This window comes from Roseibium sediminis, from assembly GCF_008711325.1.
GTDB classification, from domain to species: domain Bacteria; phylum Pseudomonadota; class Alphaproteobacteria; order Rhizobiales; family Stappiaceae; genus Roseibium; species Roseibium sediminis.
The window spans coordinates 1-57,288 of sequence record NZ_VXDB01000023.1; the positions used below are offsets into that span (position 1 = coordinate 1).

The 57,288-nt window shown below is 57.4% G+C and carries 57 protein-coding genes; 34 read left to right on the forward strand and 23 right to left on the reverse strand.

Features of this window, described 5'->3' with window-relative positions:
• Positions 1-108: 108 nt before the first annotated feature.
• Complete coding sequence (locus tag F0155_RS18785; protein ID WP_150526099.1) at positions 109-1,125, reverse strand: 2Fe-2S iron-sulfur cluster-binding protein; 1,017 nt, start codon at positions 1,123-1,125, stop codon at positions 109-111.
• Positions 1,126-1,157: 32 nt separating this feature from the next.
• Complete coding sequence (locus F0155_RS18790) at positions 1,158-2,930, reverse strand: ethylbenzene dehydrogenase-related protein (protein WP_150526100.1); 1,773 nt, start codon at positions 2,928-2,930, stop codon at positions 1,158-1,160.
• Between the two features lie 726 nt (positions 2,931-3,656).
• On the opposite strand from F0155_RS18790, the gene F0155_RS18795 reads away from it, so the two are divergent.
• From F0155_RS18795 to F0155_RS18845, 11 genes are all read left to right on the forward strand, one after another.
• Positions 3,657-4,211: a thioredoxin family protein gene (locus F0155_RS18795; protein WP_150526101.1), complete on the forward strand. Its 555-nt coding sequence runs from the start codon at positions 3,657-3,659 to the stop codon at positions 4,209-4,211.
• A 374-nt stretch (positions 4,212-4,585) separates the two neighbouring features.
• Entirely contained in the window at positions 4,586-5,194 is a 609-nt protein-coding gene (locus F0155_RS18800; protein ID WP_208999366.1) for an RNA polymerase sigma factor, read from the forward strand.
• Positions 5,195-5,278: 84 nt separating this feature from the next.
• Entirely contained in the window at positions 5,279-5,509 is a 231-nt protein-coding gene (locus F0155_RS18805; RefSeq protein ID WP_150526102.1) for a RebB family R body protein, read from the forward strand.
• Positions 5,510-5,572: 63 nt separating this feature from the next.
• A complete protein-coding gene (locus tag F0155_RS18810) occupies positions 5,573-6,130 on the forward strand; it encodes a hypothetical protein (RefSeq protein ID WP_150526103.1) in 558 nt (185 codons plus the stop codon).
• Between the two features lie 24 nt (positions 6,131-6,154).
• Positions 6,155-6,349, forward strand: coding sequence for a hypothetical protein (locus tag F0155_RS18815; protein ID WP_150526104.1), 195 nt, complete (start codon positions 6,155-6,157; stop codon positions 6,347-6,349).
• 79 nt (positions 6,350-6,428) lie between these two features.
• A complete protein-coding gene (locus F0155_RS18820) occupies positions 6,429-7,025 on the forward strand; it encodes a hypothetical protein (RefSeq protein ID WP_150526105.1) in 597 nt (198 codons plus the stop codon).
• Positions 6,961-7,677 carry a hypothetical protein gene (locus F0155_RS18825; protein ID WP_150526106.1) on the forward strand — a complete coding sequence of 239 codons (717 nt, stop codon included), beginning with the start codon at positions 6,961-6,963 and terminating at the stop codon, positions 7,675-7,677. The genes F0155_RS18820 and F0155_RS18825 overlap by 65 nt, the downstream gene beginning before the upstream one ends.
• Positions 7,678-7,814: 137 nt before the next feature.
• Entirely contained in the window at positions 7,815-8,147 is a 333-nt protein-coding gene (locus tag F0155_RS18830) for a RebB family R body protein (RefSeq protein WP_150526107.1), read from the forward strand.
• 192 nt (positions 8,148-8,339) lie between these two features.
• On the forward strand, positions 8,340-8,672 hold the full coding sequence (locus tag F0155_RS18835) for a RebB family R body protein (RefSeq protein ID WP_150526108.1): 333 nt from the start codon (positions 8,340-8,342) through the stop codon (positions 8,670-8,672).
• 196 nt (positions 8,673-8,868) lie between these two features.
• Entirely contained in the window at positions 8,869-9,657 is a 789-nt protein-coding gene (trhO, locus tag F0155_RS18840) for an oxygen-dependent tRNA uridine(34) hydroxylase TrhO (protein WP_150526109.1), read from the forward strand.
• 149 nt (positions 9,658-9,806) lie between these two features.
• On the forward strand, positions 9,807-10,331 hold the full coding sequence (locus F0155_RS18845; protein WP_150526110.1) for a hypothetical protein: 525 nt from the start codon (positions 9,807-9,809) through the stop codon (positions 10,329-10,331).
• Between the two features lie 14 nt (positions 10,332-10,345).
• Here F0155_RS18845 and F0155_RS18850 read toward each other — a convergent pair whose 3' ends face one another.
• On the reverse strand, positions 10,346-11,230 hold the full coding sequence (locus F0155_RS18850) for an SMP-30/gluconolactonase/LRE family protein (RefSeq protein ID WP_150526111.1): 885 nt from the start codon (positions 11,228-11,230) through the stop codon (positions 10,346-10,348).
• A gap of 361 nt (positions 11,231-11,591) precedes the next feature.
• On the opposite strand from F0155_RS18850, the gene F0155_RS18855 reads away from it, so the two are divergent.
• A complete protein-coding gene (locus F0155_RS18855; RefSeq protein WP_150526112.1) occupies positions 11,592-12,929 on the forward strand; it encodes a hypothetical protein in 1,338 nt (445 codons plus the stop codon).
• Positions 12,930-13,002: 73 nt separating this feature from the next.
• Here F0155_RS18855 and F0155_RS18860 read toward each other — a convergent pair whose 3' ends face one another.
• A complete protein-coding gene (locus F0155_RS18860) occupies positions 13,003-13,470 on the reverse strand; it encodes an Lrp/AsnC family transcriptional regulator (protein ID WP_150526113.1) in 468 nt (155 codons plus the stop codon).
• A 162-nt stretch (positions 13,471-13,632) separates the two neighbouring features.
• Here F0155_RS18860 and ald point away from each other — a divergent pair, with 162 nt between their 5' ends.
• Positions 13,633-14,769 (forward strand): alanine dehydrogenase, encoded by a 1,137-nt coding sequence (ald, locus tag F0155_RS18865; RefSeq protein ID WP_150526114.1) that lies wholly within the window; start codon positions 13,633-13,635, stop codon positions 14,767-14,769.
• A gap of 63 nt (positions 14,770-14,832) precedes the next feature.
• Here the strand turns inward: ald and F0155_RS18870 are convergent, their stop codons facing one another.
• The 4 genes from F0155_RS18870 to pgi all read right to left on the reverse strand — a co-directional run bounded on the left by F0155_RS18870 (position 14,833) and on the right by pgi (position 17,702).
• Positions 14,833-15,108 carry a glycine zipper domain-containing protein gene (locus tag F0155_RS18870; protein WP_150526115.1) on the reverse strand — a complete coding sequence of 92 codons (276 nt, stop codon included), beginning with the start codon at positions 15,106-15,108 and terminating at the stop codon, positions 14,833-14,835.
• Between the two features lie 73 nt (positions 15,109-15,181).
• Positions 15,182-15,451: a glycine zipper domain-containing protein gene (locus F0155_RS18875; RefSeq protein WP_150526116.1), complete on the reverse strand. Its 270-nt coding sequence runs from the start codon at positions 15,449-15,451 to the stop codon at positions 15,182-15,184.
• Positions 15,452-15,498: 47 nt separating this feature from the next.
• On the reverse strand, positions 15,499-15,771 hold the full coding sequence (locus tag F0155_RS18880) for a bacteriocin (protein WP_150526117.1): 273 nt from the start codon (positions 15,769-15,771) through the stop codon (positions 15,499-15,501).
• A gap of 308 nt (positions 15,772-16,079) precedes the next feature.
• Positions 16,080-17,702 (reverse strand): glucose-6-phosphate isomerase, encoded by a 1,623-nt coding sequence (gene pgi / locus F0155_RS18885; protein ID WP_425299987.1) that lies wholly within the window; start codon positions 17,700-17,702, stop codon positions 16,080-16,082.
• A 427-nt stretch (positions 17,703-18,129) separates the two neighbouring features.
• Here pgi and F0155_RS18890 point away from each other — a divergent pair, with 427 nt between their 5' ends.
• Entirely contained in the window at positions 18,130-18,660 is a 531-nt protein-coding gene (locus F0155_RS18890) for a PilZ domain-containing protein (protein WP_150526119.1), read from the forward strand.
• Positions 18,661-18,720: 60 nt separating this feature from the next.
• Here F0155_RS18890 and F0155_RS18895 read toward each other — a convergent pair whose 3' ends face one another.
• From F0155_RS18895 to F0155_RS18935, 9 genes are all read right to left on the reverse strand, one after another.
• Positions 18,721-19,656, reverse strand: a complete 936-nt coding sequence (locus F0155_RS18895; RefSeq protein WP_150526120.1) for a calcium/sodium antiporter — start codon at positions 19,654-19,656, stop codon at positions 18,721-18,723.
• A gap of 245 nt (positions 19,657-19,901) precedes the next feature.
• On the reverse strand, positions 19,902-20,540 hold the full coding sequence (eda, locus tag F0155_RS18900; RefSeq protein WP_150526121.1) for a bifunctional 4-hydroxy-2-oxoglutarate aldolase/2-dehydro-3-deoxy-phosphogluconate aldolase: 639 nt from the start codon (positions 20,538-20,540) through the stop codon (positions 19,902-19,904).
• Positions 20,541-20,566: 26 nt separating this feature from the next.
• On the reverse strand, positions 20,567-22,384 hold the full coding sequence (gene edd / locus F0155_RS18905; protein ID WP_150526122.1) for a phosphogluconate dehydratase: 1,818 nt from the start codon (positions 22,382-22,384) through the stop codon (positions 20,567-20,569).
• Positions 22,385-22,560: 176 nt separating this feature from the next.
• Positions 22,561-24,033, reverse strand: a complete 1,473-nt coding sequence (gene zwf, locus F0155_RS18910) for a glucose-6-phosphate dehydrogenase (protein WP_150526123.1) — start codon at positions 24,031-24,033, stop codon at positions 22,561-22,563.
• Between the two features lie 61 nt (positions 24,034-24,094).
• Positions 24,095-25,042 (reverse strand): carbohydrate kinase family protein, encoded by a 948-nt coding sequence (locus F0155_RS18915; RefSeq protein WP_150526124.1) that lies wholly within the window; start codon positions 25,040-25,042, stop codon positions 24,095-24,097.
• Between the two features lie 76 nt (positions 25,043-25,118).
• Positions 25,119-25,892 (reverse strand): ATP-binding cassette domain-containing protein, encoded by a 774-nt coding sequence (locus F0155_RS18920; RefSeq protein WP_150526125.1) that lies wholly within the window; start codon positions 25,890-25,892, stop codon positions 25,119-25,121.
• Positions 25,892-26,962 (reverse strand): ABC transporter permease, encoded by a 1,071-nt coding sequence (locus F0155_RS18925; RefSeq protein ID WP_150526126.1) that lies wholly within the window; start codon positions 26,960-26,962, stop codon positions 25,892-25,894. The genes F0155_RS18920 and F0155_RS18925 overlap by 1 nt, the downstream gene beginning before the upstream one ends.
• Before the next feature lie 78 nt (positions 26,963-27,040).
• Positions 27,041-28,057: a sugar ABC transporter substrate-binding protein gene (locus F0155_RS18930; RefSeq protein WP_150526127.1), complete on the reverse strand. Its 1,017-nt coding sequence runs from the start codon at positions 28,055-28,057 to the stop codon at positions 27,041-27,043.
• Positions 28,058-28,127: 70 nt separating this feature from the next.
• Positions 28,128-29,411, reverse strand: a complete 1,284-nt coding sequence (locus F0155_RS18935; RefSeq protein ID WP_150526128.1) for an ROK family transcriptional regulator — start codon at positions 29,409-29,411, stop codon at positions 28,128-28,130.
• A gap of 402 nt (positions 29,412-29,813) precedes the next feature.
• Between F0155_RS18935 and ade the strand changes: the two genes are divergently transcribed.
• From ade to F0155_RS18960, 5 genes are all read left to right on the forward strand, one after another.
• Positions 29,814-31,517 (forward strand): adenine deaminase, encoded by a 1,704-nt coding sequence (ade, locus tag F0155_RS18940; protein WP_150526129.1) that lies wholly within the window; start codon positions 29,814-29,816, stop codon positions 31,515-31,517.
• A gap of 6 nt (positions 31,518-31,523) precedes the next feature.
• Positions 31,524-32,678, forward strand: coding sequence for an AAA family ATPase (locus F0155_RS18945; RefSeq protein WP_150526130.1), 1,155 nt, complete (start codon positions 31,524-31,526; stop codon positions 32,676-32,678).
• Between the two features lie 219 nt (positions 32,679-32,897).
• A complete protein-coding gene (locus F0155_RS18950) occupies positions 32,898-34,559 on the forward strand; it encodes a long-chain-fatty-acid--CoA ligase (RefSeq protein ID WP_150526131.1) in 1,662 nt (553 codons plus the stop codon).
• A 199-nt stretch (positions 34,560-34,758) separates the two neighbouring features.
• On the forward strand, positions 34,759-35,640 hold the full coding sequence (locus F0155_RS18955) for a helix-turn-helix transcriptional regulator (protein WP_150526132.1): 882 nt from the start codon (positions 34,759-34,761) through the stop codon (positions 35,638-35,640).
• Between the two features lie 47 nt (positions 35,641-35,687).
• A complete protein-coding gene (locus F0155_RS18960) occupies positions 35,688-36,290 on the forward strand; it encodes an imm11 family protein (RefSeq protein ID WP_150526133.1) in 603 nt (200 codons plus the stop codon).
• On the opposite strand, the gene F0155_RS18965 is transcribed toward F0155_RS18960, so the two are convergent.
• Positions 36,291-37,286, reverse strand: a complete 996-nt coding sequence (locus tag F0155_RS18965; protein WP_208999368.1) for a DMT family transporter — start codon at positions 37,284-37,286, stop codon at positions 36,291-36,293.
• 233 nt (positions 37,287-37,519) lie between these two features.
• On the opposite strand from F0155_RS18965, the gene F0155_RS18970 reads away from it, so the two are divergent.
• The 5 genes from F0155_RS18970 (at position 37,520) to F0155_RS18990 (ending at position 41,301) form a co-directional block, all read left to right on the forward strand.
• Entirely contained in the window at positions 37,520-38,104 is a 585-nt protein-coding gene (locus F0155_RS18970) for a VOC family protein (RefSeq protein ID WP_150526134.1), read from the forward strand.
• Between the two features lie 169 nt (positions 38,105-38,273).
• Positions 38,274-38,564, forward strand: coding sequence for a ribbon-helix-helix domain-containing protein (locus F0155_RS18975; RefSeq protein ID WP_150526135.1), 291 nt, complete (start codon positions 38,274-38,276; stop codon positions 38,562-38,564).
• Positions 38,565-38,661: 97 nt separating this feature from the next.
• Entirely contained in the window at positions 38,662-39,057 is a 396-nt protein-coding gene (locus F0155_RS18980; protein ID WP_150526136.1) for a VOC family protein, read from the forward strand.
• Between the two features lie 136 nt (positions 39,058-39,193).
• Positions 39,194-39,718 (forward strand): gluconate 2-dehydrogenase subunit 3 family protein, encoded by a 525-nt coding sequence (locus tag F0155_RS18985; RefSeq protein WP_150526137.1) that lies wholly within the window; start codon positions 39,194-39,196, stop codon positions 39,716-39,718.
• A gap of 11 nt (positions 39,719-39,729) precedes the next feature.
• Positions 39,730-41,301, forward strand: coding sequence for a GMC family oxidoreductase (locus tag F0155_RS18990; RefSeq protein ID WP_150526138.1), 1,572 nt, complete (start codon positions 39,730-39,732; stop codon positions 41,299-41,301).
• A gap of 36 nt (positions 41,302-41,337) precedes the next feature.
• Here F0155_RS18990 and F0155_RS18995 read toward each other — a convergent pair whose 3' ends face one another.
• Complete coding sequence (locus F0155_RS18995) at positions 41,338-42,279, reverse strand: nucleoside hydrolase (protein WP_150526139.1); 942 nt, start codon at positions 42,277-42,279, stop codon at positions 41,338-41,340.
• Between the two features lie 285 nt (positions 42,280-42,564).
• On the opposite strand from F0155_RS18995, the gene F0155_RS19000 reads away from it, so the two are divergent.
• From F0155_RS19000 to F0155_RS19010, 3 genes are read left to right on the forward strand one after another with little or no spacing between them, the layout of a single operon-like run.
• Positions 42,565-43,122, forward strand: a complete 558-nt coding sequence (locus tag F0155_RS19000; protein ID WP_150526140.1) for an ATP-dependent zinc protease family protein — start codon at positions 42,565-42,567, stop codon at positions 43,120-43,122.
• Positions 43,119-44,024 carry a 30S ribosomal protein S6--L-glutamate ligase gene (rimK, locus tag F0155_RS19005; protein ID WP_150526141.1) on the forward strand — a complete coding sequence of 302 codons (906 nt, stop codon included), beginning with the start codon at positions 43,119-43,121 and terminating at the stop codon, positions 44,022-44,024. Before F0155_RS19000 ends, rimK begins: the two co-directional genes overlap by 4 nt.
• Before the next feature lie 5 nt (positions 44,025-44,029).
• Entirely contained in the window at positions 44,030-45,073 is a 1,044-nt protein-coding gene (locus tag F0155_RS19010; RefSeq protein WP_150526142.1) for a succinylglutamate desuccinylase/aspartoacylase family protein, read from the forward strand.
• A gap of 13 nt (positions 45,074-45,086) precedes the next feature.
• On the opposite strand, the gene F0155_RS19015 is transcribed toward F0155_RS19010, so the two are convergent.
• Together F0155_RS19015 and F0155_RS19020 are read right to left on the reverse strand one after the other, a co-directional pair.
• Positions 45,087-45,995, reverse strand: coding sequence for a hypothetical protein (locus F0155_RS19015; RefSeq protein WP_150526143.1), 909 nt, complete (start codon positions 45,993-45,995; stop codon positions 45,087-45,089).
• 99 nt (positions 45,996-46,094) lie between these two features.
• Complete coding sequence (locus F0155_RS19020; protein WP_150526144.1) at positions 46,095-46,343, reverse strand: DUF6868 family protein; 249 nt, start codon at positions 46,341-46,343, stop codon at positions 46,095-46,097.
• Positions 46,344-46,590: 247 nt separating this feature from the next.
• Between F0155_RS19020 and F0155_RS19025 the strand changes: the two genes are divergently transcribed.
• From F0155_RS19025 to F0155_RS19035, 3 genes are all read left to right on the forward strand, one after another.
• Positions 46,591-48,897: a xanthine dehydrogenase family protein molybdopterin-binding subunit gene (locus tag F0155_RS19025; protein ID WP_150526145.1), complete on the forward strand. Its 2,307-nt coding sequence runs from the start codon at positions 46,591-46,593 to the stop codon at positions 48,895-48,897.
• A gap of 156 nt (positions 48,898-49,053) precedes the next feature.
• Positions 49,054-50,307 carry a peptide antibiotic transporter SbmA gene (gene sbmA / locus F0155_RS19030; protein WP_150526146.1) on the forward strand — a complete coding sequence of 418 codons (1,254 nt, stop codon included), beginning with the start codon at positions 49,054-49,056 and terminating at the stop codon, positions 50,305-50,307.
• Positions 50,308-50,409: 102 nt separating this feature from the next.
• Positions 50,410-51,411: a DMT family transporter gene (locus F0155_RS19035; protein ID WP_244303549.1), complete on the forward strand. Its 1,002-nt coding sequence runs from the start codon at positions 50,410-50,412 to the stop codon at positions 51,409-51,411.
• 9 nt (positions 51,412-51,420) lie between these two features.
• Here F0155_RS19035 and F0155_RS19040 read toward each other — a convergent pair whose 3' ends face one another.
• Positions 51,421-51,657 (reverse strand): Lrp/AsnC ligand binding domain-containing protein, encoded by a 237-nt coding sequence (locus F0155_RS19040; RefSeq protein WP_150526147.1) that lies wholly within the window; start codon positions 51,655-51,657, stop codon positions 51,421-51,423.
• Positions 51,658-51,849: 192 nt separating this feature from the next.
• Here F0155_RS19040 and thiD point away from each other — a divergent pair, with 192 nt between their 5' ends.
• Positions 51,850-52,650 carry a bifunctional hydroxymethylpyrimidine kinase/phosphomethylpyrimidine kinase gene (thiD, locus tag F0155_RS19045; protein ID WP_150526148.1) on the forward strand — a complete coding sequence of 267 codons (801 nt, stop codon included), beginning with the start codon at positions 51,850-51,852 and terminating at the stop codon, positions 52,648-52,650.
• Positions 52,651-53,038: 388 nt separating this feature from the next.
• The gene (locus F0155_RS19050; protein ID WP_150526149.1) at positions 53,039-54,310 is read left to right on the forward strand and encodes an OmpP1/FadL family transporter; all 1,272 of its coding nucleotides are present in this window, start codon (positions 53,039-53,041) and stop codon (positions 54,308-54,310) included.
• A gap of 90 nt (positions 54,311-54,400) precedes the next feature.
• On the opposite strand, the gene F0155_RS19055 is transcribed toward F0155_RS19050, so the two are convergent.
• Complete coding sequence (locus tag F0155_RS19055) at positions 54,401-55,180, reverse strand: SDR family oxidoreductase (protein WP_150526155.1); 780 nt, start codon at positions 55,178-55,180, stop codon at positions 54,401-54,403.
• Positions 55,181-55,381: 201 nt separating this feature from the next.
• On the opposite strand from F0155_RS19055, the gene F0155_RS19060 reads away from it, so the two are divergent.
• Positions 55,382-56,185, forward strand: coding sequence for a UDP-2,3-diacylglucosamine diphosphatase (locus F0155_RS19060; protein WP_150526150.1), 804 nt, complete (start codon positions 55,382-55,384; stop codon positions 56,183-56,185).
• Entirely contained in the window at positions 56,182-57,207 is a 1,026-nt protein-coding gene (locus F0155_RS19065) for a glycosyltransferase family 4 protein (protein WP_150526156.1), read from the forward strand. Before F0155_RS19060 ends, F0155_RS19065 begins: the two co-directional genes overlap by 4 nt.
• Positions 57,208-57,288: the final 81 nt, after the last annotated feature.

Consider the following 57,288-nt stretch of genomic DNA (forward strand, 5'->3'; position numbering starts at 1 on the left):
CGGCTGCTCCTAAAAGGCCAAGCCAAAATCATTGGGTTTTTGCGGGTGTCCAGCTTGCAATGCCGGTGTGTGATTAAGAGGCGGTCGAGAAGAGGGCTGCGCCGAAAGTTAGTCGTTTGTCTTTGAAGAGAACGGCGAAACAAGCTTCCTGAAGACCGAGCTTGCCAGAGCCGACAGGCCCTTTTCTTCCTCAGCCACGACAAATGGATCGGCATAGAAGGTCGAATTGGCTCGCCGGGCCACTTCCCGCGTGGCCTCGACGTGAGACGGCGCTCCAGCCGAATAGACGACGTGGTCTTCGGTCAGGTCAGACATCAGTTCATAGGGGCGATTGGTCAGAACTCTGGACCCGTCGCCGTCACTCGCCGTCACGAGGACTTCGACGCCCCGGTTTTGCAGCCAGCGAATAGCTTCTTTCATGTAGAGCCCATCGGTGGATCTTGCACCAACGATCAACTTCATCGGCCGCTTGGGCTGGCCAAGATGTGCCGCCACAGCAATCGCCCAGATGGGGGCAAATCCGGTTCCGGTAGACGTCAGGAGCAGGGGTTCCGGCTGGTTTCTGAGGAAACCGTTTCCGTATGGACCCTTGACCTTGACCTCATGTCCGGCCTTGATCCGCGTCCCGATTTTCGAGGACACGATGCTGTTGGGGTAAACCTTGATATGGAAAACCAGCACGTCTTCTTCGGCATCCAGAGCCAAAGGTGTGGTTGGGCTGTAGTCGCGGGAGGGGAAACCGGCAAAGGATGCCTTGACATACTGACCTGCCAGCCATGTCATCCTCCGCTCCATCCGGACCCGAACTTCCAGATAATCCGGAATGATCTCGCGGATGGTCTCGACCTTGCCCTTGACAGTAGTCACCAGCGGGACAGGATCAAAGGTAATCTCGGCGTCACCTTCCAATGTGGCGAGGCAGCCGAGAACTGTATCTTTCTCGCGCGTGTCGAAGTCGTCAATCTTGCCGCTGACGACACGAACACGGCACGTTTCGCATTGGCCCGAGCAGCAGTCATGTGGGAGGATTATTCGTCCTCCCAATGCTGCTTCAACGAGCGTATCGCCCACGTTTGCCCGAATTTCCTCTCCGTTGATCGTAAGGGTGCATTTGCTGCTAGACATATGCGAATTCCTGCAAGTCGTGGGCGATAGAGTTAGTTCAGCACGAGCCGGATTGGTCGTGAGTGGCGGGTATGCCGGGTCTGGTTGTGATCAAACACCGACACATACATGAACAACCCGTCTTCCATCGCGAGATCCTGTTCGTTCCCGGTATCCATGTCGCGGATTACCTCCAGTGTCCAGTGGCCGTCCGCCCATTTCGCGCCACCCAGAAGGTCAGCTCGGCTGCCTTCATAGGTTCCGGTGATCAGCACGCCAGGAATGACGGTGCCAACGGGGATCTGTGCATCAAGCTCCTCAGAATAAGGAACCGATTCTTCGTCGAACATCCACCACTGAGACCCTTCATCGTCTGAAACTTCAACAGACAGGTTGATGTTGCCCATCTTTGCGTTCATCGCGGCGTAATCCTTTGGCAGGCGCTTGACGCCAACCGGGCCCTTGTAGTTGCTGTCGGGTTGCTTCACGTAGTTATAGACATAGAAGGACTTGCCCTTGTCGGCATCATATCCGGCGCTGTAGCGCGCCTTGCCGGCAATATGGGCTTCCTTCGGCTCAATCGGAGTGCCGAACCACATGTCGTCCACCCGGCCCAGCATGCCGCCGCGCGATGCTTTCCACTGCCAGACATCCATCAGGCTGCCGTCCGTTGTGTAGTGAAGGCCACGCTCATGGAAGGTTCCTGGTTTGTCGCTCAGGGGCTTCGGGCCCATATGGGTGGAGCCGCCGCCGCCATAGGCATCGGACTTGCCGAAGGCAACCGAGAACTTGTCTTCATAAAACTCCGTTTCGTCGGAAAGATCGCCGCGGTTGTTCAGCATTTTCCAGCCGTCTTCGGTCTTTTGTACCGGGTGCCGCTTCAAGGAACGGGTCTTGTCTTCCCAGCGGAAAGCAAAGGCGATCTTGTCGCCAACCTGAACGGCGCGAATTTCAACATTCGACTCGCCGCTGCCGCCCAGATTTGAGCCCTGGTTGGTCGTCACGGTTGTTACTCGGGCCTGGCTCCAGGTTTCATCCGATAGATCACCATCGAGTGTCGGCATGGTGTTGGATGATGCGATGAAGACCTGATCACGGGTTCCCAGATCGAGCGAATATACGCCAGCCATGATGATCGCCCCAAGTGCCTGGGACTTCATCAGAGGATAGCTGGCCATTCCCGGCACCTGACGCAGGGGGTGAGGACGGAAAAGACGTAGCCACTCCTGCAGGCCGCCATACATGTAGTGCAGCACGATATGGACGACCGTATAGCCCAGAACGACCAGAGCGGTGATGTAATGAACATCGACCCACAGGCCACCCTCGCCGAGATAAAGCAATACGCCTGTTACTGTCAGGGCGATGACAGACGCGAACAGGAGCCAGTAAGAGATCACGTTCAGTGCGGAAATCTTCAGTTTTCTGTCGACTGGCTGCGTAAGAACGTTGGCCCGCTGCATGGAAATGCGTTTCATCAACCGGGCGAGGGACATGTAGGCCGTATAGGCAAAGATGAGGCCAAGCACGAAAAGGGCTGAAAGAAAGTGCCACGTCCAGATTTCACCCTGGGGCAGAATTGGTTCAAACAGTTTACTAAACCACGCGCCTTCCGCGTCTGCGGACAGTCGCAGACCCGTAAGCAAGCTCGCAAAAACCGCGATTGTGAGGGTCCAGTGAAGAATAATTGTACCCGGATCGCTTCTAACCGTGCTGGACTTGCCTGTTGCACGGGACCTTTCCTTTTGGGCCTGTTTGTTGTCGGATTTGGCCGTTTCAGGCGCTTCCGTCAACTTCAGGTCGTGATCTGAGGTGTGGTCGGTCAAAATCGTCTCTCCCCCGAGTTGCCTTTAAACAGGTAGATTTCCGTTCCGTTGGTGCGAAGCGTAAATCACCTAGTGTAAAATCACCTTGGTAGAAAAACCTATTTTTAATAAAAAGTGAAGTGGTCTCCATAAATGAAGCGTAGTTTTTTTTATTTTACATAGTTCGAATCTATACTTATTTGAGTTTTGTTTTTATATTCATCATATTGTTAATCCGAAGGTATGTATTGTATTGTTTCGATTTGCTGTTGCGTTGTTCTTTGTGTGGTTGCCTTGGTGGTGGATCTGAATTGAGGTGTATTCCTGATGTGGTCATCTTGAAAGTTGATCCTGCATCAATGCTTCTGGATCGGAAATATCGGATGCTGAAAGCAGGGAGATAATTATTTGCGTGAATTTCTTCATTAAATTTATATATTACGGAATATTACCGTTTGGGCTGGAAGTCCGGATAGATATTTTTCCTTTTTCCCCTCAAAATGTTTCTAGACTTATCTGGTCAAAGCCCTTCTCTTCAATGGGTGTGTATTTTTCTGTTTTTGTCTGTGAAATTTTCTTGTCTTGATTGTGTGTATCTTGGTGGCGTGTAACTTGCTGTCGAATGTATGGTGTTCGATATGCGCCTGATGCTCTGTGGGTAGATGTGTCGTCATTTTTCAGTATGGTGTGGGTGAAGGGGCTTTCTCCTTCGTGGAATGCGGGTTGGATGTGACGGGGGAGAATGCAATGGCTTCGGTGCCACCAGTATGTGATTTTGGCTGGAAGGCTGTCGACTTTTCTCTGCCGGCAACAGATGGGCAAACCTATGCCCTTGCCGACATTGCGGGCCCTAACGGCACGCTGGTGATGTTCATCTGCAACCATTGTCCCTATGTGGTGGCTGTTCGTGAACGCATACTCCGGGACGCATGGGAATTGCAGGCGCTTGGGGTCGGGGTTGTAGCCATCAGCTCAAATGATGCCGAAGCCTATCCGCAGGACAGTTTCGAGAAGATGATTGATCTTGCCGAGCGGGAAGGCTTTCCCTTTCCTTATCTTTACGACCGGGATCAGTCCGTGGCCCGGGCCTATGATGCGGTCTGCACTCCCGACTTTTTCGGGTTTAACCGAAATCAGGAACTGCAGTATCGCGGACGTCTTGATGCATCCCGCAAGGAAACAGCCGCCCCCGATGTGCGCCGTGATCTCTTCGAGGCCATGAAAATGGTTGTCGAAACCGGAAGGGGCCCGCAGGATCAGATCCCTTCGATGGGGTGTTCCATCAAGTGGCGAGACGCCTGAGCGTCCGATAAATCCAGTCTGCGTCCGGTCGCACCCGGCCATTCACGATGACATGGGATCGTCGCTGCGCAGCCTTGCGCGCCGAGCAGCTCATTCTTGCACCCTTCCTTACATGCAGGGTTTCAAAGTGCTCAGGCGCACGCTATAGTTGTTCTTGCTTTGTTTTCTTTTTGTTTCGCGTGTCTCGATTGGGTTTTGTTGAAAATCCAAATTATATCAATGGATTATAGATTTGTTCTCCTTTGGTGAGGAGCCTTGCAACCGCCTTTGAATAGAGCTCTACAATTAAAAAGGGAAAATTTTCACAATGTATCATTTTGAGCGTCCTCATGGCTGACAGGTAGGTGCGGACAAGGCGACTTGGGAGGCTGGCAGTGTCAGGACAGAACGAGACCGGTGAAAGCGTTTCAATTCCATCAGCCGGGTTATGGATGAGCTGGATTGATGATGCGACTGTTTTGAGACGCCGGGCCTTGCGCCTGACCAAGGGCAACCGCGAGGATGCGGAAGATCTGTTGTCCGCGACGCTCATCAAGGCGGTGAGCCACGTGGAGCGCAATGACACGGATATCCGCGAGCCAAGGGCGTTCCTGCTCTTTGCAATGAAAAACGAATATATCAGTCGGCTGCGGAAGCTGAACTCGGAACGCCAGGTTCGCGACTTTCAGGCCGATATCTATCAGGATCATTCTTCATCTCTTGGAGACCCCCAGCCGGACCAGGAAAACTCGCTGGGATACCGGGACCTGCTGCATCGTCTCTTGCAGGCGGTTGGCGCAATGCCAGAGGAAGTCCAGGTCATTTTTCAGATGCGGTTTTGCGAGGATTGTTCCTACCGCGACATTGCCGAGCGCCTTTGCATATCGGAGCCACTCGCCCGAAAGCGGGTGCAGCATCTCAGGGAATATCTTCGGGCCGCGCTTGAAACCGCGAGCGGCCCATCGGGATATCAGACCGCGTCCGGTTCACGGATCGGTGTCTGAGGCGTCCCTCTTTTTGACCTCTTGCCGGTAAAGCAGATCCTTGCTGTGCCGGAGCTGCCAAACTCGAACTGACGGAAAAGCAAGATGGCTGATTCAGTGAATGCTCAAATCACAGATGCTGTGACCCAGACCAATGTAAAGGTGGTGGCTGAAGCTCCCGCGCAGGCGATTGCGAGCCTGTATCAGGTGGCAAGTCACGCGTCCGGGCTGTCCATCCAGAATGCGGTGCACAGTCAGCAGGCGATGAACCAGATCACCACCGCTGTCGTTTCCAAGGCCTGCCAGCTCATCATGGATATCGGCGAAACAAAGTAAGTGTTCGGGGAACGGCAGGCTCGCAACTGAGCCGAAAGGCCATCCCGGTTTGAGAGGTTCGAAATGGCTTTGTTCAAACGCAAGAAAACCGCAGATACTTCTGCTTCAGACGGGTCTTCCGCGCAGGAGAATGGCAAGGGAGAACCAAAGCTGTCGAGGGATGCCTCCGGTCGGCTCAAGCCTCAATCAGAGCCGCATCCTGGAGAGGAGCCTGAAACCGGAAATCCGTCTGGAAATGTTCCAAGGCCGCCCAAACAGGCCCCGGTGACAACCGCGCTCAATCCGAAGATCGTTCAGTCGGTGCAACTGGCCAATACCGAAACATCTTCCTATGACTTGGAGCTCGCGACCACGCCGCCGGAAATGATGGTCGGGCAGGTGACCGGACTGGCCGTGCAGGATGCGCAGAACTACATGAACGCTGTCATGCAGATAGCGCTTGCCGCACAGGCCGTCGCCATCAAGAAGGCTGCCGAAGGGCCCGTCGAGGAAGCCAAGCAGATCCCGTTTCTGACCCAGATCCAGGGCATCGTCGATCACGCTGTCAAGGTCTACGGGACCGTCAGCGAAACAGCGGGGACATCGTCGAAAACCGTGTTCTCCGATCTGAAATCCGGTTGAGCAAGGCCTTGCAGGGAGGTGGGGATGACAGGGAACAGGAAAGATCGGCCGCCACCGACGGCCGATGCGGTCGACAAGGACAGGCGCGAGAAGCCGTTGACGCAAGATGAGCGGCGATCCCTTGCGGACGCTCTTGCCGATCTTGATGAGCATGACAAACAGCGGCTGTCTGATGAACGCAACAGGGTCATCGGGTCTTCGCCCAAGCCAGCGAAATAGAAGCTGACGGGAAACGGTCGCGACACGTTCGACACCCCGCGTTGCATCCACACACACGACATCAGCATGGAGGTCCGTCATGGCGCGGCAATTGGAAGCTATTTGCCGGGAGCTGGATGCCTATATCCGGCAGATCACCCTTGGACGCCTTGAACGGGAAGCCATGGTGCGCCTTGCCGTTGAGGGAGGAGATGAGAGCGGAGCAGAGGATTGTCGCCATTTGAGTTCGCTCGTCTCCGCGCGCGGATTGCTCGAACTCGTCTTGCAGGATCGCAAGACAGGCGATGATGCAGTTGCTGTCTCAGATTCATCCTGCGGGTTTTCTGGCCTTTTTCTTGCGGTCCCGCTCGGGCAATCGGCCTCTGCACAGGTTCAAACTGTGCAGGGTGGCGGGCTTTCGCTCAATCAGGGACCTGAAAACATGGCCGCCCGACACCACCGGGGCTGCAGCCGCCGTAGTGTTCCGGCAAGGGACTGGAATGAAACGCTTTATCCGTCTGAGAGGCGGGAGCATCTGTCTTTCCGTGTCATGGACGTCCACACCGCAAGTCCTCTGCCTGAAATAACGGAGACGGATTTCAGCGAGATTGAGGTTGAAGAGGAGATTGGAAATGCCGCAAACGCCCCAAAGTCCGGACCCCGACGGGCAAAAAAACGTCCAGCCGACCGAGGCTGACGGAAACCCTGTAGCCGACAGCGCGTCTGCCGCCGCCGCCGATCCCGCTTCTTCCGGCACCGGAGAACCGGTTTCGGGGGGCGATGCCGGCGTGACCTCTGGTGCTGCGGCCGACGCTGGAACAAAACCGGCCACTGGTACTGCGTCTGCAACCCCGGTGACTTTGCAGGACCTTCTGGACAGCAGCCAGAAGACGGCAACTCTCCAGCAGTCCCTGAAAACCTCATATCAAGCTCTGCCGGCTGTTCTTCAAATTGCGGGTGAGATCCTGAAAAAGCGGGACGAAGGGGATCAGGCTCTGGCCCAGGGCATGAAGGTGGTCGAAAACGTTCTTCAGGAGACGATCGACAAGGCAGAAGCCCTTTCGGCCAACCTGATCAAGCACACCGACATGCTGAAAGAGACCCTTCAGGACAAAGACGCGCTGGCCGATCTTTTGAAGTCGGGGGCGAGCGTGCAGTCCCTAAAACCGGTGGGGCAGCCGGCGACAGGCCTGCCAATGGGGCTCGCCGGTGGCCTTGCCGACCCGAAGGTTGCCTATCAGCTCAATCTTCTCATGGGCAATGTTCAGTCGATGGTGTCCCGGGAGGTTGAGAACCAGCTCTCGCAGCTGCGGGCGCAGGCCGAAAAGGCAATGCAGCAACGCAAATAGACCATTGGTTCGCCGTATGGTTTCGTTTCGAAATATCCAGATAAATTAGATATTTATCGTCACAAACAAACCTGAGGGACGTCCATTGGATTGCAAGGCCGATAGCACAGTCGGCGAAGCTTCAAGGAGAGTGGAAGATGCCTGATCCCGTAACGGTCAACCCGATGATCACCGATGCCGTCACCCAGTCCAACGTGAAGGTCGTGGGTGAAGCGCCCGCCATCGCCATCAGCACGCTGTACCAGTCGATGGCACATTCAACCAGTGTGCTGTTTGAAAATGCGGTTGCGGCCCAGCAACAGCAAAACACACTTGCACAGGCTGCTGCAAACCAGGGTGTCATGCAGATCTACAGCATGGACACGATGGCCGGCGCGGGAGCAACGGAGAAGGTCGGCCAGACTGGTGTTGCCGACAACCTGTCGGGGCTTTTGACGGTGCTGAGCGCCTTCAATTCCGGCGGTCGCTGATCCGCATAACAGATCGTGATGATCTCTTGCGCCTTGCTCCTTCATCCGGAGCAGGGCGTTTTCTTTGAAGGTCTGAGCGGTCGGGCGTGAAAAGAAAATTCTGATTTCGAGATCACGAAGTTCGGTCAGCTGCGTCTTTGGGAATGTGAGAGGCCGGCAAGGCTGCCGGTTCAGATTTGAGGAGAATGGAATATGCCCGATCCGTCAACTGTCAGCCCGATGATCACCGATGCCGTGACCCAGTCGAACGTCAAGGTGGTTGCCGAGTCTCCGGCCATGGCCATCAGCACGCTGTACCAGTCCATGGCTCATTCCAACGGCATTCTTTTTGAAAATGCCGTCGCAGCACAGCAGCAGCAGAATACGCTTAGCCAGGCGGCCGCAAACCAGGGCGTCATGCAGATTTACAGCATGGACACGATGGCTGGTGCAGGTGCGACCGAAAAGGTTGGACAGACGGGGGTGGCCGACAACCTGACCGGCCTTTTGACCGTCCTGAACGCGTTCAACTCTGGCGGACGCTGACGCGTACCCCAACGTTCCGTCGGAATGCAGACACCTTGCTTCGCTGGTTCGGGGCAAGGTGTTTTCATTTGGGGAGAGGTGGCCGATTTTTATTTCCCTGCGGCCTTGGGGGGGAAAGTGCGGACTTCTCAAATGTGGTGAGTTGGCTATATAGAGGGCGAACCTGACAACAAGACCAGAACCACGATACGCAGACATGTCCGATTATCTAATTACTGCCTTCTACAAATTTGCCACGCTCGACGACTACGAGGCCATGCGGGACCCGCTGAAGGCTTTCTGTCAGGAGCAGAATGTGCGTGGCTGCATGTTGTTGGCGCGCGAAGGGATCAATGGAACGATTTGCGGGCCGGAAGATGGGGTGCGTGCTGTGTTGGCACGGATTCGCAGCGATGAGCGGCTGAGCGATCTGGTTCACAAGGAAGCCTGGACCCATCGCCACGTCTACAAAAAGATCCGCGTGCGTTTGAAACAGGAAATTGTGCGTCTTGCGATCGATAACATCGACCCGAACGAAGTGGTCGGCACCTATGTGCAGCCCGAGGACTGGAACGAGCTGATTTCCGACCCGGAAGTCGTGGTCATTGATACCCGTAATGACTATGAATTTGCCTTTGGAACGTTCGAGAATGCCATCAATCCGGAGACGGATGCATTCCGTGATTTTCCCGAATGGGTCCACCAGCATGACAATCTTCTAAAGAAAAAGCCGAAGGTCGCCATGTTCTGTACCGGCGGCATTCGTTGCGAGAAGGCGACGGCCTGGATGCTCAAGAACGGTTATGACGACGTTTATCATCTGGAAGGCGGGATTTTGAACTATCTGGAAAAAGTTCCGGAAGACGAGAGCCTGTGGAAGGGCGAGTGCTTCGTTTTCGACGACCGCATTAGCGTCGATCACAAACTTCAGCCGCGCTGGGGCGAGTGGATACCGGAAGAGGCAAAGGGTATCATCAATCAGGACACAGATTACGATCAGAAGTAGTCTTGGTTGCCGCTGTGCGTAAATCGCTTTAACTTTTCGTTAACTTTTCTTACTCTGCCCAACGAATTTCGTGTCGTTGGGTGGGGGAAGTCATGCGTTTAGAGAAATTAATACTCTGTTTGGCGTTCGTAATCGGCTACGGAGTTGCAATGCCTGTTGAGGCTGGTGGCAGAACCCTGTCCTGTTACGAACAAGTCGTTGTGCCCGCCGCATATCAAACTGTGCAGCGCCGGGTTCTGGTGAAGCCTGAAAAGAGGCGTTTGGTGGAAACGCCTGCGGCCTACGGCTATCAAAATCGGCGGGTCCTTGTGCGGCCGGAACGGGTGAGCTATCGGCAGACTGCTCCGGTCTATCAGACAAGGCAGAGGAGGGTGCTGGTGCGCGCGGCAAGCACTGGATGGGAATACCGTGTCCGTAAGGGACGCAAGATTCTCTGCCGGGTCCAGCATCCCGCGATCTTTCAAAATGTAACGGAAAACGTTCTCGTCCGCCCCGCCGGAAGAGTGGCGATCAGGTATCCTGCAGTTTACCGCTCTGTGAAGGAAAAGGTTCTTCTGCGCCGAGCCTCCCGGCACTATGTCACCGAACCTGCGGTCTATTCATTGGTCACGGAACGGGTGAAGGTGCGCGACGCGCAAGCGGTTTGGCGCTCTGTTTCAGCCCGTTGCCGGTAGTCAGTGAAGTGCCGTCAGTCAGTCCTGAAACGATATGTCGGAAGTCCCCTTGTTCCGTGGCCTTCAACGAGGAAAAGACCGCCAGATTGCAGGTCGGCTTCCTGATCCAGCGGATCTGTCGGCGGTTTGAGGCTCGTTACAACCAACTGGTCAAGGTCCGGTCCGCAGAAACAGGGCATTGTCGGCTTGGGGACTGGCATCTCAATGCTTGCATTCAGACTTCCGTCGGGAGCAAAGCAGTTCAGAATTCCGGCTGAAACACCTGCGCTCCAGTAATTTCCGTCAACATCTATCGTCGCGCCATCCGGCCTTCCGCTTTCATTGGTTTGCTGGGCAAACAGCATTTTTGTTCCAATACCGCCGGTTTGCGGATCAAATACGTATGCCTCGATCCAGCCGGGGCTGGAATCTGCGTGGTACATCGTGGTTCCATCGGGCGACCAGGCCAAACCGTTGGAAACCTGCAATCCGTCACGTATTTCCTCAACATCACCTTTGCCGTCCACGCGGTAAAGGCTCGCGACAGGCTCGCGCGGGGAGCTGGTATCCATTGTGCCGACCCAATAGGCCCCATCGGGGCCGATCTTGCCGTCGTTGAGGCGAGTTTGCGGCAGATCCGTTTCAACCATGGCCAGTAATTCTTGTGTGCCGGTTTGCGGATCAAACAGGACGATCTTGTTCCAAACCGCGACGACAAGCCGGTCGTCATCTGTCAGGCCAAAGGACCCCACTTCATTTTCGAATGTCCAGGTGTGGATTTCTCGCGTGGCCCACTCCAGGGCGTGGATGGCCCGTCCCTGAATGTCGGTCCAGAAGAGACGTCCGGTGCGCTCGTCCCAAGTGGGACATTCTGCGAGTTGGTATGTCGTGTCGATGAGGCGCGAAACAGAGGTGGACACCCTTTAAGATCCTTTGAAATCAAAATTGTGGCAGGGACTATAACGCCTGGCTTTCGGACCGTCGACAACCTTTAGGAGCAGTCTGATACAGCCGAAGCGACTGTAAGAACATTCCCAAACTGTATTGGTTAGTACTACGTAATTATGTCGGTAGTTGGATGCGATATTTGAAGTGGACCTTAGATGATATTCTTTTTTGAAGTCAAAGTTTACGAAATGAGCAAATTTGGGGGTAGTTATGACTTGTCCGGTTCATGCGAATAAAGCGCCGGTAGCCCGCCCGAACGCGGGGCATCTGCAAGGCGGAGCGTTCAAGAATGTGTTGAATGCCAATGGTGCGCCCAGAAATGCGGCCCAAAACATGCCGCGCACAGTATTTGGTGGCGGCTTTTCCGGGGCGCAACCGGCTCACGCGCAGCAAGGGGCAACAAGTCAGCTTGCTCAGGCACTCTCGCAGGTTGCCGGTCTGCTTGAGGGCCTGATCAACGGTGGCTATATGAGCGCTCGCGGCGGCATGGGATCCATGTACAACCTGCAAGGTCTCTCTCAGGGACTGCGTCAGATTTCCAATTTTCTGACACAGATCACCGGTGGTGGAAACATGGGGGGCCAATTTGTACCGGTCATGACCAACGGCGGCGGCAACATGTTGCGTCCGGCCTTTGCCTCGTATGCCAACATGCCAATGGGCCAGCCGGTCCAACGCCCAATCTTTAATGCAGGGGCGGGCTTCAATGGCGGGCCAGGTGTGAACGGAAAGATCGCTGTACCGGCCGGAAATGGATTTGGCGTTCCGGTGATGCCGATGCGCATGCCTGTTGCGCAAAATGGCTTTGCCCCTGCAATGACTGGTCACAATCATGCCGCGCATCAGCATGCCGCCGCCCGACCGGCGGATGGTGCCAATAGACATGCCGCTCATGGCCACGCGGCCCACAACACGCGGCCCGGTCATCACGCCCAGGCTGCACCGCATGCGCAGGGCGGTCACAATCACAATCACGGAGCTCATCAGCATGGTGGTGCCATAGGTGGGGGGCATGAATTCTATTCACACGTCCGCCATATGTTCCCGGCGGCCATGGCACCAACCCAGCAGCAGTATGGTGGTTACTACATTACCGGTAACAAGCAGATCACGGGCCGTTCGCCGATCACAGGGCTCCAACCGGTCATTGAACAAGCTGTCGCCCAGGTGAAGGCCGCCAACCGGAATCTGACTGGTGAGGCTTTGGAGGCGAAAATTGCCAACAAGCTGACCAACCTGAATGATTGGACAAACCTGACGCCGCAGACGCAGCAGGCGCTGATCCGTCTGACAGGCACGGATTTTGGCAAGATGTCCAAAGCGGAGCGTGAGAAGTCCATCAATCACCTGCTGCATTCACCGCTGCCATTTGGTGATATCAAGCAGCCCCTGACCAAGGATTGGACAATCAATCTCGGCTTCACTCACACGCTGGACAAAACGAAGACCAAGGCTGAAGATCTGGGCAACGGTTTCTTCCGTATCAGCATGATTTCCAACAACAACAACGGGTCGCACACCGGGCACAGCCTCGGATCGTTCGTCGTTCAACTGGATCCGGGCACCAGCGTGGCAGAAGCCAAGAAAATCGGCAACAAAATGGTGACCAACACGAATAACAACAACAAACTGTATCTGGACGAAGCTGCGAGGAACTACCTCTACGCGTGAACCCAGATAGCAGCGAAAACTGAAGGCGGTCACTTCGAAAGGGGAGGCCGCCTTTCTTCATTGAATGCAGCCTCTATTTTGTGTCCATCGGGAAAGCGGTGGTGCGGACAATAGGGCGGATTGCAAACGATGTCTTCATGCGCAGAACGCCCGGCAACCGGGCCAATTGTTCGCGATGAATTCGCTCGAAATCGAGAGGGTCGGCTGCGGTTACGCGGAGCATGTAGTCAGCGTCACCAGCCATCAGAAAACAATCCATAACCTCTGAAGCGCGGACGACGGCCTTTTCGAACGCTTCCAGAATTTCATTTGATTGGCCGACGAGCGAGATCTCCACGAACACGTCCATGCGGCGGCCCAGCTTGGTCTGGTCCAGAAGCGCCACATAGCTGGCAATGATGCCGCTTTCCTCCAGCGCGCGCATGCGCCTCAGGCAGGCGGAGGCTGAAAGACCGACCTTGTCGGCCAGATCCGCGTTGGCTATGCGACCTTCCTTCTGCAGAACCTGCAGGATCCTCCGGTCTATAACATCAAGCTTCATTGTCCGATCCCTTCGAATTTTATGCGGTGATCTTATCAAAAATCCGCATAAAATTGCAATATTTCGCAGAGCACAATAGAATTACGCAAGCACATGCGCGCCGTTTGGTTCTACGATTTATCCAGTTGCTGAAGACAACATCCAGATTGAAGGGGAAACGTCATGCGCATTGGTGTGCCGAAGGAAATCAAGAACCACGAGTACCGCGTTGGCCTTACGCCGGACAGCGTTGTTGAATTTGTGGCTCAGGGCCACGAAGTTTTTGTCGAGACGAATGCCGGTGTTGGCATTGGTGCCGATGACGTGGCTTACGAAGCTGCCGGTGCGAAGGTGCTGGGCACTGCCAAGGAAATTTTCGACATCGCGAACATGATCGTCAAGGTCAAGGAGCCGCAGGCTGTCGAGCGCGCAATGCTGCGCCCGGACCACATCCTCTTCACATATCTTCACCTTGCTCCGGACGCGGAACAGACCGCTGATCTGGTCAAGTCCGGCGCGACCTGCATTGCTTATGAGACCGTTGTTGATTCCAAGGGTGGCCTGCCGCTTCTGGTTCCGATGTCTCAGGTTGCTGGCCGTCTGTCCGTCATCGCAGGTGCAAAGTCGCTCGAAAAGGCCAATGGTGGCTCCGGCGTTCTCGTCGGCGGTGTTCCGGGCGTTGCGCCGGCCAAGGTTGTTGTCATTGGCGGCGGCGTGGTTGGTTCGCATGCCATTGCAATGGCCCTCGGTCTTGGCGCGGATGTCACCGTGCTCGACCGCAACACCAATGTTCTGGCAGGTCTGTCCCAGACTTACGGCGCTGCGCTGAAGACGGTCTATTCCACCAAGGCGGCTCTTGAAGCCCATGTACTTGAAGCTGACATGGTGATCGGTGCCGTTCTTGTTGTCGGTGCTGCTGCTCCGAAGCTTGTTTCTGCTGATCTGGTCAGCCGCATGAAGCCGGGCTCCGTCCTCGTTGACGTTGCCATCGATCAGGGCGGTTGCTTTGAAACCTCCAAGGCGACGACCCACTCCGACCCGACCTACATCGTCGACAACATCGTTCACTACTGCGTGGCCAACATGCCGGGCGCCGTTCCGCGCACGTCCACTTACGCGCTGAACAACGTCACCCTGCCGTTCGCACTGGCTCTGGCAAACAAGGGTGCTGCCAAGGCGCTTCTGGCCGATGCCAACTTCCTGCCGGGCCTGAACGTTCACAACGGTCAGGTGACCTGTGAAGCTGTTGCCACGGCTCTGGGCTACGACTATGTCGCACCGGAAGTTGCTCTCTCCAGCGCGGCAAGCAAGGCTGCCTGAGCGGTCTGAAAAGCAAAAAACAAAAGAAAAAAGGCCGGTTCGTTTGAACCGGCCTTTTTGATTTTATGGGCATCTCACCTTGTAGGTGTTGCCGTTCTGGTCCCGAGCAACGCATTTTTCCGGGGTCGTGACCATCCCGATCAGACCGCCGCCAATTGCGCCAATGGCTGCGCCGGCAACAGCTGCTCCTGCAGTTGATCCGGCCGCAGCTCCAATGGTTGCTCCGGTTGCCGCGCCCAGACCGCCACCAATAAGCATGCGGTCACGCTGGCTATCGGAATTTCCGGCACAGCCGCTTACGAGCAACCCGCAAACGGAAGCCACAATGAGGTGTTTCATTCGATCTCCATGGGTGAGTTGCGAATCACCCATAGTTTACAATGAAACTACCCCAGCGTTGGCCTTGTCAGAATTACGGGCAGGCAACGCGGTACGGGTTGCCGTTGCGGTCATAGGCAACGCAGTTCTTCGGAGTGGTTGCAGAGCCGGCAATCGCGCCGCCCGCACCGCCGATAGCGGCACCAACCAGCGCACCGCCTACGTCGCCGGAGACTGCTGCGCCGATCGCGGCACCTGTTGCAGCGCCCAGACCGCCGCCCACGAGCGCACGGTCGCGCTGGCTGTCAGACTGGCAACCGGCCAGAAACAGGGCGCTTGCGGCAATGAGAACGAGTTTCTTCATGTCCATTTTCCTTTTGATATCCGCCAAATTGGTTTGTTAGCGCCAGATCAGGGGCAAACCACCCGGTAGGGGTTGCCGTTGCGATCATAGGCGACACAGTCTTTCGGTGCTGTTGCGGAGCCGATGATCGCACCCCCGGCTGCACCAATGGCTGCGCCCGCAAGAGCCGGGCCAACGCCATTTCCAGCCGCAGCACCAACGATTGCGCCTGTTGCTGCGCCAAGGCCGCCGCCAACAAGCGCGCGGTCGCGCTGTCCGCTCGACTGGCAACCGGCCAGCAGGATCCCGGCCGCTGCAACGAGGATCAATTGTTTCTTCATCTCGGTCTCCCGGCTTCGCCCGTGCCGTTTTCGGTCATGGGCTCTAAAATATCGGCATCTTGCCTTGTTGAGCGTCTCAGGCATTGCCGCAAATCAAAACATCGCAAGGTTAGTCTGCTTCGCACAACCTCGCAATTGTCGTTTAGCTGTTCCGCATCCACACATCTTCCTGCGCGCGCATCGTTATATGTGCGGTAGCTGAATGCCTCCTGAACAAACTGCTTCAGAAATGCTGATATCCGGGGAGTTGGGGCAAAATTGAGGCGGCAATTCCGGATGGTTCAGGGTCCGGATTTGCCGCCCGAAAATCAGGCCGTTCCGCGGATTCTGGCCAGAAGTCCTTGTGTGGACGTGTCTTTCTCGTTTGCCGGTTGTTCGCCCTGGACCATCGGGAGCAGGGCAGTGGCCAATTCCTTGCCCAATTCCACGCCCCACTGGTCAAAAGAATTGATGTTCCAGATGACGCCTTCAACAAAAACCCGGTGCTCGTAGAGGGCAATCAGGCGGCCAAGGGCGTAGGGGGTCAGTTGGTCGTGGACAAGTGTCAGGGACGGACGATTGCCGGGGAAAACCTTGTGCGGGGCAAGCGCCTTGATCTCCGCTTCCGACTTGCCTGATTTGCGAAGCTGGTCTTCTGCCTCTTCAAGCGTGCGTCCCAGCATGAGGGCTTCGGACTGGGCAAGGCAATTTGCAACCAGCATCTCATGATGCAGCTTCAGCTCCGGCTCGTGGCCGCGTGCCGCAATGATGAACTCGCAAGGGATGACGGTCGTTCCCTGATGCAGCAGCTGGTAGAATGCGTGCTGCCCATTCGTTCCCGGCTCGCCCCAGACCAGCGGTCCGGTTTCCATCGCGACCGGCGTGCCGTCCTTGGTGATGCGCTTGCCGTTGGATTCCATGTCGAGCTGCTGGAGATAGGCAGGCAGTCGCGAAAGTCGCTGGTCATAAGGCAGGACGGCGCGGGCGGCGTGGCCCAGAACATCGCGGTTCCAGACGCCGATCAGTCCCATCAGAACGGGAAGGTTTTCCTGAAGCGGAGCCGTCTGGAAATGCTGGTCCATGGCATGGGCGCCTTCCAGAAATTCATGGAAGGCATCAGGGCCGATGGCGATCATCAGCGGCAGGCCGATCGCGGACCAGATTGAATAGCGCCCGCCAACCCAATCCCAGAATCCGAAGACACGTTCTTCGGAAATCCCGAAGTCGGACACCTTGTCGAGCGCTGTTGAGACCGCCGCAAAGTGCGCTCCGACAGCCGTTTCTCCCAAGGCATCGGCCACCCATTTGCGGGCCGAACGTGCGTTGGTCATTGTCTCGATGGTGGTGAAGGTTTTTGAGGCGATGATGAAGAGCGTCGTCTCTGGGTTGAGCGTTGCCAGCGTGTCGGTCAGATGGGCGCCATCAACGTTGGAAACATAATGCAGCCTCGGACCATCATGATAGGGGGCAAGGGCGAGGGTGCACATGGCCGGGCCAAGGTCGGACCCGCCAATGCCGATATTCACCACATCGGTGAACGGCGCGCCTTTGGCTCCCACCAGATCGCCGGAGCGGATGGCTTCCGAGAAGTCTGACATGGAAGCCAGAACCGCAGACACATCCGGCATCACGTCCTCTCCGTCAACCAGAACCGGGTGCCCGGACTGATTGCGAAGGGCAGTGTGAAGGACTGCGCGGTTCTCGGTCGTGTTGATCTTCTCGCCGGCGAACATGCGGGTGCGTTGTTCTTCAACACCTGCTGCACGGGCAAGCTCGATCAACAGCGATACAGCTTCCTGATCAACATGCGATTTGGAGTAATCCAGCAGCAGATCCCCGGTCGTTGCCGAGAAGCGGAAAAACCGCTCACCGTCTTCCGCGAACAGGGTCCGAAGGGAAGTTCCCTTCAGTTTGTCAGCCTTTTCAGCAAGTGCTCGAAAGGTGGCTTCCAGGGTCATGGATGGTCTCCGTTTAAATCAATTTAAATCTCGGAAATCGTTGCGTTTCGGTTGGGCCGGACATAGCACAGCCAACGGTGAAAGGGCAGGGGGTGTACCTCAAAAATGCGCGAAGTGAAGGGAAAGATCTGATGATACGCGTGATGAAAGAAGAAAACGTATTTTGGAGATAAAACCCATCGCGTTTCGAGAAGCGAACCAGGTGAAACTTCGCGTCGATAGTTAGAGAACTGTAAGCGGTTTCAGAGTTACGGAATTGCACGTATAGCGGGATAAATCGCAAATCTTCAAGCTCACGTTGGGAAATATTTTAATGAATGGGTGTTATTTGTCCGATGGTCTGTTTCGGAAGAGGCAAACCAAAAATATCCGCGGCATCAACAAGCGGATGTGTCGGTGAGGGGTCAAGGAGAGTGAGTGAATGGATGCTCTGGCGCAACTTAAGAGCATGGCAGGGTCCAGCGTGGACGTTCTTGTCGTGGACTTTGACCGTCTGAGCTGCATTTCGGCGAAGCTGTCCAATCTGAACGACTGGGGCTGCCGCCTGACATCAGACAACATATCTGTCCTGCACAAGAATATCGGTATTCGGGTTGGCGAGGCCAACGAGCTCGTCAAGGCCCAGGTCACGGCTGTGCGCAAGAAGGATGCAGCTGTCGTTTTCCCGGAAACCAACAACAAGGTGACCGAGCTGCGTCGGGAAAAGCGGTCCGACGTGGATATCCCGGTAGAGATCAGCGACAAGTCCGGAAAGCTGAAGGTCAAGGGAAAGATCGTCAATGCCGCGCCGAATGGATGCCGGGTTCAGGCGGTCGGTATGGAAGCCTTTACCGATGACGACGTAATCCTGTCGCTTGAAAAATTCGAGAAGCCGATCATCGGTGAGATTGCCTGGCGGAACAAATCCGGCTGCGGGCTGAGACTGATCTGGAACCTGAAGGAATTCGAGTAAGGTTTCCTCCTGCTGATCCGTCAGGACCAGCAGGAAAATCGATCAGGCCGGGGCTCCGCGTCAAGCCGGAAGCTGTACGAACAGATAGCTGCAATACAGCACGTAGGTCGCGATAAATGCCGCGCCAACAATCCTGTTCAGTGATCGTGTAAACACCATCAAGAGAACAAGGGCCAGCGAGACACCGATCATCACCGGAATGTCAAAGGCAGCAATCGCTGGTGAGATTGCGACTGGCTGGATGATGGCAGTTGCGCCCAGAATGCCCAGAATATTGAAGATGTTGGAGCCGATGACATTGCCGATGGCAATTTCGGAGTGACGACGGAACGCAGCGATGGCGGACGCGGCCAGTTCGGGAAGGCTCGTGCCGACGGCGACGATCGTCAGGCCGATCACGGCTTCAGAAACACCCAGCACGCTTGCTATTGACGTTGCGCCATCGATCAGGAAGTCGGCACCAAAGACAAGGGCGACAAGACCGGCGGCCACAAAGGCAAGATTTTTCGGCATGGACCCCTGCTGAGGGCCATCTTCACAGCCTTCCTCACGGTCGCAGGTCATGGCTGCATAAATCAGATAGGCGATTAAAGCAGCGACCATCAGCGAGCCGGTCAGGCGGCTGAGAATTCCAAACATCGGCAGCACAAACATTAAGGCAGCAGCCGCAAGCATCACCACAAGATCCCTTTTGACCGATGAGATCGCGGTCGTGATCGGAAAGATGATGGCGGCTATGCCGAGGATCAGCAGGATGTTGGCAATGTTGGAGCCGACCACATTGCCAACGGCAATGTCGGAGGACCCTTTCAGGGCTGCCTGAACCGACACCAGCAGTTCCGGCATGGATGTGCCGAAGCCGACGACAGTCAGGCCGATGATCATGGGGGGTACACCGAGGCGGACGGAAATTGCGGCAGCACCGCGAACGAGTGCCTCACCACCTGCAAAAAGCAGGGCCAGTCCGAAGACCAGATAGACGACATCGAGCATCATGACAAAATGTATCCGAAAATAAGGTCGCTGCCGTGGTGTCGTGTCGCGAAGGAAGTTGGTTCAATTCGAACCGGTGGCCGCTATCGCGCCGTATGTGCCAGTGGGCCCGCTTCTTGTTGTTTGTACTTCGGTCTTGATGATCGCTTGCGCAGCGCTCTGCCGGAGTGGATCGCAAGTAAGAATGCCCGGCCCCTGTGACAAGGGGCCGGGCATTGGCGAATGCAAAAATAGTTTGAAGCTTTGGGTCAGCCGGAAATCGCGGCTGCCGCGCGCGCGCGTTCTTCAATGCCGGACCAGTCTTCGGCCTCGATTGCCTTGGCATCCGCGATCCAGGATCCGCCGACACAAAGGACGTTGGGAAGCTTGAGATAGGTCGGGGCCTTTTCAAGGCTCACGCCACCGGTCGGGCAGAATTTTACTGCCGCTAGGGGAGAGGAGAGGGACTTGAGGTAGGAGGCGCCGCCTGCCTGTTCCGCCGGGAAGAACTTGAGCCGCTGGTAGCCACGTTCCATGAGGGCCATGACTTCCGATGCCGTGGCGGCGCCCGGAAGCAGCGGAACGTCGCTCTGTTCGGCGATATCGATCAGGGTATTGGTTGCGCCGGGAGACACGATGAACTGGCTTCCAGCGGCAACGGCTGCTTCATATTGCGCCTGATCCAGAACGGTTCCCGCGCCCGGGATCGCGCCTTCCACATTTTCGGCAACCAGCCGGATCGCTTCAAGCGCGCCCTCGGTGCGAAGGGTTATTTCAATGGAGGGCAGGCCGCCGCGAACCAGAGCCTCGGCCATCGGAACGGCCTTTTTCGGGTCCTCGATCACCAGCACCGGGATCACGGGAGCGGCCAGCATGACCTTTTCGATGCGTTCTACATTCTGTGCCATGGAAACGGGTCCAATCCTTGAAAGTGTCAGCCAAACACCGAAGCGCCGGTATCAGCAGTGCCGACGGCATTTCGGAAAGTGGCGAAGAGGTCGCGGCCAACCCCGTTCTGATGATGGGAGAGATCGGCCGAAGCGAGTGGGCGGGCTGCAAACTCGTCCGCGTCCACCAGCACTTCCAGCTTGCCGGTCTTGGCATCGACCCGGATGATGTCGCCATCCTTGATCTTGGCGATTGGACCGCCGTCAGCTGCTTCCGGTGTCACATGGATGGCTGCCGGGATCTTGCCCGAAGCGCCGGACATGCGGCCATCGGTGATCAGGGCAACCTTGTAGCCGCGATCCTGAAGGATGCCGAGGCACGGGGTCAGCTTGTGAAGCTCGGGCATGCCGCAAGCCTTGGGGCCCTGAAAGCGAACAACAGCTGCGATGTCGCCGTTGATCTCCTTGTTGGAGAAGGCCTTGAGCATGTCTTCCTGAGTGTGGAACACGCGGGCCGGGGCCTCGATGATGTGGCGTTCTTCGGCCACAGCCGAAATCTTGATGACCGCCTTGCCCATGTTACCGGTCAGCATCTTCAGACCACCAGTCGGCTGGAATGGCTTGGAGAGAGGTGCGACAACTGTTTCATCGCCAGAGATTTCGGGAACCGGATCGCGCTGGATGTTTCCGTCGCTATCAAGCCGCGCTTCGACCGTATAGCCGGAGAGGTCCGACCCGTAGACGGTCTTGACGTCCTTGTGGAGATAACCATCGGACAGCAATTCACGGATCAGGAAGGCGAGACCGCCAGCTGCCTGGAAGTGGTTCACGTCCGCCTTGCCATTGGGATAGACGCGGGCCAGCAGCGGAGTGACGTCGGACAGTTTGGAAATATCGTCCCATGTCAGCTTGATGCCGGCAGCTGCGGCCATGGCGACAAGGTGCATGGTGTGATTGGTCGAACCGCCTGTGGCGTGCAGGCCGATGACGCCGTTGACGATGGCCTTTTCGTCGATCACTTCCCCAACCGGGGTAAATTCATTGCCAAGTGCAGTGATTGCCAGCGCGCGCTTGGCGGCTTCGCGGGTCAGGGCGTCGCGAAGCGGTGTGCCCGGATTGACGAAGGAGGCGCCCGGCATGTGGAGACCCATGATCTCCATCAGCATCTGGTTGGAATTTGCCGTGCCGTAGAAGGTGCAGGTGCCCGGAGAGTGATACGCGCGGGATTCCGATTCCAGCAGCGCGTCACGACCCACCTTACCCTCGGCATAGAGCTGGCGGATTTTTGCCTTTTCGTCATTCGAAATGCCGGTGGTCATAGGCCCTGCAGGAACGAAGATCGACGGCAGGTGGCCGAAGGAAAGCGCTGCAATAACGAGGCCGGGAACGATCTTGTCGCAGATGCCAAGATAGACAGCTGCGTCGAACATCTGGTGTGACAGGCCGACAGCGGCGGACATGGCAATCACGTCGCGAGAGAACAGGGAAAGCTCCATGCCTTCCTGTCCCTGAGTGACGCCATCGCACATTGCCGGAACGCCGCCAGCAACCTGAGCCACGGCACCCGCTTCGCGGGCTGCCTGACGGATCAGTTCCGGATAGGTCTCATAGGGTTGATGGGCCGACAGCATGTCGTTGTAGGAGGTGATGATGCCGAGGTTTGCCACGACATCGCCAGAAAGGGCCGCCTTGTCGGAAAGGCCGCAGGCTGCAAATCCGTGGGCAAGGTTGCCGCAGGACAGGCGCGAGCGGTGCGGACCCTTTTCAGCGGCCTTGCCGATCCGCTCCAGATAGGCGGACCGTGTGTCGTGGCTGCGCTTGACGATCCGTTCGGTGATTTCGCCAATGCGTGCTTGAACCGTCATCTCTTACATCCCTCATTCTCCGGCAGGGCCGGATACTCAGCTCGTGTGCGCGGCAAAGTCCCCGATTTGCAGCGGTTTAATCGATTTAAAATCTGCAGACGAAGCTTGTTTCAGCCGGGGATGTCTGCCCTTGGGGAGGCGGCGAAACCGGATTGTCGCCGCGCTCCGTCTGTTTGTTAAAGGCCGTCTTCAGCCCAGGTGCGGCCATCGCGTTCGACCAGTGCGATAGAGGCCGATGGTCCCCAGGTGCCAGCGGTATAGCCGCGCGGCGGCTCCTTGCTGGAGGCCCAGGCTGTCAGGATCGGATCAATCCATGACCACGCGGCGTCCACCTCGTCACGGCGCATGAACAGGGTCTGGTTGCCGCGGATCACGTCCATGATCAGGCGCTCATAAGCGTCGGGATTACGGACCTTGAAAGCCTCGGCGAAGCTCATGTCCAGCGGCACTTCGCGAAGGCGCATGCCGCCGGGGCCGGGGTCCTTGATCATCACCTTCATCTGCACGCCTTCATCAGGCTGCAGGCGAATGATCAGCCGGTTGGCGGAAATCGATCCTGCTTCAGCAGAAAAGATCGAGTGCGGGATCGGGCGGAACTGAACCACGATTTCCGATACGCGCTGGGCAAGCCGCTTGCCGGTGCGCAGGTAAAACGGAACTCCTGCCCATCGCCAGTTGGCGATTTCTGCCTTGAGGGCCACAAAGGTTTCGGTGGTGCTGTCCTGATGGCCAAGCTCTTCCAGATATCCCGGAACAGCGCCCCCCGCGGAAGCCCCCGCACGGTACTGGCCGCGAACAGTGAACCTGTCGGCGTCTTCGCCCTTGATTGGTGCCAGGGCCTTCAGGACTTTCAGCTTTTCATCGCGAACACTGTCTGCGTCCATCGATTCCGGCGGCTCCATGGCCACAAGGCAGAGCAGCTGCAGGATGTGGTTCTGCACCATGTCCCGCATTGCGCCCGCAGTGTCATAGTATCCGGCGCGGCCACCAACACCGAGGGACTCGGCAACGGTGATCTGAACGTGATCGATATGGGCTGCATTCCAGAGCGGCTCGAACAGGGCGTTGGCAAAGCGCAGCGCCATCAGGTTCTGAACGGTTTCCTTGCCCAGATAGTGGTCGATACGGAAGATCTGGTGTTCCTTGAACACGGCACCAACGGTGTCGTTGAGCGCCTTGGCGGACTTGCCGTCCTTGCCGATCGGCTTTTCGATCACGACCCGTGTGTGTTCATTGACCATGCCGCCCTTGCCGAGCTGCTCGCATATCGGGCCAAAGAGGTCGGGTCCGACGGCCAGATAAAAGGCGCGCACCACATCCGGACGGCCCTTCAGGACCTTTGCGAGATCTCCAAATCCCGCGCCGCTGCCGACATCGATGGCAATGTAGGAGAGCTTTTCGAGGAAGGTTGCGAGGCGTTCCTTGTCGTGCGAGGGCACGTGTTCGGCAATCGCCGCCTTTGCCCAGTCCCGGTAGGCTTCGTTTGAAAAATCACGGCGGGACGTGCAGAGGATGCGTGCCTCGTCCGGGATCTGTCCGTCTTCAAAGCGATGGTAAAGCGCGGGCATGAGCTTGCGATGGGCAAGGTCTCCGGAAGCCCCGAAAACCACCAGATCAAACGCTTCGACCTCTATCACGCGTGCTACCATGACTGCATCCCTTCAAGAATTCGCCAGTCTTTTAAATCGATTTAAAGCCGTTGTCAGCTGTTTATTTCGCAACCGCAGCAAAACCCGCAACTTCCTGACGATGAGGAAGGTCGGCCCCTTTGCGGGAGCAGGTGATTGCCGCTGCTTCGACGGCTGTTTCTAGCAGATCCTGCAAGGTGTTGGAGTCTATTGCGTGAAGTTTGGCGCGCGAATTGATCGACCGATCCACAAGTCCGGCAAGGAGGGCTGCCTGGAATGTGTCCCCGGCTCCAACAGTGTCGATAACGTCGACCTTGCGTCCTGCGACGCTGATTTCAAGGATCGAGGTAAAGGCAGTGGCACCGTCTCCACCTCGTGTCACCACGACGATACCTGTCCCTGCCTTGATCCATGCCCGTGCGACGTCAGCAGGATCCTTGCCGGGATGGATGAGGGACAGGTCTTCATCGCTCACCTTGATGAGGTCTGCAGAAGCCGCCAGCTCATCTGTGTTCTTTCGCCACAGGTCCATGTCTGCTTCCACTGTTGGCCGGATATTCGGATCAAATGAAATCAAGCTGAACTCGCGCTCGCGGGCAATGAGGGTCTTCAGGCTATCGGATACCGGTTTGACCAGAGCGGTGTAAGAACCAACGTGAATGAAGCTGGCTGGTGCGGCGAGTTTGGGCAGGTGCTCTTCATGCACCATTCGGTCTGCAGCGCCTTCCCCATAGAAGGTATAGGCGGGGACACCATGGGCGTCTTTTTGCACAAGGCTCAGGGTTGTCAGCGCCTTGGACCGGTGAATGTGTGACGTGTCGACCCCTTCCTTCTCAAGCTGATCGACCAGCTTCTGGCCCAAGGTGTCTGTGGAGATACCGCCAAAGAACGCCACCTTTTCCTCCAGCCGCGCAAGCCCGACAGCCACGTTGAATGGAGAGCCGCCAATCAGCGCGTCGAACGGGACATGGGAACCGGAGGCCGTGTCGGAGAAGAGGTCGAAGAGGGCTTCGCCGCAAACAAGGATCATGGAGTGTCTTTCAGTGAGGGCATGCGGTGGGAAGACCAGCCCGGTGCCGGGCTGGCTGTTGGTGTGTATCCGACCATCAGGCGGCCACCTCGGACGGCGGCTCCATGGCACCGGTCATCAGGGCGACAGCATCGGACATCGTGAAGTCGGCGGGCTTGATGACGGCCAGCCGTTTGCCGAGACGGTGGATGTGGATGCGGTCTGCGACTTCAAAAACATGTGGCATGTTGTGGCTGATCAGGATGATCGGAATACCCCTTGAGCGCACGTCCTGAATGAGTTCCAGAACGCGGCGGCTTTCCTTGACCCCCAGTGCGGCGGTTGGCTCATCAAGGATCACGACCTTGGACCCGAAAGCTGCCGCGCGGGCGACAGCCACGCCTTGCCGCTGGCCACCGGACAGGGATTCCACCGCCTGATTGATGTTCTGGATGGTGGCAAGGCCGAGCTCATTCAGCTTGTCTCTGGCAAAGGCCTGCATGGCTGGCTTGTCCAGCATGCGCAGATACGTGCCGAGAAAGCCCGGTTTACGCAGTTCCCGTCCCATGAACATGTTGTCGGCAATCGACAGGGCCGGGGACATGGCAAGCTGCTGGTAGACGGTCTCGATGCCCGCTTCTCTTGCCTCAATGGGCGAACGGAATTGGACTTCCTTGCCCTCCAGCCAGATCTTGCCGCTGTCGGGCACAACAGCTCCCGAAACTGCCTTGATCATGGAGGATTTACCGGCGCCATTGTCGCCGATGACTGCAAGGATCTCGCCGGGCATCAGGTCGAAGTCGGCCTTGTCGATGGCGGTCACCTTGCCGTAGCGTTTGACCAGACCGCGAGCTTTGAGGATCGGTTCCATCACGCACTTACCTTTCTGATCCACTGGTCGACCGCAACGGCCGCAATGATGAGCACGCCGATGAGAAGGAAGGTCCATTGCGGGTCCGCGCCAGCCATTCGGAGGCCGAGTTCAAAGACGCCCACAATGAGGGCTCCAAAGAGGGCTCCGGCAATGGAACCACGCCCGCCGAACAAAGAAATCCCGCCAATCACCACGGCTGTGATCGCCTGAATGTTGCCGATCACGCCGGTGGTTGCAGACGGTGAGATCGAGCCGAAGCGGCCGATCATGACCCAGCCTGCGAGGGCGCAGATGAAACCGGCCAGCATATAGACCGACATGAAGGTCTTGTGGACGTCCACCCCTGAGAGTTCTGCAGCTTCCGGGTCATCGCCAACTGCATAGACGTGGCGGCCCCAGGCGGTGGAACGCAGGGCATAGGCGAGGGCGATGAACAGGACGATCATCAGGAGAACGCCGAGTGTAAAGGTTGCCCCTGCAATCTGGAACTTGGTTCCAAGGAACTGCAGGAATGAAGCCTCAGTCTCAATGTCCTGAGAGCGAATGGTTTCGTTCTTTGAAAACAGATAATTCACCGCAAGCACGATCTGCCACATACCAAGCGTCACGATGAACGGCGGCAGTTTGACCCGGCTGACCAGAAATCCACTGATCGCGCCGATGAGCGTGCCGACCGCGAGGCCGATCGTCACTGACAGGAAAGGCGGAATGCCGAGGTCGAAAGTCAACTTGCCCATGACCACGGTGCACAGCACGGCAATGGCGCCGACGCTGAGATCAATTCCTGCGGTCAGGATGACGAGGGTCTGGGCCGCGGCCAGAACGCCGACGATCTGCACCTGTTGCAGGATCAGCGTCATTGCAAAGGGTGAAAAGAACTTCGAACCCAGCATGATGCCAAACAGGGCGATGGAAAAGAGCAACACGATCAGCGGCACCAGCGATGGTGTCTGGTGAAGCGCGTGTTGCAGACGGCCGACCAAGCCTTTTCGAGTGTCCTCGAACTCGGCCACCTTGGCATCGGCTGTTGCGACGACGGCTTCAAAATTGTCCGCCTGTTGTGACATGTGTTTCCCCCCGGTACCTAACTCTCAAAAAATGAGGGACGGACCGACCGCCCGTCCCCCGATGTCAGCAGTCAGGGCTCAACCCCAGCAGAGGCTCTTGCCTTCTTCAACTGAAATCGACTCAACACCGTCAACCGGGTTGTCGGTGACGAGCGAAACGCCTGTGTCAAAGAAGTCCTTGCCATCGGTTGCCTGCGGCTTGGTGCCATCCTTGGCCCATGCGGCGATGGCTTCGATACCCTTGGAGGCCATCAGCAGCGGATATTGCTGGGAGGTTGCGCCGATCACGCCGGACGCCACATTGTCAACGCCCGGGCAGCCGCCGTCGACGGAGACGATGAGAACATCTTTCTCGCGGCCGATCGCTTTCAGGGCTTCATAGGCACCAGCTGCTGCCGGCTCGTTGATCGTGTAGACAACATTGACGAGCGGATCCTTGGCGAGAAGGTTTTCCATTGCCTTGCGGCCACCTTCCTCGTTACCGGATGTCACGTCGTGGCCAACGATGCGCGGGTCAGTCTCGTCTCCCCAGCGATTCGGGTCGCCAAGCTCGATACCGAAGCCCTTCATGAAGCCCTGATCGCGCAGAACACCGACCGTCGGCTGGCTCACGGCCAGATCAAGCATGGCGATCTTGGCATTAGCAGCCTCTGCGCCAAGCTTTGCTGCGGCCCATTTGCCGATCAGCTCACCGGCGAGGAAGTTGTCGGTTGCAAATGTCATGTCAGCCGCGTCGATCGGCTCAAGCGGCGTGTCGAGGGCGATGACCAGCAGACCGGCGTCACGTGCCTGTTGCAGGGTTGGCACGATGCCCGATGTGTCGGACGCGGTGATGAGGATGCCCTTTGCGCCATTGGCGATGCAGGTTTCCACCGCTGCGACCTGGGTCTCGTTATCCCCATCAACCTTGCCCGCATAGGAGTTCAGCTTGATGCCGAGCTCTTCCGCCTTCGCAGTCGCGCCTTCACGCATTTTCACAAAGAACGGGTTCGTGTCGGTCTTTGTAATCAGGCAGGCAGAGATGTCCTCGGCGGACGCAGGCGCAGCCGCCATGGCTGCCAGTACAGATGCAGTTGCAAGTAGTTTACGGATCATTTTCGGTCCTCCCTGGCCGTGAGATTTGTTGAAACGGTTGGGGGCGGCCAGACCTGACCCCAACCGTTGTTCAAAAGGCGAACGCGCTGCTGCTCCCGTTCTGATCATGTCTGGCAGCGCCAGCGGTGCCATGGGTCACGCCGCCTGTGAGAATGGATGAGCGGGGCGAGAAGTTGAAGAATAGCGGTAGGCTTGCGGCTCCGATCGCACCTGCATCCTGCGCAAAGCTGCCGAATAGAACGTCCGGCGTTTCCCGTGCTTCTGGCGCCGCTTTTGCCAGCGCTTTTGTCAATGCGTCGGTGATGAGGTCTGCAAACGGCCCGCCCAGATCGCTGTCGATGATGACGAGCGGAAAATCGAGAAGGGCATAGGCCGACTGGATCGCGGGTGTCAGCGCGCCCACGCAATCTTCCAACCATTCGGAAAACTCCGTTTGGTTGCTGTCAACCGCGTGCTGAAGATCCGCGCGGCTGAGCGAGGAAAAATCGGTTGGCCGAATGTGACGGGACAGGGCGACGAGGGAGGCCCTGGTCAGAAGGATGTCCCATTCGCGCTTCGGCTTTGGGGCGGTTGCGAGCTTGCTCGGAGGAACCGGCATCATGGCCACATCTCCGGCATTCCCGGTCAGGCCTCGTGAAACATCCCCGTTCTGGATCAGGCCGCCACCAATGGCCGCGCCCAGAAAGAGATAAAGGAAATTGTCGTGCTGGCGACCTCGGCCATAAAACAGCTCTGCAACGGATGCGGCAGTGCCGTCATTTTCGCGAAACACCTCAAAGCCCGTGCTCTCCTGCAGGGCCGATACGATGTCGAAATCATCCCAGAGCTTGAAATTGGCCTCCGGCAGGCCCAGTTCGTGCAGCCATGAGCCAAGGTTGAAGGGCTGTGCGACACCGATTCCGGCGATCCTGGCGCGCTCGTCACCATCCAGAAGCTTGACGAGGCTGTTGAGGTCGTTGCGAATGACGGAGAGCGTTGCTTCCGGAGCAGGCAGGATCATGTCATGGCTCCGCCTCCCGATCACCTTGCCCTCAAAATCCAGAAGCACGGTTTCGAGGTTGGTACGATCGATACGGACGCCAAAGCCAAATGCACCTCTTGGGGCCAGCTTGAGGATGGTTGCCGGTTGTCCGCGGCTGCCGTCATGCCGCTTGCCTGTCTCGATGATCATCCCGTCGTCGATCAGGGTCTGGATGATACCTCCAACCGCAGCGTTGGTCAGTTTGGCGGCACGAGCCAGGTCGGCCTTCGAAGCTTCGCCAAGTTTGCGCAGAAATTGCAGGACGATACGCTCATTGTACCGGCGCAATTGCGCAGAATTCGATCCCCGTCCATTTTGCCGTGTAGATGTCACGGATATTCCTCCCAGAAGTCAGCCTCTGTCCCAAGCTGCCATCCGTTGTCGGTACGGTTTTTAATAATTATTTGTGGTGAAATTAATCACCGTCCGACCACGAGAGTCAAATTCAATTTACGTTGCGTCGCGTAAATTTCACGCTGCAGTGCGTTATCAAATCATCAGTCCGGATGGTTACAGCGGGATGCATGGTAGTCGTAGCAAGGAGAAAATTCACCACTTAAAATTGTATCTTTGTATTTTGCTATTTTATGATGCTGTTTGCCCTGCCGGGAGGCCGGAATTGGCCGGGAGCCGGGCAAAGGAAAGTGTCGAAAGCGGTGACAAGCGGTTTGCGATCCGGTTCAAGTGTGACAGTTTCATACAAAACATCCTCCAATAACTGGGAGTGAAAAGACCTTGGATACTCAAGAATTTCTCGGAAAAGCGATTGCCTGCGGAACCGGTAGCGAACCATCGGATCTGGTGCTGAAAAACACCCGCCTGTTCAGTGTGGTGGATGGCTCGATCACCGAAACGGATATCGCGATTGTCGGCGACCGGATTGTCGGGACCCATGGCAGCTATTCCGGGAAGACCGAGTTCGATGCCGGGGGGCGGGTTGTGGTCCCTGGCTTCATCGACACGCATCTTCATGTTGAGTCGTCTCTGGTTACCCCGTTCGAATTTGATCGCTGTGTGCTGCCGCACGGCGTTACGACCGCAATCTGTGATCCGCATGAAATCGCCAATGTTCTTGGAGGGGAGGGCATCCGCTACTTCCTCGACAGCTCTCTCGAGACGGTAATGGATCTTCGGGTGAACCTGTCATCCTGTGTTCCGGCAACCGCTTTCGAGACCGCGGGGGCCTGTCTCGAAATCGAGGACCTTCTTCCCTACCGGGATCATCCGAAGGTGATCGGGCTTGCCGAATTCATGAACTTCCCCGGTGTTCTGGCGCGGGACCCGAAAGTGCTCGCCAAGCTTGCTGCCTTTCAGGATGGTCATATCGATGGCCATGCACCGCTTCTGTCCGGCAAGGATCTGAATGGCTATCTGGCTTCCGGCATCCGGACCGACCATGAGGCGACAAGTGCTGCCGAAGCACTGGAAAAGCTCGCCAAAGGCATGACGATCCTTATTCGCGAGGGCTCGGTCTCAAAGGATCTGGACGCGCTGTCTTCCATCCTGACGCCGGATGTGTCCGCGTTTGTTGCGCTTTGCACGGATGACCGGAACCCGCTGGACATTGCCGAAGAAGGCCATCTCGACAGCATGATCCGTCGATTGATCTCGCGCGGTGCGCGCCCGCTGGATGCATATCGTGCAGCCAGTTGGTCGGCTGCGAATGCCTTCGGGCTTCGGGATCGAGGTGTCATTGCACCGGGCCGCCGGGCCGATATCGTTGTGCTGGATGACGTTCGCGATTGCCGCGTTGCGTCGGTCATCAGCGGTGGGCGGATCGTGTCGGAAGCCCTCTTTGCAAAACGCCGGATCGTGGATCCGGTCGGGCTCGACAGCGTGAAGATTGCCCGCGTCGAACCGGAAGATTTCGAAATACCCGCCTCCAACCGGGAGACGCGAGTTATTGGCGTGGTGCCGGGCCGTATTCTCACCGAGGACCTGACCCGCACGCTGCCGTCTGTCGATGGCAAGATGCGGGCAGATACCGATCAGGACGTTCTGAAAGTGGCGGTGGTCGAACGGCACAAGGGCACGGGCAATGTCGGCAAGGGCTTTGTGTCCGGGTTCGGCATGACCTCTGGTGCCATTGCCTCGTCGGTCGGGCATGACAGCCATAATATCTGTGTGGTGGGCGTGTCCGATGTTGCGATGGCCCATGCGGTCAACCGGGTCATTGCCATGAAGGGCGGTTTTGCCGTTGCCGATGACAACGGGGTGCGGGCGCAGCTGGCTCTTCCGGTGGCCGGGCTCATGAGCCTTGAGCCGTTCGAGAGTGTTCGCCATTCACTGGAGGATCTGCGCGCTGCAGCCAAGGCGCTGGGCTGCACATTGCCCGAGCCGTTCCTGCAGGTGGCCTTCTTGCCGCTTCCGGTGATCCCGCATCTGAAGATCACCGATTTCGGCATGTTCGATGTGAACAAGTTCCAGCTCGTGGATTGATCGATCATGATCCTGACGGTTGCCGTTTCAGGATATCGCTCCCTTCGGGACCTCGTGCTGCCTCTTGATCGCATCACGGTTGTCACCGGAGCCAATGGCAGTGGCAAGTCGAGCCTTTACCGGTCCATTCGGCTTCTGGCCGAGGTCGCGCAAGGCAATATCGTTGCCAGCCTTGCCCGTGAAGGCGGGCTGGATTCCACCCTTTGGGCGGGGCCGGAGCGGTTTTCGCGGGCGATGAAATCGGGTGAAATGCCGGTGCAGGGCGTGATGCGCTCCGGATCGGTGAGCCTGAAGCTTGGTTTTGCGGACGAAGACTACGGCTATGCGATCGATCTGGGGCTGCCTATCGTCAGCGATTCTGTTTTCGGACGTGACCCGGAGATCAAGGTTGAGAGCCTCTGGATAGGCGAACAACTTTCGAGACGAAACGAGATCGCCAACCGGGCAGGACCGTTGGCTTGCGTGATGAATGAGACCGGGCAGCGCATTCCGGTCATGCGGGACCTTGCGGCGTTCGACAGCATGATGACCCATGTGGCGAACCCGAAAGAAGCGCTGGAGCTGCTTGTCATGCGGGAACGCATGCGCGGCTGGCGCTTCTATGACCATCTGCGCACCGATCGGGACGCGCCCGCGCGTCAGCCGCAGATCGGGACCCGAACGACAGCGCTGTCGTCTGATGGCAGCGACCTTGCTGCAGCCGTCAGCACCATACGGGAAATTGGCGATCCGGGCCGGTTCGACGAGGTGATCGACGATGCCTTTCCGAAGGCGCGAGTTGGTGTGCGGATAACGGATGGCTTGTTCGAAATAGTCATGGAACAGCACGGTCTGTTGCGTCCGCTTCGGGCTGCCGAACTCTCGGACGGAACCCTGCGCTACCTGTTGCTTGCCGCGGCCCTTTTGACGCCAAGGCCGCCGCCGCTGCTCGTTTTGAACGAACCTGAGACCAGCCTGCATCCGAGCTTGCTTGAGCCTTTGGGCCGATTGATTGCCCGCGCTGCCGAGCAGACGCAGGTGATTGTGGTGTCACATGCCAGACCTCTTGTGGAGGCGCTCGGCGGGATGCGCGGCGCCGTTCGACATGAACTTCGCAAGGAGCTAGGCGAAACAATTGTTGAGGGAGCGGACACACCTGCCTGGACATGGCCAAAACGATAGGAATTGGTTTGATGGGCATTGGATCTGACAATAAAATGCAGGGGTGACGTTACGTCGTGAGTTGACGTTAACGGAATGTTGTGCCCAATTCGGGAGTGAAATCAGGAATACGTAAATACCGGTACAAAACCGTTTGCAGGAGGAGTGTGCGCACCGCAGGATGGGGTGCCACAAAGTGCAGACACTGTGCCGAAACCAAAACACAAGCGGGAGAATGCCATGCAGACTGCGGAGGAGTGGATCGGAGCTTTCAAGCCGCGTCCGATTTATGACTACCTGAAAGATACCGTGGATCGATTTGGGGACCGCCCCGCCGTCGATTTCATGGGCAAGGTCTGGACCTATGGCGAATTGGGGGAACTTGTCGAGAAAACCGCTGCCGGTCTCAAGGCCATGGGCGTGGGGCCGGGCGTTCATGTCGGTCTTTGCCTGCCGAACACGCCCTATTACACGATCTTCTATTTCGCGATCCTGAAGATCGGCGGCACGGTGGCCAACTTCAATCCGCTCTATGTAGAGCGTGAAATCGCGTTTCAGGCCCGTGATGCCGACGTCAAGATCATGGTCACGATGGACCTGAAGATGATCTACGACAAGGTCGAAGCCGTGCGGCTGGAAAAGACCTATGACAAGATCATCGTCTGCCCGATGGCAGATTGCCTTCCGACGATCAAGAAGGTGCTGTTCAGCCTGTTCAAGCGCAAGGAAATCGCCAGCATCACCTGGGATGCCGCGCATGTTCCGTTCTCTGATCTCCTGACCAAGGGCTCCCATGCGGAGGCCGCAAATATCGATCCTGCCAATGACATCGCAGTGTTGCAGTACACTGGTGGCACGACCGGTGTTCCCAAGGGGGCGATGCTCACCCACAAGAACCTTGCGGCCAATCTGGAGCAAATGCGGGATGTCTTCTGCGATGCCCGGTTGGGGGAAGAAAAAGTCCTCTGTGTTCTGCCGTTCTTTCATGTCTTTGCCATGACCGTTGCGCAAAACCTTGCCGTCATTCTTGGCGCCGAAATGGTCCTGCAGCCGCGCTTTGAGCTGAAAGCGGTTCTGGATGTCATCGGCAAGAAGAAAGTGACGCTGTTCCCCGGCGTGCCGACCATCTTCACGGCCATCAACAACTCGCCGTTGACCAAGAATTTCGATCTGACCAGCATTCGCCTGTGTCTTTCCGGTGGCGCGCCGCTACCGGTCGAGGTGAAGGAGAAATTCGAGGCGATGACCGGCTGTATTCTGGTGGAGGGCTATGGCCTGACGGAATCTTCCCCGGTTGCCTGCGTCAATCCTCTGGATCGCAACAGCCGTGCTGGCTCTATTGGCCGTCCTGTGCCGGGAACCATGGTGAAGTTCGTCGATATCGAGGATCGCACGAAGGAAGTCGGCAAGGGCGAAAAGGGTGAAGTCTGCCTTTACGGTCCGCAGATCATGAAAGGCTACTGGAAGCGCGAGGACGCGACAGCAGACACGATCGACGCTGATGGATACCTGCATACTGGCGATGTCGGCTATCAGGAAGAAGACGGGTTCATCTATCTGGTCGACCGGATCAAGGACCTGATCCTGTGTTCGGGCTACAACGTCTACCCGCGTGTGATCGAGGAAGCGATCTATCTGCACGAGGCTGTGGACGAAACCATCGTCATTGCCGTGCCGGATGAATATCGCGGCCAGTGCCCGAAGGCCTTCGTCAAGCTGAAGGAAGGCAAGTCGCTGACCGAAGACGAGCTGATGGAGTTCCTGAAGGGGCATTTGTCCAAGATCGAACTTCCAAGCTTTGTCGAGTTCCGCTCCGAGCTGCCCAAGACCATGGTCGGCAAGCTGTCGAAGAAGGAACTGGTGGAAGAAGAAGCCGCCAAGCGAGCTGCTGCCGGCGCTTGAGTTCGGCAAGCTTTCTCAGGGGCATACGTGCCTTTGGAGCCCTCTCCCGCATCGGGGGAGGGCTTTTTGATGTGAAAACCCCTTCCGGGGATGTGGGGCAAAATCGCCGAACACCGCTTTATGGTTGATGTCAGCCTCGGGTGTTACCTAAACTGACAGTGTGTTGACGGATTCTCTGTCCGTTGTTGCGGAGCCCTTGATGCCAGAAAACCTGCCGCCTTATCTCACGACCCGCGAATTGGCCGATCTCATTCGGGTCAAGGAACGCAAGGTCTATGACCTGGTGGCAACCGGTGATGTTCCGCACAGCCGGGCAACCGGCAAGCTTCTGTTTCCGCGCGATGCCGTTCTGGCCTGGATCGATCAGGCCGGGGAGGCAATGGCTGCCAAGGCACGGCCCATGGTGGCGCTGGGCAGCCATGACCCGCTGCTGGAATGGGCGCTGCGCATGTCTGATTGCGGCCTTGCCAGCCTGTTTGACGGCAGCGGCGATGGTCTGGAGCGCTATGCGCGCGGCGAAGGCGTGCTGTCCGGGCTGCATATTCCCGACAGCAGTGGTCCCGGCTGGAATGTCGGGTCCATCGAGCACACCTACCGGTTCAAGCCGGTCGTGCTGATCGAGTGGGCCAAGCGTCAGCGCGGGCTCATTGTTCCAGCTGGCAATCCCGGCAAGATCCGCTCTCTGAAAGACCTTGCTGGCAAACGTCTGGTGCAGAGGCAGGAAGCTGCCGGAAGCCATGTCCTGCTGCAGAAATTGTTTGCTGAGGCTGGCGGCACGCTGAAGGACAGCATTGTCTCAGGTCCGCAGGCGCGCGACGAGCGCGAAGCAGCGATGGCCGTGTTTGGCGGCGAGGCAGATGCCGCCTTCGGTCTTGAAACCGCCGCCCGGCAGAGCCGACTGGACTTCGTGCCGCTTCGGCAGGAGCGTTTTGACCTCCTTGTCTCGCGCAAGGACTTCTTCGACGCGCCGGTCCAAAAGCTCATCAGCTTTGCCCGCTCGAAAGCCTTTGCCGACAAGGCACAGGACCTCGGCGGTTATGACGTTTCAGAGCTGGGAACAGTTCATTTTAACGGTGCGTAAGGACGCGCTGCCTTAAATCAACTCGAATTTTTATTTAGGGCGGCTCAATGGTTTATCGCATTTTTCCCGACTATCCCGGCATGCATCGGTATGGGGTCAAGCATTTAAATGGCGATCCGGACAAAGTTGAGGCGTTGGATATAACTCCGGATGAGGCGAAAATTTTGCCCGGCTATTCGATATTTGCGGGCAGGCCGGTCGATACTACGCATCTCCCAACCAAAGTTCAGGCTGGCGGGCGCAAACGAACGTTTAAAGACATCAGCCCAGACGGATTGTACTCGGTCAGTGAGAATTTCCGGGAGGTGGTGGAACGTCTGGAGCCGGGCGTTCACCAATTTGTGCCGGTGGAGTTTGTCTGGAAGGACGGAACTCACGCGGCCAATCGATATTGGTATTTTCCATGTAACAGGCTGGACTCCGTGGACCGGGAGAAGACGACAGAAGAGTTGGAAGCAGGGATCATGTGGATGCCTTCTAAGAACCCTGGCTTTGTTTTCAGTCGTTCTCAGATCGGAGATTGTCATCTCTGGCGAGACAAGTTCATGCCTTCATCTTATGGCCCGTTCATCAGCAACGCCTTGTACAAGGCGTTTGTGGAGGCCGGGATTGAGGGGATGGGCGTTCAGGAACTTCCCGAAACGGACTGATCAATTACTATACCCGCGTCCGTCGGCGTTACGGGCAAGGGCGCGGCCTTTTATGGCTTCGCGGCGGACGGTGTAGAGCGAGGCGGCGATGATGACCGCAGCGCCAATCAAGGTTTCTACGCTCGGCCAATTGCCGAAGATCACGGCTCCGAACACTGTGGCGTAGAGCAGGCGCGTGTAGTCGAGGGAGGCGATGGCGGTTGCCTCTCCGGCCTTGAAGGCCTTGATGTTCGACATTTGCGCGGCCCAGGACACTACACCCATGACAATCATCAGTGCCCATTGCTCAAGGCTTGGTGTTTGCCATGTCAGATAGGCGGGCACCGACATGATGAGGCCGACACAGACCGCCTGATAGGTGAGAACGGTGATGGGCGGGTCGGTGCGCGTCAGAACACGCAGGATCACCATGACCATGCCCGCGCAGGCGGCGCCGGCAATCGCAAGAGCCGCATAGGGATCAACAAACCCGCCGCCTTCCGGGCGCAGCATGATCAGGACGCCGAGAAAGCCGACGATGGTGGCGCCCCAGCGATGCAGCCCCACGCTTTCGCCAAGAAAGAAGATGGCGAAGATGGTGATGAAGAAGGTCTTGGAAAAGGCCAGCGCCGTTGCATCGGCAAGGGGCAGTTCGATCAGCGCGGTGAAGCCGCAGAGCATCGCCGTTGACGCAAAGACCACGCGGGCGGCCTGTAATCCGGGGCGCTTTGTGGCAAGCGATCCGGGCAGGCCGGGCAGGATTTTCGGAGCAACGATCGCCACCATCACCGCCTGACGCACGACAAGGATCTGGAAAACGGAAAGATCCTTGCCCAGTAACTTGATCAGCGTTGCCATGATGGTGAAGAGAAAGGCCGCCAGAAGGATCCACAGAGCGCCGATCGTGTTGGACGGGAGCTGTCCGAGAAGCGCCTGCAAGCGGGCAAACAGGGGAAGTGACGGACCCTGTTCCGGGGACGAAGATCCGGACGGGTCACCTGAAGGGGACGTGGTCATTCCTGCTCGCTGTCGAAACATGGGTAGGCTCGGCGCACAAAAGGCTGCTGAACCGGGAACGCTGGGAGGGCTTTAATCTGCCGTCGAGGATAGCCCTTTGACGTGATTTGGAAAGTATAATTGTTGCAAGTGGAACAATTTCTGCAGCCGAACGGACTGTTCACCGATCCCGACATTGTCTCCCCCCGCGCAGGGGCTATTCTTTCTATCCAGGACAAGAGGAGCTGCAAGCGATGAGAAAGATACAGGCTCAGGGCATTCACCACATCACGCTGGTGGGTGCCGACCGGCAGACATCCATCGATTTCTGGGAAGGCTTGCTGGGAATGCCTTTCGTGTTCGAGCAGCCCAATCTGGACGACCCGAACCAGAGCCACCTGTATTTTGATCCGGGCGATGGCCGTCTGATTACGATCTTCACCAGCGAAGATCGAAAGCCGGACCGCTCGAAAGCACCGCAGGATATCGGCTGCGTCCATCATCTGGCCCTGAATGTCTCGCAGGCCACGTTCCGGCAAATCGTCGAGCGACTGGACGAGCGGCGCATTGCCCATAGCGGCCCGAAAGACCGCGGCTTCATGGATTCGATTTACTTCCGGGACCCGCTCGGATTTCTGATCGAGCTGGCCAGCTATCGTTTCGAGCCGCCTGCAGGCGTGCAGATGGGAGAGGTGATGCTGGAAGCGCACAAGATCCGTGTTGCGCGGGGCGACTACAACATTCAGGAAATACACCTTGCTGACGCGATTGAAAATCTGACCCGCTCTACCCGAGCCAGTTTGTCCGAGAGCCGGGAGCCTGCCGACCCATATTCGTAAATATTTCAGGGGTGTTCGTCTGGTTTTCAAAGTGAGGCGCTACGTTAGGTTGGCGTAAACTTCATGTTTTGAGTCAACAGGCGGGTCGTATTAGTTCCAATGGCGGTCTTGAAAAAGCTGCGATACTGCTTGACCCTTTCCGGGCTTCAGAAAACTGGGAGGACATTGGATGTGCCAGATCTTTGCCGGGCAGAACCCGGCTGATTATGAGCCGCTGACACGCCGCTTGCGATTGAACGGACAAAGCACCAGCATCCGGCTGGAAAAGTCCTTCTGGGACATTGTCGACGACATTGCCGCCAGCGAAGGGCTGACAACACCCGCCTTTATTTCCAAGCTTCATTCGGAGGTTCTGGAGCTGCGCGGAGAGGCGCCGAATTTCACGTCCCTGCTGCGCTGCGCCTGCCTGATCCGTACCCGGCAGATGACGGATCAACCGGTTCTGGTAGCCGCCGAATAGACAAAAAACGGGCTGTAGTATCGAGCTACTACCACGGGGCTCGTCTTCGACCTCACACTTCTCAAATGATCGTAAGTCCGATCTTTGGAGGTGTAAGTTGGCGAAAGCAATACACTCGATGATCCGTGTTCTGGATGAAGCACGGTCCGTGGATTTTTATCAAAAAGCCTTTGGATTGAACGTTGCCGAGCGACTTGAGTTCGACAGCTTCGTTCTCGTTTACCTGCGCAATGCGGAAGCTGATTTCGAGCTGGAGCTGACCATAAACAAGGGACGGGAGGAGCCGTACAACCTTGGCGATGGCTACGGGCATCTGGCCCTGTGCGTGGATGATCTTGATGCCGAACATGCCCGCTTTGAAGCGGAAGGGCTCGCGCCCCGCAAGGTCGTGGAATTCGAGCGCGATGGCGCATTGCTGGCCAAGTTCTTTTTTGTCGCTGACCCGGATGGATACCAGATCGAGGTGCTGCAGAAGCACGGTCGGTACGTGTGAGAAGACGGGGTGCTGTGAGGAGACAGCACCCCGTTTTCGTTTCTTTGGAAGAGTGCAGGGCGGCTGGATCAGGGAGAAGGGTTCGGCCGACGCACAATGAAGAGGGGTTCGGGAAGCCGGGCCTGAGGAGGAGAATATGGAGAGGATTTCGGATCGTCGCGGTCTGTCGCGGCGGGACCTTTTGACACGCAGCCTGGCGCTCGGCGCTGCCTTTGTCGTTGGGCCGGGTTTCGTGGCGGCAACGGACGCGGCCTGGGCCATGGAAGTGAAGGCCTTGAAGCCGGAGACCATGGCAACCCTGATCCAGATGGCCCGCGACATCTATCCCCATGACCGTGTGGCGGATGAATTTTATGCGGCGGCCGTGAAGGGCTACGACAATGCCGATCAGGCCGAAATGATCGAAAGCGGCATTGCCGCACTCAATGCAGCCGCCCAAGGCAAGGGACATGCCAGCTATGTGGGTGCAGGCTGGGAGCGTGACCGCGTCGACCTTCTGCGAGCCATGGAGGACAGCAGTTTCTTCCAGACGATCCGCGGCGGGCTGGTGACCGGCCTTTATAACCAGAAAGCCGTTTGGCCGCTCTTCGGCTACGAGGGCGAAAGCTACTCTCAAGGTGGCTATATCGACCGCGGCTTTGACGACATCAACTGGATCTGAGGGAGGGCACCATGGCTGCACCATTTGACTTGTCCGATGACAGTGTTGTCGTCGTGATCGGAACCGGCGCGGGCGGCGGCGTCCTTGCCAACGAACTTGCGCAAAAGGGCGTCAGCGTTGTCGCGCTGGAAGCGGGCGGGCGCTATCTGCCGGACGACTATATCAACGATGAGTGGGAAAGCTTCGGCCAGCTGGCCTGGCTCGACAAGCGAACCACATCCGGCGACTGGCGTGTCGCGAAGGACTTTTCCGGCCTGCCAGCCTGGATCGTGAAGGCGGTGGGCGGAACCACCACCCACTGGGCGGGGGCGTCGATCCGCTTTCAGGCGCATGAATTCAAGACCAGAACAACCTATGGCAATGTGCAGGGCGCAAACCTGCTCGACTGGCCGATTGATCTGGCGGAAATGGAGCCCTGGTACGAAAATGCGGAAGCCAAGCTGGGTGTCACCCGCACCGGGGACCGCGCAGGCCTGCCGGGCAACAACAACTTCAAGGTCTTTGAAGCGGGTGCAAAGAAGCTCGGCTACAAGGAAGTCCATACAGGCCGGATGGCGATCAACAGCGCAGACTATGACGACCGCATCGCCTGCCAGCAGACGGGTTTCTGCTTTCAGGGCTGCAAGTGGGGCGCCAAGTGGTCAGCGGCCTATACGGATATTCCGCGCGGCGAGGCAACCGGCAATCTGGAAGTGCGCGAGCATGCCCATGTGCTGAAGATCGAACATGACGAGAGCGGCAAGGTGACCGGTGTTGTCTATGCGGACAAGGACGGCAACCAGCACATGCAAAAGGCCCGAATTGTCTGCGTGGCGGGCAATTCCATCGAAAGCCCGAGGCTGTTGCTCAACTCCGCCAGCGCCATGTTCCCGGACGGGTTGGCCAATTCGTCAGGTCAGGTCGGGCGCAACTACATGCGCCACATGACCGGCTCGGTCTATGGCGTGTTCGACAAGCCGGTGAAGATGTGGCGTGGCACGACCATGGCCGGGATCATTCAGGACGAGGCGCGGCACGATCCGTCCCGCGGATTTGTGGGTGGCTACGAGATGGAGACCCTCGCGCTGGGGCTTCCCTTCATGGCCGCGTTCCTTGACCCGGGTGCCTGGGGCCGCGAATTCACCACAGCGCTGGATGGCTATGAAAACATGGCCGGCATGTGGCTGGTTGGCGAAGACATGCCGCAGGAAACCAACCGCATCACGCTCAATCATGACGTGACCGACCAATACGGCTTGCCGGTGCCCAACGTGCATTTTGATGATCACCCCAATGACATCGCGATGCGTGATCATGCCTACAAGCAGGGCATGGCCGTGTACGAGGCCGTGGGGGCAACGCGGGTCTTCCCGACGCCGCCCTATCCGTCAACGCACAATCTGGGCACCAACCGCATGTCGGAAAAGGCACGCGATGGCGTGGTGAACCGCTGGGGTCAGACCCACGATATTGCCAACCTGTTCATTTCGGACGGCAGCCAGTTCACCACGGGGGCAGCGGAAAACCCGACGCTGACCATCGTTGCTCTGGCCATCCGGCAGGCGGACCACATCGCCGGGGAAATGAGCAAGGGTAATCTCTGACGGCCAGAATTGATCCGGGCGCGGCAAGTGCCCGGATCACAGCCGTCCGATACGGTCCAGAAGCAGGGCGTAGAAGCCGTCGGCGTCGATGTCGCGGATGAAGGTGGCGTTTTCGGGTCTGTCCGTGACCTTCCACCAGTCGGCAACTGTCATGCCCATGGTGAGTTCCGACTGCGTTTCGATTTCGACATTGATCTTCTTGCCGGAAAAGAGGTCTGGTTTCAGTAGCCATGCGATGACGCAAGGATCGTGCAGCGGGGCTCCCTGACTGCCGTATTTGTCCATGTCGAACCGCTCGAAGAAGTCGGTCCATTCGGCGACCATGCGTCCAGGTTCCGTTCCCAGATTGCGGAAGGCCTCCACGCGAGACGGGGTTGTCAGTGCCTTGTGAGTGACATCCAGCGGCATGACAGTGAGCGGAACGCCGGACTTGAACACGATATCGGCGGCATGCGGGTCGACATAGATGTTGAACTCGGCCGCGGGCGTGATGTTGCCAACCTCGAAATAGGCGCCGCCCATCATCACGATCTCATGGATTTTCGGGATGATGTCCGGTGCCATGTGCATGGCGGTGCCGATATTGGTCAGCGGGCCCAGTGTGCACAAGGTCACTGTGTTTTCGGGTTCGCGGCGCAGGGTTTTGATGATGAAGTCGACAGCATGCTGCTCCTGCAGAGGCATGACCGGATCGTTCATCACCGGACCATCAAGGCCGGTCTTGCCATGAACGTGTTCTGCCGTCACCAGTTTGCGAAACATGGGGCGCTCACAGCCTGCAAAGACCTTCGTCTGCGGCTTTCCGGCCAGTTCACAAACAATGCGGGCGTTCTTTTGCGTCAGTGGAAGCGGCACGTTTCCTGCCACGGCGCAGATGCCCAAGACGTCGATGTCCTCGGGGCTGGCAAGGGCAAGAAGAATGGCGACGGCATCGTCCTGTCCGGGGTCCGTATCAATGATGATCTTGCGCGGTGCCATGAATTGCCAAGCCTTCATGCAATGGGAGTGGTGACGATAAAGCAGCGGACAGTGAAGCTAGGGGATGGACACAACCCGCACAAGCTTCCCTGCGGTGGATCATGTGAAAAACGTATCGCCCCCAGAAGCTTAGGTGGGGTATCAAAGGTGATCCGAATTTACGCCGATCCTTGAACCTGCAGACCCCGATTGCCCGGTGGATCATTGGGTTTGTGCGCGAAATTTCACTACCAAGCTCTCCCTGTTGTGCTTAGATCGAGTCTCATGTGACCGGGGATGGGATGTATGAAGGCTGAAAAACGACCGGCTCCAACAAAATTCGACACCGTTGGGTGGCGGGAGCTGGTAGCCTTGCCTGAATTGAATATTCGCGCCATGCGCGCCAAGATCGACACAGGTGCGCGAACATCTGCCATTCATGCGGTGGATCAGAAGGTCTTTGAAAAGGACGGCCAGGATTGGGTCCGCTTTCGCGTTCCGGCATCCAAATCGCACAAGTCACTTTATATCGAGGCTCCGATCCATGATCGGCGGGCCATCAAGAACACAAGCGGCATTCCGCAAACACGCATTATCATTGAAGTCCTGATGCTGATCGGTCACCACAAGTGGCATATCGAGCTGTCACTTGCGGACCGGGAAAACATGGGCTTCGATATGATTTTGGGACGTACGGCGATCCGTCGGAGGAAGGTTCTGGTTAATCCGGGACGCTCCTTCCTGATGGGGCCACCCAAATATGTAGATGAGCATTTTGACCTATCGCCAACAACCCATCCCACGGAAGAACGAACCATGGCGCCAGTTCAAACAAGGAAAGACAAGAAGGGAACAGAGCGATGAAAATCGCAATGATGGCGCGAAATCCGAATCTGTATTCTCACCAGCGACTGAAGGAAGCTGCCGAGGCACGGGGACACGAGCTGCAGATCATCAACACGCTGCGGTGCTACATGAACATCGCGTCTCGGCGGCCCGAGATTTTCCATAACGGGGAAAAGCTTACCGGCTTTGATGCGGTCATTCCGCGAATTGGCGCGTCGGTGACCTTTTATGGTCTGGCCGTGTTGCGGCAGTTCGAGATGATGGGCGTCTATCCGCTCAATGAGTCTGTTGCGATTGGCCGTTCCCGCGACAAGCTGCGCTCCATGCAGCTTCTGGCGCGCGATGGAATTGGCCTGCCCGTGACGACCTTTGCCCATGATCCGAAGCAGACCGAAGAGGTTCTGACGACCGCCGGCGGTGCGCCTGTCGTGATCAAGCTGCTGGAAGGCACGCAGGGCATCGGTGTGGTTCTGGCTGATACGGAACGGTCTGCAAAGTCGGTCATCGAGGCGTTCCGCGGCGCGAATGTGAACATCCTCGTGCAGGAATTCATCAAGGAAGCGGGCGGCACCGATATCCGCGCCTTCGTTGTCGGCGGCAAGGTGATTGCAGCCATGCAGCGGACCGGTGCGGAAGGAGAGTTCCGCTCCAACCTGCATCGCGGCGGCAGCGCCAAGACGGTTCGCATCACGCCGGAAGAACGCTCGACAGCCATCCGGGCCGCCAAGACCATGGGTCTGAATGTTTGCGGCGTCGACATGCTTCGATCCAACCACGGTCCCGTGGTGATGGAAGTCAACTCGTCTCCCGGTCTGGAAGGTATCGAGAAGGCGACCGGTATCGATGTTGCCGGAAAAATCATTGAGGTGCTGGAGAAAAACGCACACTCCGGCAAGACGAAAACCAAAGGCAAGGGCTGACCAAAATGGTGGAACGCAAGGCGTTTGCGATTGGTGGCAAACGGGTGCCGGCAGGAACCCGCAGGACTGTCGACATCCCGGTCAGTGTCATGTCCGATCACACGCCGGTGTCCATGTCGGTGCATGTCATTCATGGCCGCAAGGACGGACCGGTGCTGTTCGTCTCGGCTGCTGTCCACGGTGACGAGATTATCGGGGTCGAGATCGCGCGGCGTTTGCTGAAGTCGCCGAACCTCGATGGAATGCGCGGCACGCTGATGGTCATTCCCATCGTCAACGCGTTCGGCTTTCTCAACCAGTCCAGATATCTGCCGGACCGGCGCGATCTGAACCGCTCGTTTCCGGGCAGTTCCCACGGATCGCTCGCGAGCCGTCTGGCCGATATCTTCATGACCGAGATCGTCAAGCGTTCCGATCTGGGGATCGACCTGCATTCCGCGGCCATTCACCGAACGAACCTGCCGCAAATCCGGGTGTCTCCCTCCAAACCGGAAACCCTTGCGCTGGCAGAGGATTTTGGCGCGCCGGTGATCATCACCGCCAAGCTGCGCGACGGCTCCATGCGTCAGTTTGCGCAGGAAGCCGGGGTTGATGTTCTGCTGTTTGAAGGCGGCGAAGCGCTTCGGCTGGATGAAATGGTCGTGCGCTCCGGCGTCACTGGCATCCTGCGCGTGATGAAGACACTGAAGATGGTTCCGGCCAAGGGCATTACAAAGCCTCGGCTCCCGTCTCTGCGGGCCGCCTCCACCAACTGGATACGCTCGCCTGCCGGTGGTTTGCTGCGCCTGTTCAAGTCTGCTGGTGAGGCTGTTCAGGCCAATGACCTTTTGGGTATCGTGTCCGACCCGTTTGGCGAAGTGGAAAGCGAAGTGATTGCGCCGTCTGATGGTCTTATCATCGGCCGCACCAACCTTCCGGTTGTCAATGAAGGCGACGGCCTGTTCCATATTGCGGAAATCCGCAAGACAGAGGATCCGGGCGCAACCGTTGACAAGCTCAGCTCCCAACTTCTCGCCGATCCGATGTTCGACGAGGATGAAATCATCTGAGTTTTGATCGGGGTCACTTGAGGCGGTAGAACCTGCCGTTGTCGAGCCCGAAGAGAAAAGCTGTCCCGCCTGCGGAGCGTTCGACATGGATATCAGTCGCCAGCTCGGCTGGTAACTTGATGCTGGCGATTTCCCGAACCGTGCCGGAGTTTAAGCTGAGTGCCTTCAGTTCCCGCCGCGAGTTTGTTGGCACCAGAAGATCAGCAATGCCATCGCCATTCATGTCTGCAGTAGCTGACAGACCAAGGTTGCGCGAACCGATGGCATGGTTTGAAAAGCCGCGTGCTGACAGTACCTCTCGCAGCGGTCCGCCCGTGAACTCGAAAACGCGCAAGGTGCCGCCGATATGCGGTGTCTCCACATACGCAATCTGCAGGGAGCCGGTGCCCAGATAGTCTGCAATTCCGGCTATGTTGAGCCAACGGTTGGCCCGGCCAATGAAGCCGGTGCTGGCGATTTCGCGCAAGGTGCCGTACCGCACACCATAGAGTGTGACGGAGCCACCACCCCGACTTGAAGAGCGAATGGTGATCACCTCGGTGCGACCGTCTCCATCAAGATCGGCAAGGCGCGGGGTTCGGTCCTCAAAGACCTCGCTTTCGGGCAGGTCCAGAAAATGGACCGTTCCTGCACTGTCTTTGACATTCAGGCGCCCGGCCTCAATCGCATCGCCAATGACGCCGTGGCGATAGCGCGTTGTCGGGGAGCTGTACCAGGTGGCACCAATGTCGCCTTTGGACGCTTTCGCAATATGACCATCCGGCAGGCCGTCCGGGGCCTTGTCTTGCCGCAATTCCTGCGCTGCCCACTTGCTTCGGGTGGTTTCGCTGAGGTCCCAGGAGCTTGCCGAAACAGAGGAACTGGCGGCCAGAAACAGGCTGCCGGCGGCGCAAAGACGTTTCCAGACTTCAGCAAGACGCATGATCACTCCCTGTCCAAAGGCGTTGTCTCCTGTTTCGTAAAGCAGCCCTTGCGCATAAGCCAAGACACGGTTTCGCCGGTTCGGATCAAAGACGAGTGATCAGGTCTCTTTCGTGAGTTTCAGCGCGAGATAGGGTACGACGTTGAAAACGATCACGAGCACCTTGAAGCCTGCTATCCAGTTTGCATAGAGCACACTGAGGTCGCTCTCCGGCATGCTCAAAAGGAAGGAATGCAGGGGCCGCACCAGATCCCCAAGAACAATGAGGAAGACGGCACTGAGGCACAGAAGACCGATATTCAGGACGCTGCACCAGCCCAGAAAGACGGTAAGCCGAGATTTGGTCATGCGATTTCCTTGCTTGGCAAAAATTTCGAATTGCAATTCTTGATTGATATGGATCTGGTTGCAAATCCGGGTTTGCCCTTAGCTTGTGTGCGGCTGTTGGTCTGCCGCATCCCCCGTGGCGGGGAAAAAGTGGGTCAGCCACTGGTTTCACCCGGTTCGGGGCGCTATGTTCTGACCACGTATTTTACCGGACCCAGTCCCTGCGACTGCCCCTTCCACGTTCCCCAGCTAAAGCCAAGGTTACGTCATGAACCAGATGATCCCTCCGAAATTTGGTATTGGTGCGCCTGTCCGCCGCAAGGAGGATGACGCGCTCATCACCGGGAAGGGCATATATACCGGGGACTATCGGCCGGAAGGCTGTCTCACAGGTGTCATGGTTCGTTCTTCCATGGCACATGCGAAGTTTAGCCTCGGCGGACTGGATGACATCCGGGACATGCCGGGCATCCGGATGGTGCTGACCCACGCAGATGTCGCTTCCTTCGGCACCATGCCGACCCTTGCAATGCCGCCGCTGAAAGGCGGCGCTGAATATCGCCTGCCTCCGCAGGAGCTGTTGTGTTCCGATACGGTTCGATATGTCGGCGATGCGATTGCCTTCATCGTGGCCGATGATCTGGCCAGTGCCCGCCTTGCTGCAGAGATGCTCGAAATCGACTACGAGCCGCTGGACGTGGTCGTTGACACTGAAGGGGCCCTTTCTGCCGAGGCGCCGCTTGTCTGGCCGGAATTCGGGACAAACGAGGCCTTTGTCCAGATGCTCGGAGACGAGGCCAAGTGCGCAAGCGCATTCGACAGCGCAGACAAGGTTGTCTCCATCAAGCTCGTAAACAACCGCCTTGTTGCCAACTACATGGAAACGCGTGGCTGCGTGGCCGAGTTTGACGGTGCAAGCGAGCGCTTTACCCTGACCCTTGGCACGCAAGGTGGTCACGGCATGCGTGACATCATTTGCAAGAACATCCTGAAAATCGATCCGGCGCAGCTCCGGGTCGTGACCCCGGAAGTGGGTGGCGGATTCGGCACCAAGGCTTTCTGCTACCGTGAATATCCGCTGAGCATGATCGCTGCGCGGGCGCTGGGCGCACCTGTGCGCTGGGAAGCGGATCGCACGGATCACTTTCTGGTCGACGCCCATGGCCGCGACAATGTCACCACTGCAGAACTGGCGCTCGACAAGGACAGCCGCATTCTCGGGCTCCGCATCCATGTGATTGCGGCAATGGGGGCCTATCTCCATCAGTTTGCGCCTTTCATCCCGTTTGTAGGCATCACCATGTCCACCGGGCTTTACGACATCGAGGCGCTGGATGTGACCGTGACCGGCGTCTATTCCAACACGACGCCGACGGACGCCTATCGCGGGGCGGGACGACCGGAAGCTGCCTATCTGCTTGAGCGGTTGATGGACAAGGCGGGCGAGGAAACCGGGCTGGGTCCGGTTGAAATTCGCCGTCGCAACTTCATCACATCCGAGGCCCTGCCTTACACGACCCAGACCGGGCGCATGTATGACACCGGCGATTTCAATGGCCATCTGACGGAAGCCCTGAAAGCGGCTGCATGGGAGAGTTTCGCGGACCGGCAGGCTGAAAGCCGGTCGCGTGGAAAGCTGCGCGGTATCGGCCTTTGCACCTATGTCGAGGCATGTGCGTTTCCGGGAGGCGAAGAGGCGACGGTTGAACTCAACCAGAACGGAACTGTTACACTGCTGATCGGGACCCAGACCAACGGGCAGGGCCATGCAACGGCCTATGGTCAGGTCATCGCCGAGCAGCTTGGCCTCGACATGAGCGCAATTGAAGTCATTCAGGGCGATACCGACCGAGTGCGCAAGGGCGGCGGCACGGGTGGCTCACGCTCCATTCCAATTGGCCTTCCTTCGGTCAACAATGCCACGAAGTTCCTCGCGGCCAAGATCAAGGAAAAGGCGGCAGACCAGCTTGAAGTTGGCGTGGAGGATCTGGAGCTTGTCGAAGGCAATGTTCGCGTTGTCGGGACCGACCGGCAGGTCTCTCTTGCCGAGGTCGCGGCCAGCGTGGGCGAAAAGCTCTCCGGGCAAGACACGGTCAAGCAGGCCGAGGCGACCTATCCAAACGGCACGCATGTCTGCGAGCTTGAAGTGGATCCCGACACTGGCGACGTGGACCTCCTCAACTACGTCATTGTCGACGATTTTGGCGTGACGGTGAACCCGCTGCTGCTTGAGGGGCAGGTGCAGGGCGGAACCGTGCAGGCGATCAGTCAGGCCCTGTGCGAGCGCACGGTCTATGACGAGGATGGCCAGCTGCTGACGGCATCACTCCTCGACTATCAGCTGATCCGCGCGGCGGACCTGCCAAATATCAGCTTCCAGACCCGCAATGTTCCCTCCACGACAAATGCGCTGGGCATCAAGGGGGCAGGCGAGGCCGGTACTATCGGCGGCTGCGCTGCGGTCATGAACGCGCTTCAGCGGGCCTTGAGCGACGGGGCAGGGGTGGGCGAGATCATCGACATGCCGGCAACGCCTTCCCTCGTTTGGGAGGCCATTCAGGCCGCCAAGGCCTGATGATCGGGCAATCAATTCCGGAAAAGGCGCCAATCGGGCGCCTTTTTTGTTGGGAGCAGTCAAACTATCGTGTTTCAAAAGGCATGGTTCTGCCGCAAACTTACCCATAGATTTCTTCACGTTACCTCGTGATTCCTCCTAAGATTGGAACCGGCCTTGTTTCGCTCCTTCTTTCCGCGCCCGAAACTGTTCTTCCTGTCAGCTGTCCTGTGGTCCCTTGTCGCTGTTCTGCTCTGGTATCTGGGCGGTGCGAGCGATTGGGGTGCGGGCCTGGGCTTTGGAAAGTCGCCGGAAGGTGAAGCGCCGCCAATCGGTCTCGGGTTCTTCGTAACGCCGGAATACCTGTGGTTCTATGTCTATTACGCGGTCTTTACCGGCCTCTTCGGCGGGTTCTGGTGGTTCTATTCCAGAGATCATCGCTGGCAGGTCTGGTCGATCTGGGGTTCGTCCCTGATCATCTTCACAACCTATTTTTCGGTTCAGATATCGGTTGCGATCAACAACTGGCGCAGGCCCTTCGGTGACACGCTGCAAAATGCGCTACAGGGCGACAAGGGCGTCACGGCTGGTGACTTTTACAGCCTGATGCTGACCTTCGCGCAGATCGCGTTTCTGTCGATGATGCTGTTCGTCCTGAACCGGTTCTTCGTCAGCCACTACATCTTCCGCTGGCGCACGGCCATGAACGATTACTACGTCGCCAAGTGGGGCAATGTTCGTCACATCGAAGGTGCGTCGCAGCGTATTCAGGAAGACACGATGCGCTTTGCCTCGATCATGGAAGGGCTGGGCGTCTCGATGATCGATGCGGTCATGACACTGATCGCCTTCCTGCCGGTCCTGTTCGCGTTGTCGGAATATGTGCAGGAGCTGCCGATTGTCGGCGCCATCCCGGCTCCTCTCTTCACTGCCGCTATCTTGTGGTCGATTTTCGGAACGGCGCTTCTTGCGATTGTCGGGATCAAGCTGCCCGGTCTGGAGTTCCACAACCAGCGTGTGGAGGCGGCCTATCGAAAAGAGCTCGTTTATGGCGAGGACCACGAGGATCGGGCCGAGCCGATCAAGCTGGAGGAGCTGTTCGGGAATGTGCGGAGGAACTATTTCCGCCTCTATTTCCACTATCTCTACTTCAATCTGGCGCGCGGCTTCTACCTGCAGGCGGACAACCTCTTCACCTACTTCATTCTGGTTCCCACCATTGTTGCCGGGACCATTACCTACGGTATCGTCCAGCAGATCCTGACCGCCTTCGGGCAGGTGTCGAATTCATTCCAGTACCTTGTCAACTCGTGGTCCACGATTATAGAGTTGATGTCGATCTACAAACGTCTTCAAGGGTTTGAGGCATCTATCGCGGAGCGCGAGCAGAACGCGATGCCGGGTGCCGGGGACCTGGGAGCAACAGAGTAGCAGTCTGCCCGGCTGCTGCGCCTGCCTTCCACTTCTCCATGCTTTGAAAACAATGCCCGGTCATTGTGGCCGGGCTTTTGCCGTTACCGAAAGGATGATCCCGTGCCGCCCACGGCCGAGAAACCGGATTTGAATGCCGCACCGGCCGGGGGCGGACTGACCAGCCAGGCCCCACTTGTTGGAATTGCGCTGAAGGTCATTTCGACGGTGGCGTTTTTCGTGATGGTGACGCTTCTGAAGATGATTGCCGACACTGTGCCGATCGGCCAGGTGGTGTTTGCCCGAAACTTCTTCGGCATGTTCCCAGTCTTGATTATGGTTGCCTTTCGCGGGGAGCTGGCACAGGCGTTTTCAACGACACGGGTGTCAGGACATATCGGGCGTGCCATGGTGGGCACAACGGCGATGGTCTGCTCGTTCCTGTCCTATCAGTTCCTGCCTCTTGCCGATGCGACAGCCATTGGCTTCGCCACCCCGCTGATGGTGGTCGTTCTTGCCTTCTTCCTGCTTGGGGAGCCGGTAAGGTTCTACCGCTGGAGCGCCGTTCTGGTCGGTTTTGCGGGCATCCTTGTCATCCTGTCACCGCATCTTGGCGAGGCACCCTCGCAAGATAGCGAGACGCTCGGGGCCTTCTTTGGAGCAATGGGAGCGTTGTTTGCCGGCCTTGCGATGATTTTCGTGAGAAAGCTGTGTGAGACAGAGCGCACCTCGACGATCGTGACCTGGTTTGCCGCCTCCGCCTCGGTGTTTTCCCTATTCACCATTCCGCTCGGATTTTTCCTGCCAGATCAGATGTGGATCTTGCCGGACTGGTATACTGCGGGATTGCTGATCGCCGTTGGTCTGTCGGGCGGGGTGGGGCAGATCCTTCTGACCCAGAGCTATCGCTATGCTGATGCGTCCACCATCGCGCCGTTCGACTATATCAACATGCTGTGGGCGATTGCGGTCGGTTGGCTGATTTTCTCCGATACCCCGTCAATCGAGGTTCTTGCCGGATCGGGGATCGTCATTGCAGCGGGCATTTTCGTGATTTTCCGCGAACACCGGCTCGGGATCGATCGGACCCGAAACCGGCGCGCATCCACACCGTCCAAATCATGACAGCGACGTTCAGAACGCCTTGAAGGTGATGATCGTCTTGGTGTCCTGAATGCCGTCGACCGGGTGGACCTTTTCGTTCACGAAGTGACCGATGTCGGAATCGCTCTCGACATAGAACTTTACCAGAAGGTCATAGTCGCCGCTGGTAGAATAGATCTCGGATGCGATCTCTGCGTCGGCAATGGCGTTGGCAACCTGATAGGTCTTGCCGAGCTGGCATTTGATCATGACGAAAAAGGGAACCATGGCGCCTGTCCTGATGTGCTGAAAAATCTCGTGCAAAGGACATGGCTTATCTCCGGCGGACAGTCAATTCCCGCTGCAGTGTGTACGTTTGGTTGAAAGCGGTTCACAACCCTTGAAATGGGGCATGCTGGTTGCTAGCTCTCGGCACGACAACTGATTGAAGATCCGATCTTGAGTGACGTGGAGCTGAACATGACCGCCATAGCCGTAACGATTGCCGGATCCGATTCTGGTGGTGGGGCCGGGATTCAGGCCGATCTGAAAGCGTTTTCCGCGCGCGGCGTCTATGGTGCCAGTGTCCTGACCGCGCTGACCGCGCAAAACACGCTGGGCGTGACGGCCATTCACGATGTTCCGGAAGATTTCGTGCGCGCCCAGATGGATGCGGTCTATTCCGATCTGGCGGTAAACGCGACCAAGATCGGGATGCTGTCCGTTCCCGCCACCATCAAGGCCGTTTCCGCTGGCCTGAAAGCGCATGCGACCGGCCCGGTGGTTCTTGATCCCGTCATGGTGGCGGCCTCGGGAGATCCATTGCTGGTATCGGAAGCCGTTTCAACGCTGGTGGAAGAGCTGTTCCCGCTTGCCGATGTGATCACCCCGAACCTGCACGAGGCTGCGCATATTCTTGGTACGGATGCCGCAGATAGCGAAGACGCAATGCGGGATCAAGCGCACAGGTTGATCGAAATGGGCGCGCGGGCGGTTCTGTTGAAGGGGGGGCATGGGTCCGGCGCGGAATGTGCGGACTTGCTGCTTTCGGCCAGTGGAGAGCGTTGGTTCCGGGCTCCCCGCCATGAGACGACAAACACCCACGGCACCGGTTGCACGCTGTCTTCAACCATAGCTGCCGAACTCGCCAAGGGTTCGCCACTGGAGACTGCTGTCGAGGTGGCCAAGAGCTATATCACCGATGCAATTGCCGCGGCCGATACTCTTGATATTGGCAAAGGTCATGGCCCGGTCCATCATTTTCACGCCTTTTGGCGCTGATCTGAACGGAGAACGCGCCGACAGGACCACATTTCCGATAGCCATTACAAACAGAGGTAGTGGACTTATGTGGCAATATTGCCACTCGGATTTTGAAAAATGAATTTTCTTCAGCTGGATTGAGTTTGCCTAAAAATTAGGCAATCGCTTTACCCGCAGGGAAACCTTGTCGGGAATCATCGGAATCCGGCTGATTTGCTGGCTATGTGGTTCCCCTTATGCCGGTTACGGGAAGGTTTCGGCTGCAAATCGCCATGTTTCGTGAATTTCCGGGCGCACCCATGCGCCATGTTTTCGGTTGATTTGACGCAGCAGCTTGGAAATTATGAGCCAAATTTTGGTCGAATCCCTGCATCCGGGGGTGGAATGCGGGAACTGGGAGGGCTTTATGGTTCGGTTCAACAAGAACAAGGTATTGCTTGCGTCGACAGCTGTGGCAGCTGTGATGGTGGCAAATACTGCATTTGCGGGTGGTTTTGCGCTGCGTGAGCAGAGCTCCTACTATCAGGGCATGTCATTTGCAGGTAACGCAACGAGCGGACCTTCGATTTCATCCATGTTCTGGAACCCGGCAGCCATCACCGGCGCGAAGCAGGGGCTAACTTCAGAAGCTCATAACTCCTTTATTATTCCGCGGGCTGACGTTACCGGCACCAATACGGTTGGAGCTACTGCGCTGCCGTTTGATATCGGTGATATCGGATCGGATGCCTGGATCGGGGCAAGCTACGCGGCTTATAACCTGAATGACAAATTCTATTTCGGTCTGGGTATTAACGCACCTTACGGACTGTCGACAAAGTCAGATCAATTCAACTGGTCTGGTGCCGGATATAACCGGTCCTCGCGGATTTTCTCCATCAACGTGAACCCGGTCGTGGGCTACAAGCTGAACGACATGGTGTCTTTCGCATTTGGTGCGCAGATCCAATACCTTGACATGCGGTTGAATAACTCCGTCGCGGCTCCGGCATTGGGCGCTGCCGCTCGAACCAATCAGGAACTTGAAGGCGACGACATCGGTTTCGGTATTACTGCCGGTGTTACCGTCAAGCCATTTCAAGGCACAGAAATTGGTGTTGGATTTCGCTCTGGCGTAGCGCACACGATAGAAGGAAAGTTGAACATTGGTTCGACAATTTCCCGTTCCATCGAAACGAGTTTTGTGACTCCGGAAGTTGTTACGATTTCCGCAAAGCAGAACATCACTGACGACATCCGAGTTCTGGGTACATTCGAGTGGACCAACTGGAGCCGACTCGGCACCCCCCAAATCATCAATCAGGCAAATGGGGCTACTGTCGCTCCGTTCCCGCTGAACTACGAGGATGGCTATTTTCTGGCGCTCGGGGGTGAATACGACTGGAACCAGCATCTGACCCTCAGGGCGGGTGTAGCGTATGAGTGGTCACCGATCGACACTGATATCCGTTCGGCCCGTTTGCCGGACAACGACCGCTTCTGGCTTAGTGGCGGTTTGTCCTATAACTTCAATGACAAGCTGGCGTTTGATCTTGGCTACACCCACATCTTTACCCAGGATACGGACATCAAAATTGTCCCGGGACATCAGGACTACAGCGCGACCAAAGGTAGCTTGATTGGTAAGGCAGACGCTGCCGTGGACATTTTCTCCGCATCCATGCGTTACACATTCTGATCGTTCATCAGGTAAAAAGATCACGGCCCGCATTTGCGGGCCGTTTTTGTTTGTGCAGATTGTTAGTGTCAGGATCAGGGAATAGCCCGGTCAAAAGGCTGCCGGGTAGAGACCGCCGTCGAGCAGGATGTTCTGGCCGGTGATGTAACCGGCATGGACCGAGCACAGGAACGCGCAGGTTTGGCCGAATTCTTCCGGGGTGCCGAAGCGCCCTGCGGGGATTTCTGCAGCAGATGCGGCTTTCACCGCATTCAGAGTTTGACCTGTTGCTGCGGCCGTCCGCTCAAAGCCGCCCTTCAGACGGTCCGTGTCGAATTTGCCGGGCAGGATGTTGTTGATCGTGACCCCATGCGGGGCGACCTGTCGGCAAACGCCGGCGAGGAAGGCCGTCAGGCCTGCGCGCGCTCCGCTGGAAAGATCAAGCCCCTCGAGTGGCATTTTGACGGACATGGACGTGATATTCACGATCCGGCCAAAGCCACGCTCCGTCATGCCGGGAAGGACAGCCTTGGCAAGCTCCACGGGCGTCACGAAGTTCTGGATCACGCCCGCCAGGATCGCCTCCCGATCAAGTTCCGTATAGTCCTTGCGCGGCGGGCCGCCGTTGTTGTTCACCAGAATATCCGGCTGGGGACAGGCAGCCAGAAGAGCCTTTTGACCTTCGCCAGTCGAGACATCGGCAACCACGTGGTTCACCGCCACGCCATATTTTCCGGAAATGTATTCACCGACAGCCTTGAGGGTTTCAGCATCCCTTCCGTTAAGGGTGATATCACAGCCTGCTTCTGCAAGCGCTTCGGCGCAGCCGCGCCCTAGTCCGCGACTTGATGCGCAAACAAGTGCCGTTTTTCCTGCCAGACCCAGATCCATTCGTTCATCCCTTTTCAGGCTGCTTCCAAGTGCACGGATCGTATCGGCTGGATCTGTTTTGTCACTGTCCTTCTTGTCGAAGTCAGTTCGGTAGGGGGAAGGAAAAGGGGCCCATCGTGGTGTCATGGGCACAGGTCCTGTCATATGGATGCAATCTGAATCGGTCAGAAGGTGCTCCAGACCTCTATTGGAGACAGGCACATGTCAGGCCAGACTGCACATCGCCAGTACAGGGCGTTGTTTCTATCCGATATTCACCTTGGCACGCGCGGTTGTCAGGCCGACCTGTTGCTCGACTTCCTCAAATACAATGATGCGGAAACCGTTTATTTGGTCGGGGACATCGTAGATGGCTGGCGCCTCAAGAAATCCTGGTACTGGCCGCAAGAACACAATGATGTGGTGCAGAAAATCCTGCGCAAGGGGCGCAAGGGCAGCCGCATTGTCTATGTTCCGGGCAATCACGATGAATTCCTGCGAAATTTCCTTGGAACGCATTTCGGCGGGATCGAAGTCGTCGACAGTATCATTCACGAGACGGCAGACGGGCGGCGTTACCTGATCATTCATGGCGATCAGTTTGATGTGGTCATGCGCCACGCCAAGTGGCTCGCCTTCTTTGGCGACAAGGCCTACGGCTTTGCTTTGGGCGTGAATACATGGGTCAATGCCGCGCGCCGCCGACTTGGCTTTTCCTACTGGTCATTGTCCGCCTGGGCCAAGCTGAAGGTCAAGAATGCGGTCAACTTCATTGGTCGCTTTGAAGATGTTCTCGCCGAAGAGGCCCGACGCCAGGGTGCAGACGGTGTCGTGTGCGGCCATATCCATCATGCTGCAGATCAGGATATGAATGGCATTCACTATATAAACACCGGAGACTGGGTCGAAAGTTGTACGGCGGTAGCCGAACATCACGACGGAACATTCGAGGTGATCAAATGGCAGCAGATGCAACAGGAGCAGTATCTTCCGGATCGGCAAGAGGTGCCTCAGGCAGCCGCATGAGCTCGATCCTGATCGTTACCGATGCCTGGCGACCCCAGATCAATGGTGTGGTGCGATCTCTGGAGCGCACCGCTGAAGAACTGGTGTCCATGGGGTTGCGGGTGGAATTTCTCACCCCGCAGCTGTTTCGGACCCTTCCGTGTCCGACCTATCCTGAAATTCGCCTGTCGCTGACGACGCCCGGCCGGGTAGAGCGCCTGATGACGGAATTTGCCTGCGACCATCTTCACATAGCAACGGAAGGGCCGCTTGGGTTGATGGCGGCCCGGATCGCCGTGAGGAAAAAGCAGCCGTTCACCACCAGCTATCACACGAGATTTCCCGAATATCTCGCTGCCCGACTTCCCGTGCCGCTTTCGTGGTCCTATGCATGGTTGCGGCGGTTTCACAACTCCGGCAATGGCTGCATGGTCGCCACGCAGTCGCTGGAAAATGATCTCAAGGCTCGCGGTTTCAAGAACCTCATGCGCTGGACGCGCGGGGTGGATGAGACCGTGTTCCATCCTGCCGAATCGTCGGTGCTTGATCCGGCCATCGTGCGTCCCGTCTTCATGAATGTCGGGCGCGTTGCAGTCGAGAAGAACATCCGGGCCTTTCTGGAACTCGATTTGCCGGGAACCAAGGTTGTTGTCGGAGAGGGCCCGCAGCTGGAAGCGCTCAAGCGCGAGTTTCCTGATGTTGTCTTCACCGGCTCGAAGGTCGGGGATGACCTTGCTCGCCACTATGCCTCTGCCGATGTCTTCGTCTTTCCTTCCCTGACGGATACGTTTGGCAATGTCCTGCTCGAGGCTCTGGCCTGCGGCGTGCCGGTGGCCGCCTATCCGGTCATGGGGCCGCTTGATGTCATAGGTGATACCGGTGCGGGGGTGTTGTCCGACGATCTGCAGGCAGCCGCTCTTGGGGCGCTGGAAATATCGCGGGAGCATTGTCGGAAGGTCGCGCTTGGCTTTTCCTGGTCGGCCTGTGCGAAGCAGTTCCTCGAAAATGCAGAGGTTGCGCGCGCGCAGATGAGCGCCGGCTGACCTTGAAGGTGGAACCTGTCGGCGGGTGCTTTTCAACCCGCATGTCTTTGGCTAGTCTCGGCTTCCCTCCTGCCGGTTGAT

Coding starts and splice junctions, on each gene's coding strand:
- F0155_RS18785 (WP_150526099.1), bottom strand. CDS start 1,125: ATGTCTAGCAGCAAATGCACCCTTACGATCAACGGAGAGGAAATTCGG.
- F0155_RS18795 (WP_150526101.1), top strand. CDS start 3,657: ATGGCTTCGGTGCCACCAGTATGTGATTTTGGCTGGAAGGCTGTCGAC.
- F0155_RS18805 (WP_150526102.1), top strand. CDS start 5,279: ATGGCTGATTCAGTGAATGCTCAAATCACAGATGCTGTGACCCAGACC.
- F0155_RS18810 (WP_150526103.1), top strand. CDS start 5,573: ATGGCTTTGTTCAAACGCAAGAAAACCGCAGATACTTCTGCTTCAGAC.
- F0155_RS18815 (WP_150526104.1), top strand. CDS start 6,155: ATGACAGGGAACAGGAAAGATCGGCCGCCACCGACGGCCGATGCGGTC.
- F0155_RS18820 (WP_150526105.1), top strand. CDS start 6,429: ATGGCGCGGCAATTGGAAGCTATTTGCCGGGAGCTGGATGCCTATATC.
- F0155_RS18825 (WP_150526106.1), top strand. CDS start 6,961: ATGCCGCAAACGCCCCAAAGTCCGGACCCCGACGGGCAAAAAAACGTC.
- F0155_RS18830 (WP_150526107.1), top strand. CDS start 7,815: ATGCCTGATCCCGTAACGGTCAACCCGATGATCACCGATGCCGTCACC.
- F0155_RS18835 (WP_150526108.1), top strand. CDS start 8,340: ATGCCCGATCCGTCAACTGTCAGCCCGATGATCACCGATGCCGTGACC.
- trhO (WP_150526109.1), top strand. CDS start 8,869: ATGTCCGATTATCTAATTACTGCCTTCTACAAATTTGCCACGCTCGAC.
- F0155_RS18845 (WP_150526110.1), top strand. CDS start 9,807: ATGCCTGTTGAGGCTGGTGGCAGAACCCTGTCCTGTTACGAACAAGTC.
- F0155_RS18855 (WP_150526112.1), top strand. CDS start 11,592: ATGCCGCGCACAGTATTTGGTGGCGGCTTTTCCGGGGCGCAACCGGCT.
- F0155_RS18860 (WP_150526113.1), bottom strand. CDS start 13,470: ATGAAGCTTGATGTTATAGACCGGAGGATCCTGCAGGTTCTGCAGAAG.
- ald (WP_150526114.1), top strand. CDS start 13,633: ATGCGCATTGGTGTGCCGAAGGAAATCAAGAACCACGAGTACCGCGTT.
- F0155_RS18870 (WP_150526115.1), bottom strand. CDS start 15,108: ATGAAACACCTCATTGTGGCTTCCGTTTGCGGGTTGCTCGTAAGCGGC.
- F0155_RS18875 (WP_150526116.1), bottom strand. CDS start 15,451: ATGAAGAAACTCGTTCTCATTGCCGCAAGCGCCCTGTTTCTGGCCGGT.
- F0155_RS18880 (WP_150526117.1), bottom strand. CDS start 15,771: ATGAAGAAACAATTGATCCTCGTTGCAGCGGCCGGGATCCTGCTGGCC.
- F0155_RS18890 (WP_150526119.1), top strand. CDS start 18,130: ATGGATGCTCTGGCGCAACTTAAGAGCATGGCAGGGTCCAGCGTGGAC.
- F0155_RS18895 (WP_150526120.1), bottom strand. CDS start 19,656: ATGATGCTCGATGTCGTCTATCTGGTCTTCGGACTGGCCCTGCTTTTT.
- eda (WP_150526121.1), bottom strand. CDS start 20,540: ATGGCACAGAATGTAGAACGCATCGAAAAGGTCATGCTGGCCGCTCCC.
- edd (WP_150526122.1), bottom strand. CDS start 22,384: ATGACGGTTCAAGCACGCATTGGCGAAATCACCGAACGGATCGTCAAG.
- zwf (WP_150526123.1), bottom strand. CDS start 24,033: ATGGTAGCACGCGTGATAGAGGTCGAAGCGTTTGATCTGGTGGTTTTC.
- F0155_RS18915 (WP_150526124.1), bottom strand. CDS start 25,042: ATGATCCTTGTTTGCGGCGAAGCCCTCTTCGACCTCTTCTCCGACACG.
- F0155_RS18920 (WP_150526125.1), bottom strand. CDS start 25,892: ATGGAACCGATCCTCAAAGCTCGCGGTCTGGTCAAACGCTACGGCAAG.
- F0155_RS18925 (WP_150526126.1), bottom strand. CDS start 26,962: ATGTCACAACAGGCGGACAATTTTGAAGCCGTCGTCGCAACAGCCGAT.
- F0155_RS18930 (WP_150526127.1), bottom strand. CDS start 28,057: ATGATCCGTAAACTACTTGCAACTGCATCTGTACTGGCAGCCATGGCG.
- F0155_RS18945 (WP_150526130.1), top strand. CDS start 31,524: ATGATCCTGACGGTTGCCGTTTCAGGATATCGCTCCCTTCGGGACCTC.
- F0155_RS18950 (WP_150526131.1), top strand. CDS start 32,898: ATGCAGACTGCGGAGGAGTGGATCGGAGCTTTCAAGCCGCGTCCGATT.
- F0155_RS18955 (WP_150526132.1), top strand. CDS start 34,759: ATGCCAGAAAACCTGCCGCCTTATCTCACGACCCGCGAATTGGCCGAT.
- F0155_RS18960 (WP_150526133.1), top strand. CDS start 35,688: ATGGTTTATCGCATTTTTCCCGACTATCCCGGCATGCATCGGTATGGG.
- F0155_RS18965 (WP_208999368.1), bottom strand. CDS start 37,286: ATGACCACGTCCCCTTCAGGTGACCCGTCCGGATCTTCGTCCCCGGAA.
- F0155_RS18970 (WP_150526134.1), top strand. CDS start 37,520: ATGAGAAAGATACAGGCTCAGGGCATTCACCACATCACGCTGGTGGGT.
- F0155_RS18975 (WP_150526135.1), top strand. CDS start 38,274: ATGTGCCAGATCTTTGCCGGGCAGAACCCGGCTGATTATGAGCCGCTG.
- F0155_RS18985 (WP_150526137.1), top strand. CDS start 39,194: ATGGAGAGGATTTCGGATCGTCGCGGTCTGTCGCGGCGGGACCTTTTG.
- F0155_RS18990 (WP_150526138.1), top strand. CDS start 39,730: ATGGCTGCACCATTTGACTTGTCCGATGACAGTGTTGTCGTCGTGATC.
- F0155_RS18995 (WP_150526139.1), bottom strand. CDS start 42,279: ATGGCACCGCGCAAGATCATCATTGATACGGACCCCGGACAGGACGAT.
- F0155_RS19000 (WP_150526140.1), top strand. CDS start 42,565: ATGAAGGCTGAAAAACGACCGGCTCCAACAAAATTCGACACCGTTGGG.
- rimK (WP_150526141.1), top strand. CDS start 43,119: ATGAAAATCGCAATGATGGCGCGAAATCCGAATCTGTATTCTCACCAG.
- F0155_RS19010 (WP_150526142.1), top strand. CDS start 44,030: ATGGTGGAACGCAAGGCGTTTGCGATTGGTGGCAAACGGGTGCCGGCA.
- F0155_RS19015 (WP_150526143.1), bottom strand. CDS start 45,995: ATGCGTCTTGCTGAAGTCTGGAAACGTCTTTGCGCCGCCGGCAGCCTG.
- F0155_RS19020 (WP_150526144.1), bottom strand. CDS start 46,343: ATGACCAAATCTCGGCTTACCGTCTTTCTGGGCTGGTGCAGCGTCCTG.
- F0155_RS19025 (WP_150526145.1), top strand. CDS start 46,591: ATGAACCAGATGATCCCTCCGAAATTTGGTATTGGTGCGCCTGTCCGC.
- F0155_RS19040 (WP_150526147.1), bottom strand. CDS start 51,657: ATGGTTCCCTTTTTCGTCATGATCAAATGCCAGCTCGGCAAGACCTAT.
- thiD (WP_150526148.1), top strand. CDS start 51,850: ATGACCGCCATAGCCGTAACGATTGCCGGATCCGATTCTGGTGGTGGG.
- F0155_RS19050 (WP_150526149.1), top strand. CDS start 53,039: ATGGTTCGGTTCAACAAGAACAAGGTATTGCTTGCGTCGACAGCTGTG.
- F0155_RS19055 (WP_150526155.1), bottom strand. CDS start 55,180: ATGGATCTGGGTCTGGCAGGAAAAACGGCACTTGTTTGCGCATCAAGT.
- F0155_RS19060 (WP_150526150.1), top strand. CDS start 55,382: ATGTCAGGCCAGACTGCACATCGCCAGTACAGGGCGTTGTTTCTATCC.
- F0155_RS19065 (WP_150526156.1), top strand. CDS start 56,182: ATGAGCTCGATCCTGATCGTTACCGATGCCTGGCGACCCCAGATCAAT.